The sequence below is a fragment of the Sphingomonas sp. GlSt437 genome, from assembly GCF_048015635.2.
In the GTDB taxonomy this organism is placed as follows: Bacteria; Pseudomonadota; Alphaproteobacteria; order Sphingomonadales; family Sphingomonadaceae; genus Sphingomonas.
Genome location: NZ_JBPGYA010000001.1, coordinates 1425193 through 1481101, shown reverse-complemented (window position 1 = coordinate 1481101; position 55909 = coordinate 1425193). Strand labels below are relative to the sequence as shown.

The 55909-nt window shown below is 65.0% G+C and carries 57 protein-coding genes and 1 pseudogene (2 of these 58 running past the window's edge); 29 read left to right on the top strand and 29 right to left on the bottom strand.

Going from position 1 to position 55909, the window contains the following annotated elements:
- From infB to ACLB0R_RS07220, 13 genes are all read left to right on the top strand, one after another.
- Nucleotides 1-703, top strand: partial view of a translation initiation factor IF-2 gene (gene infB / locus ACLB0R_RS07280; RefSeq protein WP_416642604.1) — the 3' portion only. It extends 1931 nt beyond the left edge of the window; 703 of the gene's 2634 nt are visible here — the last part of the coding sequence; its start codon lies beyond the left edge, outside the window; its stop codon occupies nt 701-703.
- A complete protein-coding gene (locus ACLB0R_RS07275) occupies nt 704-1084 on the top strand; it encodes a glyoxalase superfamily protein (RefSeq protein WP_416642603.1) in 381 nt (126 codons plus the stop codon).
- Nucleotides 1071-1487 (top strand): 30S ribosome-binding factor RbfA, encoded by a 417-nt coding sequence (gene rbfA / locus ACLB0R_RS07270; protein WP_416642602.1) that lies wholly within the window; start codon nt 1071-1073, stop codon nt 1485-1487. The genes ACLB0R_RS07275 and rbfA overlap by 14 nt, the downstream gene beginning before the upstream one ends.
- On the top strand, nt 1487-2062 hold the full coding sequence (locus tag ACLB0R_RS07265) for a thymidine kinase (protein WP_416642601.1): 576 nt from the start codon (nt 1487-1489) through the stop codon (nt 2060-2062). The genes rbfA and ACLB0R_RS07265 overlap by 1 nt, the downstream gene beginning before the upstream one ends.
- A gap of 44 nt (nt 2063-2106) precedes the next feature.
- Nucleotides 2107-2505: a DUF6491 family protein gene (locus tag ACLB0R_RS07260; RefSeq protein WP_416642600.1), complete on the top strand. Its 399-nt coding sequence runs from the start codon at nt 2107-2109 to the stop codon at nt 2503-2505.
- A gap of 32 nt (nt 2506-2537) precedes the next feature.
- Nucleotides 2538-3536 carry a tRNA pseudouridine(55) synthase TruB gene (gene truB / locus ACLB0R_RS07255; protein ID WP_416642599.1) on the top strand — a complete coding sequence of 333 codons (999 nt, stop codon included), beginning with the start codon at nt 2538-2540 and terminating at the stop codon, nt 3534-3536.
- A gap of 22 nt (nt 3537-3558) precedes the next feature.
- Complete coding sequence (gene rpsO, locus ACLB0R_RS07250) at nt 3559-3828, top strand: 30S ribosomal protein S15 (RefSeq protein ID WP_416642598.1); 270 nt, start codon at nt 3559-3561, stop codon at nt 3826-3828.
- A gap of 240 nt (nt 3829-4068) precedes the next feature.
- Nucleotides 4069-6393: a polyribonucleotide nucleotidyltransferase gene (gene pnp / locus ACLB0R_RS07245; RefSeq protein ID WP_416642597.1), complete on the top strand. Its 2325-nt coding sequence runs from the start codon at nt 4069-4071 to the stop codon at nt 6391-6393.
- 167 nt (nt 6394-6560) lie between these two features.
- A complete protein-coding gene (locus ACLB0R_RS07240; RefSeq protein ID WP_416642596.1) occupies nt 6561-7376 on the top strand; it encodes an EF-hand domain-containing protein in 816 nt (271 codons plus the stop codon).
- A gap of 96 nt (nt 7377-7472) precedes the next feature.
- The gene (locus ACLB0R_RS07235; protein WP_416642595.1) at nt 7473-8168 is read left to right on the top strand and encodes a response regulator transcription factor; all 696 of its coding nucleotides are present in this window, start codon (nt 7473-7475) and stop codon (nt 8166-8168) included.
- Nucleotides 8134-9477, top strand: a complete 1344-nt coding sequence (locus tag ACLB0R_RS07230) for a sensor histidine kinase (RefSeq protein ID WP_416642594.1) — start codon at nt 8134-8136, stop codon at nt 9475-9477. The genes ACLB0R_RS07235 and ACLB0R_RS07230 overlap by 35 nt, the downstream gene beginning before the upstream one ends.
- 212 nt (nt 9478-9689) lie before the next feature.
- Nucleotides 9690-12071, top strand: a complete 2382-nt coding sequence (locus ACLB0R_RS07225; protein ID WP_416642593.1) for a TonB-dependent receptor — start codon at nt 9690-9692, stop codon at nt 12069-12071.
- 25 nt (nt 12072-12096) lie between these two features.
- On the top strand, nt 12097-12807 hold the full coding sequence (locus ACLB0R_RS07220) for an acid phosphatase (RefSeq protein WP_416642592.1): 711 nt from the start codon (nt 12097-12099) through the stop codon (nt 12805-12807).
- A gap of 314 nt (nt 12808-13121) precedes the next feature.
- Here the strand turns inward: ACLB0R_RS07220 and ACLB0R_RS07215 are convergent, their stop codons facing one another.
- The 16 genes from ACLB0R_RS07215 to ACLB0R_RS07140 form a co-directional block, all read right to left on the bottom strand.
- Nucleotides 13122-13340: a helix-turn-helix transcriptional regulator gene (locus ACLB0R_RS07215; RefSeq protein ID WP_416642591.1), complete on the bottom strand. Its 219-nt coding sequence runs from the start codon at nt 13338-13340 to the stop codon at nt 13122-13124.
- A complete protein-coding gene (locus ACLB0R_RS07210; protein WP_416642590.1) occupies nt 13337-13552 on the bottom strand; it encodes a DUF2274 domain-containing protein in 216 nt (71 codons plus the stop codon). The genes ACLB0R_RS07215 and ACLB0R_RS07210 overlap by 4 nt, the downstream gene beginning before the upstream one ends.
- Before the next feature lies 1 nt (nt 13553).
- Nucleotides 13554-14750, bottom strand: a complete 1197-nt coding sequence (locus ACLB0R_RS07205; protein WP_416642589.1) for a TrbI/VirB10 family protein — start codon at nt 14748-14750, stop codon at nt 13554-13556.
- The gene (gene trbG / locus ACLB0R_RS07200) at nt 14747-15727 is read right to left on the bottom strand and encodes a P-type conjugative transfer protein TrbG (protein ID WP_416642046.1); all 981 of its coding nucleotides are present in this window, start codon (nt 15725-15727) and stop codon (nt 14747-14749) included. Before trbG ends, ACLB0R_RS07205 begins: the two co-directional genes overlap by 4 nt.
- Complete coding sequence (trbF, locus tag ACLB0R_RS07195) at nt 15724-16527, bottom strand: conjugal transfer protein TrbF (protein WP_416642047.1); 804 nt, start codon at nt 16525-16527, stop codon at nt 15724-15726. The genes trbG and trbF overlap by 4 nt, the downstream gene beginning before the upstream one ends.
- Complete coding sequence (trbL, locus tag ACLB0R_RS07190) at nt 16527-17828, bottom strand: P-type conjugative transfer protein TrbL (protein WP_416642048.1); 1302 nt, start codon at nt 17826-17828, stop codon at nt 16527-16529. Before trbL ends, trbF begins: the two co-directional genes overlap by 1 nt.
- A gap of 113 nt (nt 17829-17941) precedes the next feature.
- The gene (gene trbJ / locus ACLB0R_RS07185; protein WP_416642588.1) at nt 17942-18694 is read right to left on the bottom strand and encodes a P-type conjugative transfer protein TrbJ; all 753 of its coding nucleotides are present in this window, start codon (nt 18692-18694) and stop codon (nt 17942-17944) included.
- Between the two features lie 36 nt (nt 18695-18730).
- Complete coding sequence (gene trbE / locus ACLB0R_RS07180) at nt 18731-21157, bottom strand: conjugal transfer protein TrbE (RefSeq protein ID WP_416642587.1); 2427 nt, start codon at nt 21155-21157, stop codon at nt 18731-18733.
- A complete protein-coding gene (locus ACLB0R_RS07175; RefSeq protein WP_416642586.1) occupies nt 21151-21429 on the bottom strand; it encodes a conjugal transfer protein in 279 nt (92 codons plus the stop codon). The genes trbE and ACLB0R_RS07175 overlap by 7 nt, the downstream gene beginning before the upstream one ends.
- A complete protein-coding gene (locus ACLB0R_RS07170) occupies nt 21426-21761 on the bottom strand; it encodes a TrbC/VirB2 family protein (protein ID WP_416643035.1) in 336 nt (111 codons plus the stop codon). Before ACLB0R_RS07170 ends, ACLB0R_RS07175 begins: the two co-directional genes overlap by 4 nt.
- A gap of 17 nt (nt 21762-21778) precedes the next feature.
- On the bottom strand, nt 21779-22768 hold the full coding sequence (trbB, locus tag ACLB0R_RS07165) for a P-type conjugative transfer ATPase TrbB (RefSeq protein ID WP_416642585.1): 990 nt from the start codon (nt 22766-22768) through the stop codon (nt 21779-21781).
- Nucleotides 22765-23169: a CopG family transcriptional regulator gene (locus ACLB0R_RS07160; protein ID WP_416642584.1), complete on the bottom strand. Its 405-nt coding sequence runs from the start codon at nt 23167-23169 to the stop codon at nt 22765-22767. Before ACLB0R_RS07160 ends, trbB begins: the two co-directional genes overlap by 4 nt.
- A gap of 3 nt (nt 23170-23172) precedes the next feature.
- A complete protein-coding gene (locus ACLB0R_RS07155; RefSeq protein ID WP_416642583.1) occupies nt 23173-25203 on the bottom strand; it encodes a conjugal transfer protein TraG in 2031 nt (676 codons plus the stop codon).
- Nucleotides 25204-25319: 116 nt separating this feature from the next.
- Nucleotides 25320-25706, bottom strand: a complete 387-nt coding sequence (locus ACLB0R_RS07150) for a hypothetical protein (RefSeq protein ID WP_434953802.1) — start codon at nt 25704-25706, stop codon at nt 25320-25322.
- Between the two features lie 365 nt (nt 25707-26071).
- Nucleotides 26072-26752: a nucleotidyl transferase AbiEii/AbiGii toxin family protein gene (locus tag ACLB0R_RS07145; protein ID WP_416642581.1), complete on the bottom strand. Its 681-nt coding sequence runs from the start codon at nt 26750-26752 to the stop codon at nt 26072-26074.
- Nucleotides 26753-26756: 4 nt separating this feature from the next.
- Complete coding sequence (locus ACLB0R_RS07140) at nt 26757-27041, bottom strand: hypothetical protein (protein ID WP_416642580.1); 285 nt, start codon at nt 27039-27041, stop codon at nt 26757-26759.
- A gap of 143 nt (nt 27042-27184) precedes the next feature.
- On the opposite strand from ACLB0R_RS07140, the gene ACLB0R_RS07135 reads away from it, so the two are divergent.
- From ACLB0R_RS07135 to ACLB0R_RS07115, 5 genes are read left to right on the top strand one after another with little or no spacing between them, the layout of a single operon-like run.
- On the top strand, nt 27185-27523 hold the full coding sequence (locus ACLB0R_RS07135) for a hypothetical protein (RefSeq protein ID WP_416642579.1): 339 nt from the start codon (nt 27185-27187) through the stop codon (nt 27521-27523).
- Nucleotides 27520-27891, top strand: coding sequence for a helix-turn-helix domain-containing protein (locus ACLB0R_RS07130; RefSeq protein ID WP_416642578.1), 372 nt, complete (start codon nt 27520-27522; stop codon nt 27889-27891). Before ACLB0R_RS07135 ends, ACLB0R_RS07130 begins: the two co-directional genes overlap by 4 nt.
- A gap of 6 nt (nt 27892-27897) precedes the next feature.
- On the top strand, nt 27898-28917 hold the full coding sequence (locus tag ACLB0R_RS07125) for an ImmA/IrrE family metallo-endopeptidase (RefSeq protein ID WP_416642577.1): 1020 nt from the start codon (nt 27898-27900) through the stop codon (nt 28915-28917).
- 2 nt (nt 28918-28919) lie between these two features.
- Entirely contained in the window at nt 28920-29600 is a 681-nt protein-coding gene (locus ACLB0R_RS07120; RefSeq protein ID WP_416643034.1) for a C1 family peptidase, read from the top strand.
- Nucleotides 29572-30348: a hypothetical protein gene (locus ACLB0R_RS07115; protein ID WP_416642576.1), complete on the top strand. Its 777-nt coding sequence runs from the start codon at nt 29572-29574 to the stop codon at nt 30346-30348. Before ACLB0R_RS07120 ends, ACLB0R_RS07115 begins: the two co-directional genes overlap by 29 nt.
- Here ACLB0R_RS07115 and ACLB0R_RS07110 read toward each other — a convergent pair.
- The 4 genes from ACLB0R_RS07110 to ACLB0R_RS07095 form a co-directional block, all read right to left on the bottom strand.
- On the bottom strand, nt 30318-31019 hold the full coding sequence (locus tag ACLB0R_RS07110) for a uracil-DNA glycosylase (protein ID WP_416642575.1): 702 nt from the start codon (nt 31017-31019) through the stop codon (nt 30318-30320). The two genes, ACLB0R_RS07115 and ACLB0R_RS07110, sit on opposite strands and share 31 nt — an antisense overlap.
- Nucleotides 31016-32191, bottom strand: coding sequence for a nucleoside triphosphate pyrophosphohydrolase family protein (locus ACLB0R_RS07105; RefSeq protein WP_416642574.1), 1176 nt, complete (start codon nt 32189-32191; stop codon nt 31016-31018). Before ACLB0R_RS07105 ends, ACLB0R_RS07110 begins: the two co-directional genes overlap by 4 nt.
- Nucleotides 32192-32435: 244 nt before the next feature.
- Entirely contained in the window at nt 32436-34418 is a 1983-nt protein-coding gene (gene rlxS / locus ACLB0R_RS07100; protein ID WP_416642573.1) for a relaxase/mobilization nuclease RlxS, read from the bottom strand.
- Nucleotides 34419-34748: 330 nt separating this feature from the next.
- Entirely contained in the window at nt 34749-35129 is a 381-nt protein-coding gene (locus tag ACLB0R_RS07095) for a hypothetical protein (RefSeq protein ID WP_416642572.1), read from the bottom strand.
- Between the two features lie 299 nt (nt 35130-35428).
- Here ACLB0R_RS07095 and ACLB0R_RS07090 point away from each other — a divergent pair, with 299 nt between their 5' ends.
- Nucleotides 35429-36484, top strand: coding sequence for a hypothetical protein (locus ACLB0R_RS07090; protein WP_416642571.1), 1056 nt, complete (start codon nt 35429-35431; stop codon nt 36482-36484).
- Here ACLB0R_RS07090 and ACLB0R_RS07085 read toward each other — a convergent pair.
- The 4 genes from ACLB0R_RS07085 to ACLB0R_RS07070 all read right to left on the bottom strand — a co-directional run bounded on the left by ACLB0R_RS07085 (nt 36449) and on the right by ACLB0R_RS07070 (nt 38269).
- Entirely contained in the window at nt 36449-37024 is a 576-nt protein-coding gene (locus ACLB0R_RS07085) for a lytic transglycosylase domain-containing protein (protein ID WP_416642570.1), read from the bottom strand. The two genes, ACLB0R_RS07090 and ACLB0R_RS07085, sit on opposite strands and share 36 nt — an antisense overlap.
- Nucleotides 37012-37575 (bottom strand): S26 family signal peptidase, encoded by a 564-nt coding sequence (locus ACLB0R_RS07080; RefSeq protein WP_434953801.1) that lies wholly within the window; start codon nt 37573-37575, stop codon nt 37012-37014. The genes ACLB0R_RS07085 and ACLB0R_RS07080 overlap by 13 nt, the downstream gene beginning before the upstream one ends.
- A 13-nt stretch (nt 37576-37588) precedes the next feature.
- Entirely contained in the window at nt 37589-37819 is a 231-nt protein-coding gene (locus tag ACLB0R_RS07075; RefSeq protein ID WP_416642568.1) for a helix-turn-helix domain-containing protein, read from the bottom strand.
- Nucleotides 37820-37969: 150 nt separating this feature from the next.
- Complete coding sequence (locus tag ACLB0R_RS07070) at nt 37970-38269, bottom strand: DUF736 domain-containing protein (RefSeq protein WP_416642567.1); 300 nt, start codon at nt 38267-38269, stop codon at nt 37970-37972.
- Between the two features lie 402 nt (nt 38270-38671).
- On the opposite strand from ACLB0R_RS07070, the gene ACLB0R_RS07065 reads away from it, so the two are divergent.
- Entirely contained in the window at nt 38672-39430 is a 759-nt protein-coding gene (locus ACLB0R_RS07065; RefSeq protein ID WP_416642566.1) for a hypothetical protein, read from the top strand.
- A 39-nt stretch (nt 39431-39469) separates the two neighbouring features.
- Nucleotides 39470-39787, top strand: a complete 318-nt coding sequence (locus ACLB0R_RS07060; protein WP_416642565.1) for a hypothetical protein — start codon at nt 39470-39472, stop codon at nt 39785-39787.
- Here the strand turns inward: ACLB0R_RS07060 and ACLB0R_RS07055 are convergent, their stop codons facing one another.
- The 3 genes and pseudogenes from ACLB0R_RS07055 to ACLB0R_RS07045 all read right to left on the bottom strand — a co-directional run.
- A complete protein-coding gene (locus tag ACLB0R_RS07055; protein ID WP_416642564.1) occupies nt 39788-41566 on the bottom strand; it encodes a ParB/RepB/Spo0J family partition protein in 1779 nt (592 codons plus the stop codon).
- 98 nt (nt 41567-41664) lie between these two features.
- Nucleotides 41665-42075 (bottom strand): DUF2958 domain-containing protein, encoded by a 411-nt coding sequence (locus tag ACLB0R_RS07050; RefSeq protein ID WP_416642563.1) that lies wholly within the window; start codon nt 42073-42075, stop codon nt 41665-41667.
- A pseudogene (locus ACLB0R_RS07045) lies at nt 42072-42380 on the bottom strand (zincin-like metallopeptidase domain-containing protein); the annotation flags it as partial. The gene ACLB0R_RS07050 and the pseudogene ACLB0R_RS07045, both read right to left, overlap by 4 nt.
- 139 nt (nt 42381-42519) lie before the next feature.
- On the opposite strand from ACLB0R_RS07045, the gene ACLB0R_RS07040 reads away from it, so the two are divergent.
- From ACLB0R_RS07040 to ACLB0R_RS07025, 4 genes are read left to right on the top strand one after another with little or no spacing between them, the layout of a single operon-like run.
- Nucleotides 42520-43653, top strand: coding sequence for a tyrosine-type recombinase/integrase (locus tag ACLB0R_RS07040; protein ID WP_184107147.1), 1134 nt, complete (start codon nt 42520-42522; stop codon nt 43651-43653).
- Nucleotides 43653-45425, top strand: a complete 1773-nt coding sequence (locus ACLB0R_RS07035) for a site-specific integrase (protein ID WP_184107145.1) — start codon at nt 43653-43655, stop codon at nt 45423-45425. The genes ACLB0R_RS07040 and ACLB0R_RS07035 overlap by 1 nt, the downstream gene beginning before the upstream one ends.
- Before the next feature lie 44 nt (nt 45426-45469).
- Entirely contained in the window at nt 45470-47251 is a 1782-nt protein-coding gene (locus ACLB0R_RS07030; RefSeq protein ID WP_240456262.1) for a hypothetical protein, read from the top strand.
- 58 nt (nt 47252-47309) lie between these two features.
- Nucleotides 47310-47681 carry a hypothetical protein gene (locus ACLB0R_RS07025; RefSeq protein ID WP_298674892.1) on the top strand — a complete coding sequence of 124 codons (372 nt, stop codon included), beginning with the start codon at nt 47310-47312 and terminating at the stop codon, nt 47679-47681.
- Here the strand turns inward: ACLB0R_RS07025 and ACLB0R_RS07020 are convergent.
- Both ACLB0R_RS07020 and ACLB0R_RS07015 read right to left on the bottom strand, forming a co-directional pair.
- Complete coding sequence (locus ACLB0R_RS07020) at nt 47588-48490, bottom strand: ArdC family protein (RefSeq protein ID WP_416642562.1); 903 nt, start codon at nt 48488-48490, stop codon at nt 47588-47590. The genes ACLB0R_RS07025 and ACLB0R_RS07020 overlap by 94 nt on opposite strands.
- 383 nt (nt 48491-48873) lie before the next feature.
- Nucleotides 48874-49077, bottom strand: a complete 204-nt coding sequence (locus ACLB0R_RS07015; RefSeq protein WP_416642561.1) for a helix-turn-helix domain-containing protein — start codon at nt 49075-49077, stop codon at nt 48874-48876.
- 180 nt (nt 49078-49257) lie between these two features.
- On the opposite strand from ACLB0R_RS07015, the gene ACLB0R_RS07010 reads away from it, so the two are divergent.
- The 4 genes from ACLB0R_RS07010 to ACLB0R_RS06995 form a co-directional block, all read left to right on the top strand.
- Entirely contained in the window at nt 49258-49788 is a 531-nt protein-coding gene (locus ACLB0R_RS07010; protein ID WP_416642560.1) for an RNA polymerase sigma factor, read from the top strand.
- A gap of 12 nt (nt 49789-49800) precedes the next feature.
- Nucleotides 49801-50808 carry a FecR family protein gene (locus ACLB0R_RS07005; RefSeq protein WP_416642559.1) on the top strand — a complete coding sequence of 336 codons (1008 nt, stop codon included), beginning with the start codon at nt 49801-49803 and terminating at the stop codon, nt 50806-50808.
- A gap of 78 nt (nt 50809-50886) precedes the next feature.
- Nucleotides 50887-54018: a TonB-dependent receptor gene (locus ACLB0R_RS07000; RefSeq protein ID WP_416642558.1), complete on the top strand. Its 3132-nt coding sequence runs from the start codon at nt 50887-50889 to the stop codon at nt 54016-54018.
- Between the two features lie 5 nt (nt 54019-54023).
- A protein-coding gene (locus tag ACLB0R_RS06995) for an alpha/beta hydrolase family protein (RefSeq protein ID WP_416642557.1) crosses the window boundary here: on the top strand, nt 54024-55909 show its 5' portion. The gene runs 574 nt beyond the window's last position; only the first 1886 of its 2460 coding nucleotides appear in the window; the start codon lies at nt 54024-54026; its stop codon lies beyond the right edge, outside the window.

The window sequence follows — 55909 nt, the reverse complement described above, 5'->3', positions numbered from 1 at the left end:
TCGCCAGGGCGTGCTGCTCCAGAAGCGCACGACCGCGGCGCCGGCAAGCCTGGAGAGCATGTTCTCCGCGCTCAAGGAAAAGCAGGCAGTCGAATATCCGCTCGTCGTCAAGGCCGATACGCAAGGCTCGGTCGAGGCGATCGTCGCCAGCCTCAACAAGCTGTCGACCGACGAAATCCGCGTGCGCATCCTGCATTCGGGTGTTGGCGGCATTACCGAGAGCGACGTCACGCTGGCGGGAGCCTCGGGCGCGCCGATCATCGGTTTCAACGTCCGCGCCAATGCCAAGGCGCGCGAAATCGCCGAGCGGCAGAAGGTCGCGCTCAAATATTATGACGTGATCTATGACCTGATCGACGAAATCCGCGCCGGCATGGCGGGTGAGCTGGGACCGGAAGCGTTCGAGACGGTCGTCGGCCGCGCCGAAATCCGCGAGGTGTTCTCGGCCGGCAAGCATGGCAAGGCGGCGGGTCTGCTGGTTACCGAGGGCGTCATCAGGAAGGCGCTCAAGGCGCGCATCACCCGGGCGGATGTCATCATCTACACCGGCGAAATCGCCTCGCTGCGTCGCTTCAAGGATGACGTCGCGGAAGTGCGCGCGGGGCTGGAGTGCGGCGTGACGTTCACCCAGAACTTCACCGACATCAAACCCGGCGATTTCCTCGAAACGTTCGAGGTCGAGCTGCGCGAGCGGACGCTGTAATTGGCGACGCTCGGCCATCCCACCCCGATCCTGCGCAGCTTCGATGAGGCGCGGACGAAGGACTTTTACCTCAATTATCTCGGCTTCGAGCTGGTTTTCGAGCACCGGTTCGAAGACTGGGCGCCGCTCTATATGGCGGTGAAGCTCGGCGATTGCGTGCTCCACCTGTCGGAGCATTATGGCGATGCGACGCCCGGCGCTGCGCTGCGCATTCCGGTCGATGACGTGTCGGCCTATATGGCCGACCTCCGCGCCAAGAAGCATGGCAATTCGCGCCCCGGAGAGCCGCAGGAAACGCCCTGGGGCACGCGCGAGATCAGCATTGCCGACCCCTCGAGCAATCGCCTCACTTTCTTCACGCCGATCGATGGCGCGGCATAGCACCAACCCGGAGGAGCGCTCGGTCCGCACGCTGCGAGTCGGCGAGCAGGTGCGTCATGCCTTGTCCGACATCCTGATGCGCGGCGAGGTGCACGACCCGGTGCTCGGCGCGGCGCAAGTGACCGTGACCGAAGTGCGCATGTCGCCCGATCTGCGCAACGCGACCGCCTTTGTGAAGCCGCTGCTCGGGCGGGACGAGGAGGCGGTGCTGAAGGCGCTCCGCCAGAACACCGCTTATCTGCAGAGCGAAGTCGCGCGGAGGGTGAACACCAAATACGCCGCCAAGCTCAAATTCCTGGCGGACGAGAGCTTCGACGAAGGCAGCCATATCGACTCGCTGCTACGCGCACCGCACGTCGCGCGCGACCTCGCAGCGCGCGACGAGGATGACACGCCCGCCTGATGGCCAAGCTCTATTTCTACTACGCCAGCATGAATGCCGGCAAATCGACGACGCTGCTCCAGGCCGACTTCAATTATCGCGAGCGCGGCATGAAGACGGTGCTGTTCACCGCCGCGATCGATACGCGATCGGGCATGGGCGTGATCGGCTCGCGGATCGGGTTGGAGCGCGCCGCCATCGCGTTCGATGGCACGACCGATCTCCACGCCACGGTGCTTGCCCAGGAGGGCCCAATCGCGTGCGTGCTGGTCGATGAGGCGCAGTTCCTCACCCCCGATCAGGTCGATCAGCTCGCACGGCTCGCGGATGAGGCGGGTATTCCGGTGCTATGCTACGGCTTGCGTACCGATTTCCTCGGCGCGCTGTTCCCAGGCTCGGCACGGCTGCTCGCCATTGCCGACGCGCTGATCGAGCTCAAATCGGTGTGCGAATGCGGCCGCAAGGCGACAATGAATTTGCGTGTGGATGCGGCAGGGCGGGCGGTCAGCGCCGGCGCCCAGACCGAGATTGGCGGCAACGATCGCTATTTAGCGCTTTGCCGGCGGCATTTTATCGAGATGCTCGAGGAGCGCTGATATGGTATGCCTACCGCGATAAGAATGAGCTGAGGGGGTCTGTGATGCGCCGTGCTTGGTTGTTTGGCCTAATGGCATATTCGGCGGCCGCAGCCATCGCGGCCGACAAGCCAAAATCATCATTGCCGAGCCCGGCGGATGGCCGGCCCGACGCTGACATTCCCTTCATTTATACGACGAAGATCCGCGGCTGGGCTTATGACGCGGCGCACAAGGCAGTGTATTTCATCGATTCCCGAAGTCAGTCTTATTATGTCTCATTCATAGGTGGCTGCCCTGAATTGGCCAACGCCCGGGGTTTTCAGGTCGATACGCATGGTTCGACGCGGCTGGATCATTTCGGATCGTTCACCGTCGATGATGTCGATGATACCGTTTGCCAAATTGACCGTCTGGTAGAAGCCGATCTGCCCGTCGGTTTAAAGATCGTTGGACGACGCTAGGCGCGTTAATCGGCTGACGTTAAGGCGGCCGGATGCACGGCTGGATCATTCTCGACAAGCCCGTCGGCCTGGGTTCGACTCAAGCGGTGAGCGCGGTGAAGCGGGCGTTGCGGGCCGAAGAATACCCCAAGCTCAAGGTCGGGCATGGGGGCACGCTCGATCCGCTTGCCTCGGGCGTGCTGCCGATTGCGATCGGTGAGGCCACCAAGCTCGCCGGGCGGATGCTCGATGCGAGCAAGACCTATGATTTCACGATCGGCTTCGGCATCGAGACCGATACGCTGGATGCCGAGGGCAAAACAGTCGCGACCAGTGAGGTTCGGCCGACACTGGCTGACATTGAAGCCGTCCTGCCGCGCTTCACCGGCGCGATCGATCAGGTGCCGCCGGCGTTCAGCGCGCTGAAGGTGGATGGCGCGCGCGCCTATGATTTAGCGCGGGCCGGGAAAGAGGTTGTTCTCGCGACACGGGCAGTAACGATATTTTCGCTGACCTTATCCTCCCCCGTCAGGGGGAGGTGGCAGGCGCAGCCTGACGGAGGGGGAGGAAATGCTACGGCCAGCGATCAGTGTCCTCCCCCTCCACCAGCTGCGCTGGTCCCCCTCCCCCTGGCGGGGGAGGATCACGTCAACGCCATCACCCTAACCGCCCATGTTTCCAAGGGCACCTATATCCGCAGCATGGCGCGCGACATCGCTCGCGCGCTCGGCACGGTCGGCCATGTCACGATGCTCAGGCGGACCAAGGCGGGGCCGTTCGGGCTCGACGCCGCGATATCGCTGGACAAACTCGCCGAATTGGGCCAAGGGCGCCGCCTTACCGATATCCTCCTGCCGTTGGGCGCGGGGCTGGACGACATCCCGGCTCTATCGCTCACTCCCGATCAGGCAGGACTGCTCCGCCAGGGGCAGCGGTTGATCGGGATCGCCGCGAGCGATGGCCTCCATCTGGCGAGCCTGGATAAAATCCCGGTCGCGCTGGTCGAGGTTGAGGACCGGGAGGTCCGCGTCGTCCGCGGGTTCAATCTTTAGCTACGATGTCGAAGGAAAAGACATGTCGATCACGCAGGAGCGCAAGGACGCGCTCGTCAAGGAATTTGGCCGCGCCGCCGGCGACACCGGCTCGACCGAGGTTCAGGTCGCGATCCTCACCGAGCGCATCCGCAACCTGACCGAGCATTTCAAGGGCCACGCCAAGGACAATCACTCGCGCCGCGGCTTGCTGATGATGGTCAACAAGCGCCGCTCGCTGCTCGATTATCTGCGCAAGACCGACGGTGGTCGCTATACCGATCTGATCGCGAAGCTCGGGCTTCGTAAGTAATTCAAAGGGCGGCTCGTTCGGGTCGCCCTTTTTATATTACGTCATCCCAGCGAAAGCTGAGATCGCATGCGGCAGGCGAAACAGCTTGCCAACCAACGACCCCAGCTTTTGCTGGGGTGACGACGGGAGGAGGCAATCCGGCTCTCTTCCCACGAGCCAGAACCGGCTCTCCAACGGGTCCGATGGGCGGACCCATACGGGCCCCGGTCCGCATAGGGCGGCCGGTGTGAAGGAAATCAAATGTTCGACAAGAAGACCGTATCAATCCAGTGGGGCGGGCAGACCCTCACCCTGGAAACGGGCAAGGTTGCCCGTCAAGCCGATGGCGCCGTTATCGCGACGCTCGGCGAAACCGTGGTGCTGTGCGCCGTAACTGCCGCCAAGTCGGTGAAGGAGGGGCAGGATTTCTTCCCGCTCACCGTGCACTATCAGGAAAAATATTCGGCCGCCGGGCGCATTCCGGGCGGCTTTTTCAAGCGCGAGCGCGGCGCGACCGAGCGTGAGACGCTGATCTCGCGCCTGATCGACCGCCCCGTGCGGCCGCTGTTCCCCGAAGGCTTCTACAACGAAATCAACGTCATCGCCCAGGTGCTGAGCTATGACGGCGAGAACGAGCCCGATATCCTGGCGATGATCGCGGCGTCCGCTGCGCTCACGCTGTCGGGCGTGCCCTTCATGGGCCCGATCGGCGCGGCGCGCGTCGGCTATAAGGATGGCGACTATATCCTCAATCCGACCGACGCGCTCGTTGAGGACGGCAAGCTCGACCTGATCGTCGCCGCGACGCATGACGCGGTGATGATGGTCGAATCCGAAGCCAAGGAGCTGTCGGAAGAGGTCATGCTCGGCGCGGTGATGTTCGCGCACAAGGCCAGCCAGAGCGTGATCAACGCGATCATCGACCTCGCCGAACAAGCCGCCAAGGAGCCGTGGGAGCTCAAGGTCAGCGACGATGCCGGCGCGGTCAAGGCCGAGCTCAAGAAGCTGATCGGCAAGGATATCGAGGCGGCCTACAAGCTGGTCGACAAGTCGGCGCGCGCCAACGCGCTCAACGCCGCGCGCGACAAGGCGAAGGCGGCGATGGCGGACAGGACCCCGCAGGAGCAGATGGTCGCGATCAAGACCGTCAAGAAGCTCGAGGCGGAGATCGTCCGCGGCGCGATCCTGAAGTCGGGCCAGCGCATCGACGGGCGCACGACGACGCAAATCCGGCCGATCGAGGCGGAAGTCCACTTTCTGCCGCGCGCGCATGGCTCGGCCTTGTTCACGCGTGGTGAGACGCAGACCATCGCGACCACGACGCTGGGCACCAAGGATGCCGAGCAGATGATCGACGGCCTGAACGGCTTGTCCTACGAAAACTTCATGCTGCACTATAACTTTCCGCCCTATTCGGTCGGTGAAGTCGGTCGCTTCGGGGCCCCCAGCCGCCGCGACATCGGCCATGGCAAGCTCGCCTGGCGCGCGCTGCACGCGGTGCTGCCGAGCAAGGAAGAGTTTCCCTACACCATCCGCGTGACCAGCGACATCACCGAGTCGAACGGCTCGTCGTCAATGGCGACGGTGTGCGGCGGTAGCTTGAGCTTGATGGACGCCGGCGTGCCGATCAAGCGCCCGGTCAGCGGCATCGCGATGGGCCTGATCCTGGAAGGCAAGGACTTCGCGGTCCTCAGCGACATTCTGGGTGACGAGGACCATCTCGGCGACATGGACTTCAAGGTGGCGGGCACGTCCGAGGGCATCACGTCCTTGCAGATGGACATCAAGATCGCCGGCATCACCGAGGAGATCATGAAAGTCGCGCTGGCGCAGGCCAAGGAAGGCCGTGCGCACATCCTGGGCGAAATGGCCAAGGCGCTCGACCAGACTCGCTCGGAGCTGTCGGCACACGCGCCGCGCATCGAGACCTTCACGATCGACAAGTCGAAGATCCGTGACGTGATCGGCACCGGCGGCAAGGTGATCCGCGAGATCGTCGCGACCACCGGCGCCAAGGTCGACATCGATGACGACGGCGTCATCAAGGTCTCGTCGTCCGACCACAGCCAGATCGAAGCCGCGATTGCCTGGATCAAGGGCATTGTCGAGGAAGCCGAAGTGGGCAAGATCTACAACGGCAAGGTCGTCAACCTCGTCGATTTCGGCGCGTTCGTGAACTTCATGGGCGGCAAGGACGGCCTTGTCCACGTCTCGGAGATCAAGAACGAGCGCGTCGAGAAGGTGTCGGACGTCCTGAGCGAAGGCCAGGAAGTCAAGGTCAAGGTGCTCGAGATCGATCCGCGCGGCAAGGTGCGCTTGTCGATGCGCGTCGTCGACCAGGAAACCGGCGAAGAGCTCGAAGACACCCGCCCGGCCCGCGAACCGCGTGCTGATCGGGGGGATCGCGGCGATCGTGGTCCGCGTCGTGACGGCGATGGCGGCCGTGGTGGTCGCGATCGCGGTCCCCGTCGGGATCGGGGCGATCGGGGTGATCGCGGGCCGCGCCGCGAGCGGTCGGAAGGCGGCAACGATGATGGCCCCGCGCCCGAATTTGCCCCTGCCTTCCTGACCGGCGATCGCGACTGATCGCGGCCTCATCGACTGACGACGAAAGGGGCTCGGGCAACCGGGCCCCTTTTTCATGGCGCCGACCTGACACAGTTGTCGCGCATTTTTCGCTCGCCTTTGGCCGGCCGGGCGGGCAATCGTGGCGCCGATGCGGTGCGTTGCCAGCCGCTGATTGAGGGATTGAGATGCGTCGTTTGTCTGTTGCCTGTGCTTTCAGCGTTGCGCTCGCGACCGCCGCAAGCGCGCAAACCGCACCCGCTTCGCCTACCGCGCCGGCGCCGCCAACCGACGCGGCTGCACCCGACAAGAAGCTGCATTTCTTTCCGAGCCTGCCCGAAGCGCCGGTCGACCAGCATCGCCGGCAAGTGTCACGCGGGCAATTGTTCGTCGCGCCGTCGGGTGAGCCGTTCCGTGCCGACCGTGGCGCGCCTTACCCCAGCCGGACGTGGTTCGATCGCGCCGACACCAACCATGACGGCAAGATCGACCGCCATGAATTCGAGGCCGATTTCCGGCGCTTTTTCGACGTGCTCGATGTCGATCATGATCTGCGCATCGATGCGACCGAAATCACGCGCTACGAGCGCGATCTCGTCCCCGAAATCCTGACCGGCGAAGCACCGCCATTGGGAGGTGGCCGCGGCGATGGCGGTGGCCGTCGCGGCGGTGGTCATCGGGGTGGCGGCAGCCGGCAGAATTTTGCGGGCGGCGGCGGCCAGGACCTCTCGAATATCCCGGTATCGCAGGGGGATGATACGCCATCGACGCAGCGTGGGCCCGACCAGCCGATCAGCGGCGCGGGCGCGTATAGCCTGATCAACATCCCCGAGCCGGTCGCGGCGATGGATGCCAATCTGGATGGCACGGTGACGCTTGCCGAAAATCGCGCGGCGGCGGAGCGGCGCTTTGCGCTGCTCGATTATGATCAGCGCGGCTATCTGACTTTTGACGATCTGCCGCGCCCGCCGATCCAGCGCGGCCTGTTCGGTCGTCGCTTTTAGCCTCTGGGCAGGCGCGCCCGATGCCGGATAGCGTCATCAGAATTTAACACGCCGGTAACACAGGCAAGCGGTAACCCGCTCGGAACTGCCTGACCGATGACTCACATTCTTGTCGTGGAAGACGATCCCGGGTCGGCCGATGCCATCGCGGCGATCCTGCACGATGAGGGGATGGACGTCGCGCATGCCGATAACGCGGCGCAGGCGTTTCTGCTCGCGCGCGACACCGATTTCGACGGCATCGTGCTTGATCGCATGCTGCCCGGCGGCATCGATGGCATTGGCCTGCTCGACATGCTGCGCGCGCATGGTGCAACGACGCCGGTGCTCATCCTGAGCGCCTTGTCGGCGCTGGAGGATCGCGTGCGGGGCTTGCGCGCCGGCGGCGATGATTATCTCGCCAAGCCGTTCGAGCCGATCGAGCTTGCCGCCCGCGTCAATGCGCTGGTCCGGCGGGGGCGTGCGCAAGGCAATAGTGCGACGCTGGACGCCGGCCGCGTGCGGATCGATTCAGCGGCTCGCCGCGCCTGGGTGGATGGGGTCGAGATCGAGCTGCAGCCGCGCGAGCTGCAATTGCTCGATTACCTCGCGCGGCGGCCTGACCGCCCGGTCACGCGGGCAATGATTTTCGAGGAGGTGTGGGGCTATCGCTACGACGCGCGCACCAACGTCATCGACGTGCATATCACTCGGCTGCGGCGCAAGATCGAGCGCGCCGACACGCCGCCGCTGATCGAAACGCTGAGGGGAATTGGCTATGTCTACAGAGGCGCTCAGGCGCTGGAGTCGTAGTTCGAGCGCGCGCTTCGCGCTCTTGTTCCTGCTGCTGTTCGGCTCGGCATCGGCGACGTTGTTCGGGTTCGTCTATTATCGCTCGATCGCCTATTTCGATGCGCAGACCGACGAGTGGCTGGCGCGTGAGACTGGCCGCGCACTCGATCCCGCCATCGATCGCGCCTCGCTGCTCAAGCGCGTGTCGACGCACAATATCCATGATGTCAGCCATCAGCGCGCCTTCGCTCTGTTCGACGGGCGGGGGAAGCGGCTGGGCGGCGATGTGCTGGCCTTGCCCAACGGGCTTGCCTCGGGCGTGCCGATCGAGGTCAACGCCCCCACCAGCTGGGGCCAGGCGCCGCTGCGCCTGATGGTGCGGCGGCTCGATAATGGCGACCAGTTCGTCGCGACCCAGGATTTGCGCCAGACCCAGGCGTTCGCGGCCGAGTTGATGCACGCGATGTTCTGGACCGGGGCGATCGTGTTGCTGCTCGGCATCGCCGGCACGATCGGCCTCGCGGCGGCGCAGGACAGGCGGCTGCGACAGCTGACGCAGGGGTTGCAGCGCATCATGGCGGGCCAGCTCGACGCGCGGTTGCCGATGTCGCGCCGGCGCGACGAGATTGACGAGCTGACCAGCCAGGTCAATCGCACCCTTGATGAAATCCAGCGGTTGATGACCGCGGTTAAGTCCGCCGGCGACAATATCGCGCACGACATGCGCACGCCGCTCACTCGCCTGCTCGCCACGGTCCACCGCGCCAACACGGCTGAAGCCGACCCGGCACAGCAAGCTGCCGCCATTGCCAACGCTGTCGACGAAATCCAGGCGATGATCGCGATGTTCAATGCACTGCTGCGCATCTCGGAGATCGACGAAGGCGCACGGCGCACCGGCTTCCGCCAGATCGATTTCGTGCGCGTGGTGGAAGATGTTGCCGATCTGCACGAAGCGGCAGCGACCGAGCGTGGCATCACCATTGCGCGCACCATGCCCGCGCGGCTTGATTATGAAGGCGATGCGGATTTGCTGTTCGAAGCGGTCGGCAATCTGCTCGACAACGCCATCAAATACACGCCCGATGGCGGCCATATCGACATCAGGTTGGGCGAGGGGCCCGTGCTGAGCGTCGCGGACACCGGGCCGGGCATTCCGACTGCCGAGCGCGGTCACGTCACCCGGCGCTTCCACCGCGTCGAAGCGAGCCGGCATCTGCCGGGCAACGGCCTTGGCCTCGCGCTTGTCGCGGCGATCGCGCGGCTACATCGGCTCGATCTCAGCATTGGCGGCGCGCCGGGGTGCGTGGCGACCTTGGCGCCGGTGTGAGGTAGCAGCCGAACATTAACTGAAATTTAGACTCCCGTCGCAGGACCGCAACGCAACCGACACCAATGAGTCACGCCCCGTGCTTAGGAGGCTCGTCGCGTCGCGGGGATTCTTTGGGGGGATCACCAGGAGAGGCAATGACAAGGCCGTGGTAAAACGGCCCGGGCATTCCCGCGCATCGGTTAAACCTATCGCCTCGGGAGGCTCAATCAATGCGCTCGTCACTCCGCTATTCGCTGCTCGCCGGTATCGCCGCGTGCCTCTCCTCGCCGGCGCTTGCGGCTGATAACGCGGCCAAGCCCGCCCCCGCGCCCGCTCCCGCCGACCAGCAAAGCACCAGCGCGGACCAAGCCGGCCAGGCGAACGACAAGCAATCGCTGACCACGTCTGACATCATCGTCACCGGCTCGCGCGCGGCGCAGGTCGCGCCGGTCACCGTGTCGCTGACCACGACGCAGCCGCAGGCAGCGGTCAGCCAGGATTACATTCAGGCCGCCAATCCGGGCTCGGATTTCTTCCAGCTCGTTGGCCTTACGCCCGGCGTCGCGCTCACCGGCAATGCCAATGGCGCGGGCTTCGTTGAAACCAAGGCGACGATCCGCGGCTTTCAGGACGGCGAATATAACGTCACTTATGACTCGATCCCGTTCGCTGACACCAATAACCCGACGCACCACTCGACTGCCTTCTTCCCGTCCAACACGATCGAAACCGTGGTCGTCGATCGCGGCCCGGGCAACGCCAGCCAGCTCGGCCAGGCTACTTTCGGCGGCAACATCAACCTCTATTCGCGCGCGGTGCAGGATCATGCCGGCGTCTCGGTCGAGGGCATTGGCGGCAATTTCAACAGCTTCATCGGCCGGGCGACGATCAACACGGGCGCGATCGAGAAGCTGGGCGGCGCCAAGTTCCTGCTCACCGGCCAGTATTTGAGCTCGGACGGCGCGCTGACCTATTCGCCGGTGAGCGACAAGAATATTTTCTTCAAGGGCGTCATCCCGATCGGTACGCACAACACGCTGACGCTGCTGGGCACCTATAACCGCAATTATTATTACCAGTCAGACGTGACCAAGGGCGCAACCTGCGGCCAGTACACCGCTGCCTCACCCGCGCCGGCCGGGACGACGCTGAACGTCGACAACTGCTCGCCGACGTCGCTGATCGGCACCTATGGGTTCAATTATGGATTGACCAACAACCCCAACAGCACCGAATATTGGCTGTACAACCGGACCGATAAAAATACTGACTTTGAGATCATCCGACTGCAGACCGATCTCGGCAGTGGCTTCTCGTTGGATAACCGCCTCTATACCTATCAGTATGAAAATCAGACCTATTCGGGTAACCCTGGAACGGTCGTAACGGGCTTCTCCGGCGCTGGAACTGTAGCGTCGCCCTACAAGACCGTTACCGCGCCCAACGATGTGCTCGGCTATAACAAGCTCAACAGCTACCGTAATTTCGGCTATATCGGCCAGGTCGACTATAGCTTCCACTGGGGTAAGATTCGTGCGGGCGGCTGGTTCGAGCACAGCTACACCAACCGCCATCTGTACGATCTCGACCGCACGACGGGGCAACCCAGCTTCAACGAGAAGTTCAACAACGGCAACGGCACCGCGGCGCAAAGCGCGTTGCCCGGTATCAACTTCGCCAATATTCGATATGATCAGCAGTCGAGCTGGGACCAGTTCCAGCTGTTCGGTGAATTCGAATTCCGGCCCTTCGCCAACCTGTCGATCACGCCCGGCGTGAAGTATGTCAACTTTACGCGCGCGATCAGCGCGATCATCAACCAGACGTCGCGCACCCCGCTCGCCACCGAAGCGACGTGGAAGACGACGTTGCCGTTCGCGACGATCAACTGGCAGTTCAAGCCCAACTGGGCGTTTTACGGCCAATATGCCAAGGGCTTTTATGTGCCCGATCTGTCGAGCTTCTACTCGGCCTCGGCCTCGCTCGGTCAGGCTCTGGCCAGCCTGAAGCCGCAGACGACGACCAACTATCAGATCGGCACGGTCTGGCATGGCGACAAGATCTCGGTCGACGCCGATGGCTATATCATCAACGTCAACAACAAGATCGGCACCTGCACCACAGTAGGCTGTGACACGACGCTGCTGATCAACATCGGCCAGGTTCGCTACAAGGGCTTTGAAGGAAGCGTGTCGGTCGAGCCACTGCATGGCCTGACGCTGTTCGGCAACGGATCGTACAACGAAGCGCGCAGCGTGACGTCGGGTGCGCAAGTCGCCAAGGCGCCGTTCTCGACCGCTGCTGCCGGGTTTATCTATCGCTGGCAGGGCCTGCGCGTGTCTTATGCGCAGAAATTCACCGGGCCGGCTTACGCGACCGAATATTCGGGCGCCGGTCCGCGCAACTACCGCATCGCGCCGTACAGCCTTGGGGACTTCTCGCTGAACTACGCGTTCCTGAAGCATTACGAGATCGGCGTGAACGTCTCGAACGTCTTCGATGATCGGTCGATCTATGCAATCTCCTCGGGCAAGACGGGCTATGGCGTCGACGATCAGTTCAACCTCAATGCGCCGCGCCAGGTACTTGTCCATCTGCGCGCCAATTACTGAGGCATCTGGACGAAGGAGAAGCGCGATGGTCCGCCAATGGCACTTTGCCCTGGGGGCCCTCGCGCTTCTCGCTCCGGCCGCGCACGCCAAAACGCCGCATGAGCTGCATTATCTGACGGCTGACGACGTGGCGCCGTCGCGCGTGTTGCCTGCGCCGCCGGCGCCCGGCTCGGTTGACGAACAGGCCGAACTTGCCGAGGTGCGCGCGATTATCGCCGCATCGACTCCGGCACGGCATGAGCAAGCACTGTGGGACCAGGAGCATGAAGACCCTGGTCTGTTCGACAAGACGCTGGGGCTCGAGCTCGAAAAGCTGCCGGTCACCTGGGCGTTGCTCAAAGAGGTGCAGGCCGAAGCGACTGCCGCCGTTGACTTGAGCAAAGCCTATTATCACCGCACGCGGCCCTGGGGCGTCGATCCTTCGATCCCCAGCTGCGAGCACGCGCCCGAGCACAAGCCGACCAACAGCTATCCGAGTGGCCATGGCATTCTCGGGTATGCGACGGGGACCGTGCTGGCCGCGCTGCTCCCCAGCCGCGCCGCCGAGATCCTGGGGCGCGCTGCCGATTACGGATTAAGCCGCGAGGTTTGCGGCGTGCACTTCCCCTCGGATATCGAGGCAAGCCATGTTCTCGGCACGCTGGTCGCGGTGAAACTGCTCGCCAATCCAGCCTTCAAAGCGAAGGTGGCAGATGCGCGCCGCGAGATGGCCGCCGCCCATGTCGGTGGCATCTGATTGCGCAGGAGCGTGCGCGGCGCAAGGCGCACTTAACGAGAACTGCGCGAGGGTGCCTGCCCAAGATCGGGCGCTACCTGATTAGCTGCTGGCGGAGACGGAGGGATTCGAACTCAATCGGTAAGCCCTTGTTTGAGGCCTGTAATCGAGTTCGCAATTTTCCCTGGGTCCACGCCTAGGTCCACGCGGCGAAATCCCCATAAAATCAACGATTAGGAGCGGTCTCGTCGGCTCGGTATAGATAGCCCAAAATGCCGCGCGACACAATGTGGCGCGGCACGAAAAAGCCGTTCCGGTGCCAAGGGCTTCGGACCTCAGACTTTGCGCTTCTTGCCCTCGAACCCGTCTTTCACATCGTCGATCCACGCGGATAGTTCGAGTTCACTCCAACGCGCGGCATACGGCGAGATCTTATAGGGCGCGGGGAAGCGTCCCTGCTTGATCAACCCATAGATCATTGTCTTGCCGAGGCCTGCTCTCCGGCAGACCTCGTCGAGCTTTATCAGTCGGTCAGGACGCTCGGCCGGAGTCATTTCCCGCCCCTCGACCTCGCAAAGGCGCGGTCGCTCTCCAGAAAGGCCGCCAGCATCGCCGGAATAAGCTCGGTGATGGGCTCCTCGCGACCATAGGCCTGCGCGTAGGCGGCCGCATAGGCGATGAGCGCCTCGTGAAGATCGGGCATAACCGATATGGAGAGCTTGACCGGGTTGCGATCGGGCAGTTGGGGTAGCTTGAGATCGGGCATGTCACTGCTCCCTTGGCATCGGCGCGAACACCAGATCCTTGTGGACGACTAGCCTGACCGGTGCTCCGGGCCGGATGGTAATCGTCGGCTGGATGTCGAGACTGCGCTGGGTGATCTGGTCGCCCGCGCGCGCGACATTGTCCTGCGTCGACATGCGGATCGCCTGCACGAGGTCGCCCTGCCCGGACAGCGCCAGCTCCGAGCTGACGCCGAGCAGCGTGGACAGGACCACGCCCTTGAGCAGCTGCCAAGTGTGGAAGTCGACCTTGCCGGCAAGACCGCCATAGCCGGAAGGATCGGTTGCCGGCACGTTGTCGATGCGTAGCGAACTCCCATCCGGCATGACGATGCGCTGCCAGACGATGAGCGCGCGCTTCTGGCCGAAGGCCACGACGCTGTCATATGACCCGATGAGCCGAGCGCCCTGCGGCACCAGAAGCAAGCGGCCGGTGGCGCTGTCGTAGGTGTTTTCGGTCACTTGCGCCGTGACCAGGCCAGGCAGGTCGGAGCGGAGACCAGTGATCAGGCTGGCCGAGATCACGCTTCCCGCCGACAGCGTATAGGGGGACGGCAGCGGAGTCAGCGCGTGCGGATTAACGTCTCCCTTTGGGTCCAGCGCCGCCACGAAGGCGGCCTTGCGACCCTGGGCGTTGGGATCGCTTGTCGGATCGAGCGATGTCTTTCCCGGCTCGCTCGCCGGAGTTGCCACCGGCGGAGTGACTGCCGTCTCGCCAGTCGGCTGCGCTTGACGATTCTGCACGAGCACGCCGGACTCTCGCGCCGCCTTCAGCTCGGCGAGGCGCCGCTCACGCTCTGCCGCCTCGGTCTGCTGGAGCTGTTGGTCGCCCGGATTTGTGCCCGCTGCGAGTTGCTGCTGCCGCTCGAGGATCGGCTTGCCGAGGTCGCCGGGAAGCGGCGGACCGAGCCGCGGCACGTCACCATAGGTGGCAGGCGCGCCATTGAGGGCATCGCTGTTCGGCCGCGCGGCGGGTTGTGACAACTCCTCCTGCGGCGCCGCACCCTGGAACAAGCGCGGTTTGAGAGCCAACCATGTCACCGCGGTCAAACTGACCGCGCCGATTGCCGCTATCGCGATGATGAAACCGCGCTTGAACCGGATCGCACGTGGCGGCCGGCTGCGGATCGCGAGCGTCTCGGGGTCGAGCTTGGCGGGCCGGGCCGATGCAGCCTCGGTCATGACCCCCTCCGCCCGCTGGCCTGTTGGCCGGTCCGGCTGATCCGCACGACGTCCTGGCGCTTCAGCCCCAGCCGCAATTCGGCGGTGTCGAACAGGCGGTCGACGACATAATAGCGGCCCTGTAGCCGATAGTTGACGAGGGCTGTGGTACCCTTGCCATCGACGAGAAACAGCGGCGGTGCCTCGCCCACGCCGATCGACGCTGGAAACTCGATAAAGGTCTGCCGGCCATCATCGAAGGCGCGCAGCGGCCGCCACGGCGGCTGGTCGCCGGTGATGGCATAGTCGAAGTGGAGTTGATCGACCGACAGGCCCGATGCGACCGGCTGGGCCGCGCGTGCCTGATCGGCGGCGGCCTTGAGCGCAATTAGCTGGTCCGCCGAATAGGTCCAGGACAGCGCTGCCATGGCGGTGTGCTCGGTGCTGGTCAGGGACAAATGATAGGTCCGCCGGTCGGTGACCACAACGGCGTTAGTGGCAAGGCCGCTGGCAAAGGGTTTCACCAGAATATGGGTGCGCTTTGTATCGCCACTGCCGCTCGTGGTGTCGCCGATCACCCAGCGGACCGTGTCGCCGGCCGCGACCGCGCCCAAGTTCTCGCCCGGCTGCAGCGCGATGTCGGTGACCTGCCCAGGTGCGGTGAACACATGATAGATCGTGCCGTCGCCATAGGGATAAACCTGCACCGCGTTCACATACCCGCCGGTCGCCGGTTCGAGCGTTGCCGCGCGATTAGCGGCGCGCACGCGCAATTCGGCTGGTGACGGAGGCCGGTAGACATGGCGTAGCGGCGGCTGTGTGGTCTTCGGCGTGCTGGCGACAGGCTGTACGATGACCGGTGACGTTGCGGCCGTTTCCGGAGTGACCGACGCTGAAGCTGGCGCGGCCGATACCGGCACGGTCGTGGTTGGTGTCGTCTGGGCAAGCGCGGGCGCGGCCACGGCAAGTGCCGTCGCTACAAGACAAGCGAATTTCATGGCTGGACCTCTATATTGGTGTTCGGGGCAACGAGGTTCGGATCGACCGGCGATCCGGCGGGGATGCTTGCCAGCGGCGCCGATGGTGCCGGCGTCGCCACAGCCTTGGTCGCGGCTGGTTCCAGTTCGCGGCTCCAGTCGATCGCGTCGACATAGATGCCGAGCGGATTCTTGCGGAGCGTGTCGGCACTGGTCGGCGGCGCCATCGCCACGGTCAGGATCGCGGTCCAATGCGCGACCCCAGTCGCTGCGCCGCGCTCATAAGACGTCTCGAGCCATTTCACCTGAAACGACTTGTCGGACGCGCGGACGACGCTGGTGATCTGCACCGAGACTGTGCGCTCGCCGACATGTCCGAATGGATCGGCCGAACGGGCATAGTCGCCGAGAAAGACCGCGCCGCGCTTCGTCGTGAAATCATAGGCCGAGAGCCAGTCCTGCCGCATCAGCACCGGATCAAGCGAAACCGTGCGCACATCGGCGATGAAACGCGACAGGAACCACGCGACCTGCGGGTCGGTCGGTTGATAGGTCCTATCGGCGGGCTGGATTGCCCGTGCTTCGCCGAGCCGATCGACCTCGACCACATAGGGCACGACCCGGCTTTGCAGCGATTGCCAGAGCAGGCCGCCCGACAAGCCAGTCGCGAGACCCAGGCAGCCAAATGCCATTAGTCGCCAGTTGCGCGCCTGGACCCGGGCGGAGCCGATCCGCTCGTCCCAAAGCTGGCCGGCGCGTTGATAGGGTGTTTCCGGTGCCGGCGTGCGCCCATAGCGCTGCACCGCTCGTTTGAAGAGCATCAGTCGTCCCTTTCCTTGATATCGGGGGTGGCGCCGTGGCCGCCACGATCGCCCTGCTGGACGGCGTGAATGGCGGTCTGGCCGTAATGGCGGGTGGATTGCTGTGCCTTTATCGCACGCGCCCATCCGGGCATGGCATCGGCGCCGCCTTCGGAAGCCGTTGCCGCCGCCGTCCGGTTGCTGAGCGCATTGAAGGCGGCCTGGCGGCCGGCCTCGGCCGCTTCGCCGATCCCGAATGCGGCGGACATGCGTGACCGGGCAGCACCACCGGCAGCGCTCGCCATCCCGGAGAGTCCCGCGCCGACGCTCGACGATCCGGCGGCTTCCTGTCCGAGCGTATAGGCGGTCGATGCCGCCGATCCCATTGCCGTTCCGGCGCGCACGGCGCCAAGGCCGGAAGCGGCAAGTCCGCGCGCCGCGCCGACCGCGCCGGCGCCGCCGAGATACATTATTCCGCCGGCACCGAGCACCGAACCGAGGGCGGCACCGGCGCCAAGCTGTGGTCCGCCGGAGACAAGCCCGGAGGCGATCGAAGGTCCGAAGATGCCGAGCCCGAACAATGCGAGGCTCGCCAGCACGAGGCTCATCGCCTTGCCGATGTCGGGTTCGGTGCCCTGCAGCGAGGCGGTAAACGGCTGGAAATAGTTGGAGCCGATGCCGACGATGACGGCAAGCACCATCACCTTGATGCCCGAGCCGACCACATTGCCGAGCACGCGTTCAGCGAGAAAGCTGGTGCGGTTCCAGAGCGCAAACGGCACGAGGATGAAGCCGGCCAGCGTCGTCAGCTTGAACTCGAGGATCGTCACGAACATTTGCACCGAGAGGATGAAGAAGGCGAGGATCACGATCACCCACGCAACCAACAGCACGACGATGGTCAGGAAGTTGTCGAAGAAGGTAGTGAAGCCGAGATACTGATTGACCTGTTGGAGTAGCGGCCAGGCCGCCGAGAAGCCGGTGCCGGCGAGCCGACCGGGCTTCAAAAGATCGTCGGCCGACAGCGTTCCGCCGCCCGCCGTCAGGCCAGCCTTGGCGAAGGAATCGAAGATGATAGTCGACAGCGTCGAGAAGCTGTTCAGGATGAACGCGAACGCGCCGATATAGAGGATCTTGCGGATCAGCCGGCCGAGCACATTGTCCTCGCCGCCCAGCGCCCAGAACAGACCGGCGAGCGTGATGTCGAGCGCGATCAGGGTGCGGCTGAGGAAACCGACATCACCGCCCAACAGCCCGAACCCGCTGTCGATATAGCGGATGAAGGCCTGCATGAACTGATCGATGACGTTGAGGTCGTTCACAGCGTTTCTTCCTGTGGTGATGCGAGAGATGCCGCGGGGCTCGACCGGGGGAGCAAGGGGCGACCGAGCCCCGCGGCGGCACCGGCGGGAGCCGGCACCCATGCCGGCGACGCCTACCGGGGGGTGTAGGCGTTGCCGGAGCCGAGGAACTTGGTGGTCGCGCTCCGGGCGTCGGTTTGGCTCTGCGTCCGGTTAGCGCGCTCGATTGCGTCGGCGCGATATTGCGCCGCCATCAGCGTCTGGATCTGGAACTGCTGCTTGGCGACGAGCGCGAGAAGCTGGTTGGTCGCCTGGCTGGCCTGCAGGGCGCCTTGAGCTCCCTGGCTGCGCTGGACGATGCCGTTGAGCGTCGCCTGATCGGCCGCGATATTCTCGACCACTTGCGCCTGCACGGTCATGGTCTGCTTGTACGCCGCCATCGACGTGTCGAGCCGGCTTCGCGCGTCGATCACATGCTGGTTGTTGGTGAGCGCCTGGTTGAAGCTGGTCGGGAACATGCGTTGGAACTGCTGGTCGAGATTGGCGACGCGGAACTGGATGCCCCGTGCCTGCGCCATCAGCACATCGACCTGCCGGATCGTTTGCTGGAGCGCCTGCAATTCCGGGAAGCCGATCGTGGTCAGGTTACGGGCCTGGTTGACCAGGCTCTGCGCCTGATTCTGCAGCATATGGATCTGATTGTTGATCTGCTGCAGCGTCCGGGCTGCGGTCAGGATGTTCTGGCTGTAGTTGGACGGGTCGAACACGGTCCATTGCGCGCGCGCTGGCTGGCTCGGCACCACTAAGCTCATCATCAGCGCGCCGGTGGCGGACAAGCCGAGCGCGCCGGCAATGAGGTGTTTTCTGAAGGGGGATGTCTTGGTCATGATCTGTCTCCAAAGGGCTGTTGGTTGGGGAGCGGTTCAGGCCAGCGTGCCTGGAAAGTCGCCGAGCAGGTCGGTGGCCCAGGCAAGACCAGCGGACTCGAGGAAGCGGGCGGAGAATGCGACTCGGCCGTGCTCGGACAGAATCGCGTCGATCAGTTTCTGGCTGGCGGGATCGGACGCACCGCAGAGCGCAAGCGCGATCGGCCCCAGCCCGAGCTCGAACAGACGGTTTCCGCGAGCAGATTGGAGATAGTAGTGCCGCTTGGGCGTCGCCCGGCTGATCAGTTCGATCTGGCGGTCGTTGAGGCCGAACCTCGCATAGGCTTCCCGGCCCTGCGGCTCGAGCGCGCGATCATTAGGCAGGAGGATGCGCTGCGGGCAGCTCTCGATGATGGCCGGCGCGATGCTGCTGCCGGCGATATCGGCCAGGCTCTGCGTCGCGAAAAGGACCGCGACGTTCTTCTTGCGCAGGGTCTTCAGCCATTCGCGAATGCGCGCGGCGAAGAGCGGATGATCGAGGAAGATCCAGGCCTCGTCGAGGATCAGCAGCGTTGGTCGGCCGTCGAACCGTTCCTCCAGGCGGTGGAACAGATAGGTCAGGACCGGTGCCACGACGCTCGTGGCCCCAAGCAGCGCCTCGGTCTCGAAGCACTGGACGTCGGCGAACGCCAGACCGCTCTCGCTCGCATCGAGCAGCCGGCCATGCGGACCGTCAAGCGTGTAGGGCTGGATCGCGGTGCGCAGCGCATTCGACTGGAGCAGCAGCGCCAGCCCGGTCATCGTCCGCTCGGCCGGCGGTGCGGTTGCCAGGCTGCCGAGCGCGGACCATACCGCGTCCTTGACCTCCGGGGTGACGGCCACGCGCTCGGCATCGAGCAGTGCGGCGATCCATTCCGCCGCCCAGCTGCGCTCAGCGGGATCGTCGATCCGGAGCAGCGGCTGGAACGCCAGGGTGTCACCGTCCGAAGCGCCGAGTGCGTGGTGCGCGCCGCCCATCGCCAGCACGACCGCCCGCGCCGAGAAACCCTTGTCGAAAATGTAGACCTGCGATTGGCTATAGCGGCGGAATTGCAGCGCAATCAGCGCCAGCAGCACCGACTTGCCCGCACCGGTCGGGCCGACGACCATCATGTGGCCGACGTCGCCGACGTGCGTGGACAGCCGGAATGGCGTCGAGCCGCTGGTCTGGGCGACCAGCAACGGCGGTCCCTCGAGGTGATCGTTGGCCGCCGGCCCTGCCCAGACCGACGACAGCGGCATCAGATGGGCCAGGTTCAGCGTATGGACGATCGGCTGGCGGACATTGGCATAGACATGGCCGGGGATCGACGACAGCCACGCCTCGACGGCATTGACGCCTTCGCGGATGGTGTTGAAGCCGAGACCGCCGACGATCCGCTCGACCTGCCGCATCTTGGTTTCGACGGCCGCGCGGTCCTCGTCACTGACGGTGATGGCCGTGGTCAGATAGCCGAACGCGACATGATCGCCGCCAAGCGCCTGAAGCGCCAGGTCGGCATCCGCCACCTTGTTGTCGGCGTCGCTGTCGAGCAGTTGCGTCGGCTGGTTATACATGACCTCGCGCAGCAGCGCGGTGACCGACTTGCGCTTGTTGAACCACTGGCGGCGCAGCTTGGTAAGGAGCTTGGTCGCGTCGGTCTTGTCGAGCGCGATGAAGCGCGTCGCCCAGCGATAGGCGAAGTCAGCCTCGTTGAGGGCGTCGAGAATGCCGGGCCGACTGACATTCGGAAAGCCGATGACCGTCAGCGTGCGCAGGTGGCGATCGCCGAGCATCGGCTCGAGGCCGCCGACCAGCGGCGTATCCGCCAGCAGCGCGTCGAGATACATCGGTGTTTCGGGCACCGCGACCCAGTGGTGATATGTAGAGATCGTGCTGTGAAGATAGGTCAACGTCTCGTCGGATGAGAGGGCCCGCACCTCGGGCATGAACGCGGCGAACAGGTCGAGCGCGCGATCGGTCTCCGTTATGAAACTCGCCAGCGCAGCCCGCCAGTCGCGGCCGTCTGCTGCGTCGGGCCGGTCGACAAGAGATCGCCCGGCGGCATCCGCACCGTCGGCGGTGGGAAGCCAGACGAGGGTCAGATGGTAGCGACTCTCGAAATGCGCGCCTTCCGCCTCGAAGCGCCCACGCCGCTCCTCGTCGACGAGCCACGAAGCCGGGTCGGGAAAGTTGCTCGCCGGGTAGCCGAGCGCTTCGCGCCGCTCGGCATCGAAAATAAGTGCCCAGCCGGTGCCGAACCGCTTCAGCACGTTGTTTGCACGAGCACAGGCCGACACGAGTTCGGCTTCGGTCGCGCTCTCAAGGTCGGGCCCGCGGAACGCGAGCGTCCGCTGGAAGCTGCCGTCCTTGTTGAGGATGATACCTTCCGCGACCAGCGCCGCCCAGGGCAGATGGTCGGCGAGGCGATCGGCGCGATGGCGATATTCGGCCAGGCTCAGCATGCGAGATAGCCCTTCTGTCGCAGATGGCGGATCAGGACGGGCGCGAAAGAGGGGTCGCGACGGGTCGCGAAGACCGCGATGCTGTGCCCGACTGCCCAGATGACGATCCCCGCGATCCATTGCTGCAAGCCCAGGCCGATCGCGGCCGCCAGCGTTCCATTGACGATCGCAAGGCCACGCGGTGCGCCACCCAGCAGGATGGCACTGCCCAGGCTAGCGTGAATGGGCACCTCGAAGCCGGCAATATGCTCGTTGTCGAGAGGCGCGCTCACCCGATCAGCGCTCCGCCGCCAAAGCTAAAGAACGACAGGAAGAAGCTCGATGCCGCGAACGCGATCGACAGGCCGAAGATGATCTGGATGAGGCGACGAAAGCCGCCGGCGGTCTCGCCGAAGGCAAGCGTCAGGCCGGTCGTGATGATGATGATCACCGCGACAATCTTGGCGACCGGACCCTGCACCGAATCCAGCACCTGCTGGAGTGGCTGTTCCCAGGGCATGCCGGTGCCGGCGGCTTGGGCGTGGCTGGCGATGGTGACGCCGAGGCCGAGGACCGCACCGGCAAGGAAGGTCGAGCGGCGCCCCGGAATGGAAAGGGCGGGCATGTGAACAAGGCGCATGGTCATTCTCCTGGCTTGGGGATTGTGGGATCGGGGGTGAGGTCAACGACGGCGTAGCCGCCGTCCGGATCGACGCCGGCTACGCGTGCGATGGTCTCGACCCGTCGGACGAGGCCGCGACCGGCGATGAACACGATCATGTCGATGGCCTCGGCGATCAGCCGGCGCGGAACGGTGACGACCGTTTCCTGCACGAGCTGTTCGAGCCGGTAGAGTGCGGAGACCGCACCGTTTGCGTGTACGGTGGCGATGCCGCCGGGATGGCCGGTGTTCCACGCCTTGAGCATGTCGAGCGCTTCGGCCCCGCGGACTTCGCCGACGATGATGCGGTCGGGGCGCAGCCGCAGCGTCGAGCGGACCAAGTCGGCCATGCCGACGATGCCGGGCCGGGTGCGCAGCGCCACGACGTCAGATGCCGCGCATTGCAGCTCGCGCGTGTCCTCGATCAGGATGACGCGCTCATCGAGATGCGCCATCTCGGCGAGCAGCGCGTTGGCAAGCGTGGTCTTGCCCGACGACGTGCCGCCTGCAACCAGGATGTTCTTTCGATCGACAACGGCTCGCGACAGCAGCCGCGCGGAGTCGGCCGATATGATGCCGTCGGTCACATAATCGAGCAGCGTGTAGATCTTCGCGGCGGGTTTGCGGATCGAGAAGCAGGGTGCGAGGCAGACCGGCGGCAGGATACCCTCGAACCGCTCGCCTGCGCCCTCGCCGTGCGGCGGCAGCTCGGCCGACACGATCGGAGACGCGGCGTGGACTTCGGTACGGGCGTGGCTTGCGACCAGGCGGATGATCCGCTCGACCTGGGCCGGATCGTAGCGGGTGCCGGTATCGGTTCGCCCTTCGCCAAGCCGGTCGAGCCGGAGCGCGCCGTCAGGATTGACCATGATCTCGATGACCGCCGGATCGGCGAGTGCGGCAGCGATGGTCGGCCCCATTGCAGTACGCAGCATCGCGCGGCGACGATCAGCGGAAAGCGTCTCGCTCATCGCCCCGCCTCCGCGTCTTCGATAGCGCCGATCGAGCGCTTGCCCGACCCGATCTGCCGGCCGACCTGATTGACGAAGGCCTCGAACCGCTCGCGCCCGACCGCGCGTGCCGCGGTGTCTGCTTCCGGCAATGGCGCGGTTACGGTGAGCTGATAGCGGACGAACAGCGACAGGCTTTCGAGCAACACCTCGATGTCACGCCGGGCGTGGCCGATCTCACGGGAGATGCGATCGAGCCTGCCCTTCAACAGGTCGTCGATCTCCTTGGTGCCCTTGCGCGCGAGGTAGGCAGCGAGCGCATCGCTGACGATCTGCGACTTGTTCGTCCCCGGCTTGCGCGCAAGGTCGTCCAGCGCATCGCTGAGCGTCTGGTCGATATAGAGGTTCTGGCGGAACTTCATCGCTCAGAGCCCCGGCAGCAGGTCGCGCCCGCCGGCTTCGTCGATGCCATAGCCGCGCGCGACCGCGCTCAGGCCGCGGGCGCGGTCCATCGCCCGTTGGTCGGCGGCGAGATCGCCCTCGTCCTGGTCGGCGGCAAGCAGGTCGAGCTGCGTCGGCTGCTCGGGTTTCGTGGGCGCTTCCTCGGCAAGGCCCGGATGGCGCTGCTGCTCGAGCCCACCATCTTCGCCCTCGGTCTCGGCAGCATCCTCGGTTCGGGCGAGCCGGGCATCGGGCCGGCGGGCGAGACTGCCCCAATCGTTCGATCGAGCCTGCGGCCGATCAGCATAGCGGCCGTCGGTCAGTTCGGGAGGCGCGGCAACGCGCACTCGGAAATTGCGGTCCTCATAGTAGCGCAGCTTCTGGGCGCGGATCGGGGCGAGTCCGGACACGAGCACCAGCTCGTCGGAAGGCGGAAGTTGCATCACCTCACCGGGCGTCAGCAGCGGCCGCGCGGTCTCCTGCCGGCTGACCATGACGTGCGCGAGCCAGGGCGCGAGCCGGTGGCCGGCATAGTTGCGCATCGATCGCTGTTCGGTGGCGGTGCCGAGTGCGTCGGAGATGCGCCGCGCCGTTCGCTCGTCGTTGGTCGCGAACGCGACGCGCACATGGCAATTGTCGAGGATACTGTTGTGCTCGCCATAGGCCTTCTCGATCTGGTTGAGGCTCTGAGCGATAAGGAAGGCACGCACGCCGTAACCGGCCATGAAGGCAAGGCTGGTTTCGAAGAAATCGAGGCGGCCGAGCGCCGGGAACTCGTCCAGCATCATCAGCAGCTTGTGGTTACGTTTCGCTGCGCCGACGCCATCGAGGCGTTCGGTCAGCCGGCGGCCGATCTGATTGAGGATCAGGCGGACCAGCGGCTTGGTGCGGCTGATATCGGACGGCGGAATGACGAGGTAGAGCGAGACGGGCTGTGCCGCCTCGACAAGATCGGCGATCCGCCAGTCGCAGCGCGATGTCACCTCGGCGACGGTCGGATCGCGGTAGAGACCGAGAAACGACATCGCAGTTGAGAGCACACCGCTGCGTTCATTGTCGGATTTGTTCAGCACCTCGCGGGCCGCCGAAGCCACGACGGGATGGACCTGCGGATTCTCCGTCGTGCCGAGATGATTAGTGGTCATCATCCGCTTGAGCGTGGCCACGAACGGACGCTGCGGATCGGACAGGAAGGTCGCTACGCGTGCGAGAGTCTTTTCTTCCTCGGCATAGAGGATGTGGAGGATCGCGCCGACCAGCAGCGAATGGCTGGTTTTTTCCCAGTGATTGCGACGCTCTAGCGCCCCCTCGGGGTCGACCAGAATGTCAGCGATGTTCTGAACGTCGCGGACCTCGTTCTCGCCGCGGCGGACTTCGAGCAGCGGGTTGTAATGCGCCGATCGTGCATCGGTCGGATTGAAAAGAAGGGCGTGCGAAAAGCGCGAACGCCAGCCGGCGGTGAGCTGCCAATTCTCGCCCTTGATGTCATGGATGACCGCCGAGCCGGTCCAGCTCAGCAGGGTTGGTACGACCAGACCGACGCCCTTGCCCGAGCGGGTCGGCGCGAACGCCATCACATGCTCGGGGCCGTCATGGCGCAGGTAGCGGCCATGGTGGCGACCGAGAAAGGCGCCGGCATCGCCAAGCAGCCCGGCGCGTTCCATCTCGCTGACCTCGGCCCAGCGCGCCGAACCGTAGGTCGTGACGTGGCGCTGCTGGCGCGCGCGCCACAGTGAACCGAAGATTGCGGCAGCACAGCCGACGAAACCGCTGGCGCCGGCAATCATGCCCGCCTTGTCGAAAACCTGCGGCGCGTAGGCGTCGTAGTGATACCACCACGGGAAAATCGCCCAGGGCCGATAGATCGGCGTGTGGAACAGGGTGAACCAAGGGAGCCCGAGCTGCGGCTGATAGGCGAGCATCGCCGCCGCCCACTGCGTCGCCGTCCATAGGCCGGCGATCACGATCGCGAACACCACGATAATCTGGCCGATGAGCAGCTTGGTCGGGGTCATACGGGCGCTCCGCCCGAAGGCGGAGAGGCCATTCGGGTTCATGCCCGCAAAAATCGATCCAATCGGCTCGTTGGGAAATTACGGTCTCGAAGCACCGAGACGCAGCTCAGTGCGTGTCATTTCCCCGGTTTGTGAATCAGGCCGAAGCAAACCGCCGATGTTCGCCCATTTGCTGCGTGCGACACGGCCATTCCCGCGCGCTTGCGTTTTGAATCGAGGTTGACGAATCGTTCCATGTTTGTTCTCATTCTTTCATGGCACGACTCGGCGAAGATTCTCTCTCCCTCCATCTTGAGGTGGCCCTTTCCGGCGCAGCACCGGAACTGCTCAAAGGATTGGCGGATACGGACCGCCATCGGCGCAGTTCCGCCGTGGTCGACATTGCGCGGCATCTTGCGGAGCGCCTGCGGTGCTTCGATATTCGGTTCGATAAGCCTAGCCTGCGATTGTCTGCACAGCCGTCGCTTTTCCCGCAGGATCTCGGCCCGATCGGATGACGGCATATTTGTCCGAAATATGCGGTATATTTCGGACAGACCCAAAGGGGCAGCCATTGCCTGCAAGCCAGGCATAATTTTCGACCGTCAGGGGATACCCCCCGATTTCAGCGCGTCGTTGAAAGTGCCGAAACGGTGAAAACGCGCAATGCCGTAGTCCCAGGTCTCCGCCTTGTCCTGAGCCGGGCCTTGTCCCGGAGCCGCGGCGACACAAGCCTTCACTGTCCGAAAAACATATACAAGTTTCGGACACGACGTCCGTTCGCGACGCAATGCTGCCCACCGGCAAGCCAGCGTCCCCGGACGGTGATCGACGCTGTCGCCATGCGGGACCAGCTTCGAGCATCGCCGACGGCATGATCGCGTTGGGTTCAGATAGCGCGCTCTAGCGCCTGGCGGAGAAGACTGCGGCTGATATCTTGTGCGTGTCCGATCAGATGACGGGTTGTCTCGCGCACGAGCAGTTGCGCGTTGATCGATTGCACAAATGCCGGTGTTGCCTTGTCGACGACCGCGAGCGCTTTCTCGCATGCTGGGCGCCCCGCCTGGGCAAGTGCGTCCACTGCATAATCCGTGCCGCAGCGCTCGGCGACTGCAGCGAGATCGAACATGTCGCGCGGCTGGAAATTCCAGCCGCGGTAATAGACCTTCTTGGCGACGATCTCTGCAGGAGTCTCAAGTTGAACCGTCAGCCCGCGGACTTCGCTTGGCTGCGAGGAAGGATCGAGAATGTCAGCGCAGCAGATAAAGTCGATCTCGCCAATCTCCTGAAAGGCGAGCTTGAGAACGGAAGTGCCGTCGGTGCTGTAGCTGTCCGGCCGGCGTGCGACATCGATCCCCTGTGTTTCGGGATTCAGGAACGGCAGGAGCTGCGGGTCGTCGAGAAACAGATCGATGTCGTGGCTTTCACGGTGATCGATCTGCAGCATCAGGGCCGTACCGCCGCCGAAACTCCAGATTGGCGGATAGCCGATCGTGGCTTCGGCATGACCAAGAATCTGAGCGGCGACATCAAACAGGACCGGCCACTCGCTTGGCAGTCCTTCGGGCATTGGCTCAGGCCGCCAGCGGCAGCGCGTATCCCGACAGCTTGGAAAGCTCGTCCGCGACTTGGCTCGCCTTCACGGCATCCACGCCCATGCCCGTGATGAACTGCTTCTGCGTAGCGGGGGGAACTTCAGAAAAGAAAGCGAAAACGGGCGCGACGAACGCGCTCGCGCTCTTCGGATCGACGATCATCGCGGCGAGTTGATGCGCGTCGACACCCGCCCCATAAGGGGCGTTGACGGTCGACAGCACCTGGGTCGCGACGTTCATCATCATCCAACCAATAACGGACATAGGTCCGGATCGTTGCCCAATGTAACCTCTGGGCCTTGCTAAAACAAGAACGGCTCGAGCCGGATATGCCATCTGCAGCTCTTGCATGTCTGGATTTCGGACATTATATGGAGTCTATGTAGTCAAATCGTGCGAGGATGCACATGGCGACGATTGCCCCTCCCAAGCCGGCAGTTGAGGATTTTCCCAAAGACAAGGTCGCGGCGACGCTGCTCGCGGAGTTGCTTCACGTCGCCAAGGCGGAAGCGCAGGTGCGCGGGATCGCCCTACCGCCGGAAGCGCCGAAGATAATGAAGGCGGCAATCCCGATGGATTCGCTTTCGGTCGTCGATACGCTGTGTGCGTTGGAACCCGTTGTCGGCTTCGAGCTGCGCGACAGCATTGTGCGCACCGGTGGCTACAATTCGATCGTAGCGGCGATGGAGCACCTGATCCCGCGGATCGAGCGCGCCTGGGTGCGCAAGAAAGGTCCCAAGAAATGAGCTTTCCCCCGCGCCAGGATGATGACGAGACCGAACGGCGGCGGCTCGGCGAACGGTTGCGCGAGGCGCGCAAATATCTCGGGCTCAAGCAGGAAGAAGTCGCCGCCCATCTCAAGATTCCCCGTACTGGGCTGACCGACATCGAGAATGGTCAACGGCGGGTCGAGGCGATCGAGCTGACGCGGTTGGCGAGATTGTATCGGCAATCGGTCGGCTATTTCACGGGCGAGGACCAAGCCTCCGCCGATCTGCCCGCCGATGTCGCGCATCTCGCGCGGCGCGTCGCCGACCTTCCCGAAGACGACCGGGCGGAGCTGAGCCGCTTCGCCGAATATCTGCGCTCGCGCGCCAGCGGCGATCGGAGCTGATCCGCCATGGCGACCGACTATGCCAGCGCGGTTCGGGCAGGAACGATGGCAGCCGGTCGGCTACATCGCGAGCTCGGCATGCGCGAGCTGGTCGAGACTCACGGCGGCAATATCGACGTGTTCGGCGCGATCTCCGAGCTCGGGCTGCCGTTGATGCTCCGGCCACTCAAGGGTCTCCTCGGCGCTTATCTGCCGTCGCCAGTACCCGGCTTGCTGATTACGACCGAGCGGCGAATGAGCATCCAGCGGTTCACGGCTGCGCACGAACTCGGCCATTACACAATGCGCCACCTGCCGAGCCTCGACGACGAGAGCATCTTGCGGCGCATGCCGACCTCTCCCGAACCAACCGGGCTGTTCCAGGAAACGGAGGCCGATGCGTTCGCGGTGGCGTTCATGATGCCCAAATGGCTGATTCTCGCGCACGCCGCACGCCAAGGCTGGCAGGTCAACGACTTCCGCCGACAAAACGTGGTCTATCAACTCTCGCTGCGTCTCGGTGCCAGCTACGAAGCGACCTGCCGCACGCTGCAGCGCTACGCGCTGATCGACGATTCGACACCGATCGCGCTTCTCGACACCAAGCCGAAACCGCCGAAGCCGCTGAAGGTCGATCTTCTTCAAGACTATCAGCCCGAGAATTACCACGGCGACGTCTGGCTGCTGACGGCGAAGGATGCCGGCACACGGATCGACGGCAGTCGCGACGACACGTTCGTGCTTCGCCTCAACGAACACGCCGGTGGCGGCTATGTCTGGGACTTCGACCAGCTCGAAGCCAGCGGCTTTGCCATCCTCCGGGATCGCCGCGAAAATGCCGATCATGAAGCCATCGGCGGCCCGGTAGTTCGCCGTGTCACGGCTGCGGTCGGCGATGCGCGCTGGGGTCATGTGACGATCGCGGAGCGGCGTCCTTGGGCGCCCGAGCCCGCGCATGCCTCACTGGACATAGATTTCGATGTAACCGGCCCCGAGCAAAAGGGGCTGTCTCGCGCCGAGCGTCGCCTCCGATTCGAGGAGGCGTGACGATGATCGACGTTCACGTCGACCTGCGGCCCCATTTCGGCCCGGCGCGTGACCAGGGCGCACGACCGACCTGCCTCGCCTTTGCCGCTAGCGATACCCATGCCGGGCTTCGGGAAGGCTGGGCGCCGCTATCTTGCGAATATGCCTTCTATCGCGCGCAGCAACGCGCAGGTCGTTCTCCTCTCCAAGGTGCCGTTCTCCCCGCGATGCTGGATGCCTTGCGCTTCGACGGGCAGCCGGACGAGCAAGGCTGGCCCTATGCGCCGACCAACCCGGCCGATCCGCAATTGTGGAAGCCGCCGACGCCTCTAGGGACGCGTTACGGCCGGAACGGAGCCGCAGCCGGCATCGATCTTGGGGCGATCGTCGGTACCTTGGACCAGCAACGACCGATGATGCTGCTGACCATGCTTTCGCGATCCTTCTACCGCCCTGATGGCGAGGGGGTGGTCACGCCCGCGAACGACGAGCTTCCTGACCCTGATTTGCGCCACGCCGTCATCGCGGTCGGGCATGGCACGGTCAACGGCGCGACGGCGATCCTGATCCGCAACAGCTGGGGTTTGGCATGGGGTGTCGAAGGCCACGCCTGGCTCACCGCGCAATTCCTCGGCCGGCGCCTCTTCGCAGCCGCTAACCTCTTGGAGGAAGTCGATGTATCTAGCAGTCCCCTCGCAGCCTGACTGCGCTTCGGCTTGGCTGGCTGCGGTCCGCCTCGTCGACGCGCAGACCGGCCATCACGCGCACAATGTGATCATCGACGTGGCGGACCCGACAGCCCGCGCGAACCTGGCTGATCCGATGGTCGCACGGGTCGACGCGTTCCTGTCAGAACACGAGAAGAAGCCGGTCGAGACGGTCTCCAACACGATCTTCCCGGCGGGCCTCTACACGCGCTACGGTGCGCCGGCCTTTTTTGACCGTTTCCGCGACAATGTGCTGCCCAAGGTCCGGCGTTCGGAAGGCTGGTCGGGCTATTATTTCGAGCGGATGATGCAGCTGCCGCAGGTGGGCGGCGAACCGATCAATCAAATCTGGGACATGGTCGAGCGCCTTCGCAACCCGAATGTGCGCGCGCTCAACAAGTTCGAGCTAAGCGTGTTCGACCCCGCCCGCGACGTCAACGATTCGCCCTATGGCGGCCAGTGCCTGAGCTTCGCGAGCCTCAAGCTGGTCGGCAAGGGCGATGCCCGCCGCCTCGCGATGACGGCGATGTACCGCAACCATTTCTATATCGAGAAACTGCTTGGAAATATCATCGGCCTGGGCCGGCTGCTGGCCTTCATCGCCAAGGAAGGCGGTGTCGGCGTCGGACCCCTGACGATCGTTTCGACTCATGCCGAGATCGACATGAGCAAGTGGGATCGCGAAGAGCTCAAGACGCTGCTCGCCAAGTGCGATCAGGCTAGCGCACAGTCGCTCGCCGCATAGGGCATATCGAACGGCAGGCGCGGCGCCGCCGGTCGGTGTTCCTCGACTCCATAGAGCGCGTACATGCCTTCGGTGAATTCGCGCTGCCCGCCATAGCTCGGATGACGGACCGCGGTCGTCGGTACGCCGAGCTCGCCCAGAGCGAGTTGAGCATCGCGGCCGATCGCGACGATCTGACGCGGCTGGAGCATCTCGATGAGCGCCTGCAGGAGCGGCCAAGTCGCTTCGCGCTCGCTGCGCGTGTGGCACCGGTTCGACATCGGATCGTCCGCCTCGTGCGGATGGAAAGGGAAGACGTTCCAGAGCATCACCGGCTGGGCAATCTCGTCAAGCACACGCCAGACGATCGCCGCCGTCCTTTCGGCAACCGCGGGGCCTTGTGTTGCCCGTTCGAGCGCGATGCCACCCATCAACGCGGCGGCGCGATCCAGATGGATCTCGTCGGTCAGCGGCACACCCGTGCGGCGCCCGCCGCGGTAGCCGAGGTCGCGCGCGATCCAAATTGTTTCGACCCGCGCATCAAGCGCGGCCGACAAGAGGCGTTCGAGATTGTCGCGCCGCCGACCAGCGGCATCGCGCCGGTCATGCACCGAGCATCGGTCGCGCCACGGGTTGAAGACCGACGGAAGCTTGGTAGCCGCCAGGGCGCTGACAAAGTGCTTGGGAGTCACGACGGGATTTCCTTGATACGCAAACGACGATTGGCGAAGTCGATCTGCACTCGACCCCGCCGGTGATGCTGGAGAAAACGGAACGCCGCGTAGCCCTGGAGGATCGCGTCTTCCCACAACCATAGCGGGCAACGCTCGGATTCGTAGCCGGCGACCATCTGGCGAACCTGCTTGAGCATGTCGAGCGGAAGTCCGCCGCGCTTGACCTTCTCGAAGAATGCGAGCTGCTGCGCCTGACCGAAGATCCAGGTGGTGACGCCTTCCTCGGTCAGGACGGCGCGCGCACCGTCATCGACCTCGTCGATCTTCGGCACGCTTTTGCGCTTCAATCGCAGCAGCGAGCGGATGACCGGGGACCAGCCGAGAACCGCGATATAGGCATAGTGAAAGACGTCGTGGAAACGATAGTCGTCCGGCTCAGCGGCATTGTCGGTCAAACGGTCGCCGACGAAGACGCCACCCGAGCGCTGATACACGAAGACTTGGCCGCGGACCGTTCGTTCGTAAACGTCGATCGTCATCTTGCGCGGCAGTTGCTCCTCGAGGTCCATGGTGGAGTCGAAGGGCGCGGGATAAACGCGCTCGCGCGGCCAGCGGTCGAAGATCTTGTGGAGATTCTTCACCGCCGCCGCTTCGATCGTCACCCCTGACTCGTCGGCGGCGCGGACGAGCAACCGCATCACCGCCACGAGGCGATGGGACAAAGCGGAGCGATCCTTACCCAGCACGCCGGATTGGAAATCGTCGACCAGCGTGCCGACCGCGCCGGCCAGGGCGAGCAAGGTGTGCTCGAACTGCGGCATCGGCGCCTTGCCGATCGGGATGTGGACTGGCTGCAGTGCATGGAAGGTCAAGGCGCCGCCGCCAGTAACGGTCCGGCCATCTTCACTGGCCGCCGCGGCGGCAATGTCAGCCAGGGCGATCCCGCCGCGTCGCGCAACGGCCCCGAGGTACCAGAGGACGTCTCCCAGCTCCTCGGCGACCGCATCGGCGTAGCCAAGATAGGACGCGGCGTCGCGTTGTTTCTTCTTCGCTTCGCTGAGTAGGCTGCCGACTTCCCCGAAGAGCCCCAACATCGAAAAGCCAAGCGCGCTACGCCCGCTGCGCTGATCGGTTCGTGCCGCCTGCTTGGCGTAGTCCGCCACCGTTAGCGTCTCGAATTCCTCGGTCATCCGCGCCGCTTTCGGCGATCGGAAATCGCATCTTTCGGAACCGCCACACCATAAGCGTGGAGGGCGCGCAGCACGATCATACGGATTGGCTCGCGCGTATCGAGCGCACGCTGACCGAGATCGCGCTTCGTAATTGACGGTACCTGGATCTGGAGATGCTCGTCCGCATCGGCTTCGCCAGCCCCCTGTCTCATGAAAACAATAGATCATAATTTCATGAAACTTGAAAGAGGCAATCGCGGGCTCACGAAATGCTCGGCCCCGCGCGCCCACGCCCGAAGCTCCAGCTGATACCGTCGCTGCGCAGGATGCCCGACACGCTCTTGCCGACGTGGCGCTCGAGCACCGGTCGCCAGGGGACGAGCGTGAATTCCCGCGACTTCTCGACCAGTGCAAACCGCCCGCTCGTCGTATCGACCGGCCGCCGATAAACGCCGCTCACGCGTGAGCCGGATTCGCTCTCGACGAATGGCATGCCAAGCTCACGAGAGAGCTGCGCGCCGATACGGAGCAGATCGCGGCGCTGGAGGTCTGCGATCATGCCCGGCCGGTAGACCGTTCCGCCGCCTGCCTCCTCGGCAAACCCCTGCGCGATCAGCCACTGGCGGCGCCGCGCCTGCGCGTCGCGCGCGTCGTGCCCGAATCCGGCATCTCGCAACGGTGCCGGATCGGCGGCGACCAGTTCCCGGTCGAGCCAGGTCGCGGCTTCCGCGCCGACCAGCTTCTCCAGCGGCTGGACCGAAAGCGTCTCGACCGCCACCGGCCGGTCCTTGGCGCGGGCGACCTCATAGGCGGCGGCACGGTCGAGATGGTCAGGCGCGATGATCCATGTCCCGTCGGCCTCGCGCGTGACGCCGCCAGTCAGCCGCCGCATTGCCTCGAGCCGGCGCACATGGGTTTGGGCGAACGCCTCGGTCGCGGACGGGTCATGGCGAAGATGCGCGTCGACATCGTAACGCCCGTCGTTGGCGGCAGCGATAGCGGCGACGATGCGGTCAGCTTCGCGGATGCCGACCGACACCGGCTCGATCCGCACGATCGCCCCGGTCGAGTGGGGATCGACATGCTCGCCCTTGCCGATCTCGACATAATAGGTGCGACCATCGGTCGCCTCGACCAGCAGGTATTGGCGGTCGTTGAGCTCGTCTGACAGACCGCGTTCGATCACGCGACCGACCAGCGGCCGGGAATCGGCCGCGGCAGGGTCGTAGATAGCCTGATCGGCGAGCGCCGGCGCTGACCCTCGCGTGGCGAAGGCACGCTGCATCGTGCGGATGATGTCGCCGCGCTCGCCCATGCGCTTCAGCGTGTCGGCAAGATCAGGGGCGAGTTGCCAGGTCGACGCGCCCATCTGCGTAGCGAGCCCGAGCCGTTCGAGCTTGCGCAGCCGCCCCATCCGCACCGTCTGATCGAACGCATCAGCCGCGCCCGAGCTGACGAGCCGACCGGCGTCGGCGTCGCGCAGCAAAGTGCGGTCGATGGTGGTCAGGCGTTCATGATCGACCTCGCCGCGTAGCTTGTCCTGGATCGCGTCGATCGTGCGTGGCCCCAAATCGAGATCGACCAGTTCCGCCGCGCGCTCGCGCATGCCCTGCGTGATATATTCGCGGGCGATGATCAGGTCCTTGCCCCGGTCATCCTTACCGCGCAGGATGATGTGGGTGTGGGGATGCCCGGTGTTGAAGTGGTCGACCGCCACCCAATCGAGCTTCGTGCCGAGATCCTCTTCCATCCGCGCCATCAGCCGCCGGGTCAGATCCTTGAGATCGTCATACTCCGCGCCGTCCTCCGGCGAGACGATGAACCGGAACTGGTGGCGGTCGCCCTGGGCCTGGTCGAGCCACGCCTTGCCATCGACCTTGTCGGCGTCGGCGCCATAGAGCTGGCCGCGTCCGCCTTCGCGGGTCATGCCGTCGCGCTCGACATAGCGCATGTGGGCGCGCGCCGCGGCGAACGCCTTGCTGGCGAGCTTCACGATCCGCGATTTGATGATGACGCGGCGCGCCCGGAACGCGGCATAGCGATCGCGGCTACCGAGCACCCGGCCGACACCCGAGCCGCGCCCGATCCGGCTGCCGTCGAAGCGGGCGCGCCGGTTCGGCGATCCGGCGCCGCCGCGGGCGAGATTGGCGGCCGCGAGAACCTTGGACAAGAACTTGCGCCCCTGCTTGCTGCCCTTGGCGCGCATGCGTCCCAGGCGGGGTTCGAAATCGTCGTCGTTGAACATGCCGGGCCTAAAATTGAGGGGTTTGCCCGGCAGCATTACCCTGCCCGGCGCAGCTGAAAACCGGTGCTAAATTTTCCAAGGAATTCTGCGGCCCGGCGCGAACGTGGCACTACGACCCACCAGTTGGTGCCAACGCTTCTTGAAAAAACGACGTGCAGACAATGGCTTATGGTGTCCAGCCGCAGGCTGGCACCATTGCTTCATCTTGCCTTACGCCTTCTCACCCTGAAGACCGCCAATTCTAGCTCTCCTCCCCCCAGAGCCAGGCGAGCCGAGGCAAAAAGAAAGGAGCGACGCCAGCCAGGCGCCGCTCCTCGATGCCGCTGATATTCACGCGATCGCGAAGGCCTCCAGCGCCTCCCGCCTGCGCTGAAATGTGCGCTTTCCCATCATGCCGTGCGCGTTGCCGTCGCTATCGACGATCATCATCGCGACGTACCATATGCTGTCCAATCGCCCGACAATTGCGATCCGATCCAGCTCGATTTCGTCGTCATCGACGCTTTCGTATGTGCCGATCCAGCGCTCCTGAACACGCGCATCCCAGTGAAAATCGATCTCTTCGGCTTCCAGGAATCGGTGCGCCAGCGCCTCGCCGACACCGCGTCCAAACTCGATCTCCAGCCCCGAAACCAGCGCCGCCATCACGCGATCTGTTGCTCTGGCCGACCCTGCGCCAATGCTCTCCATCATGCTCATGACCTGCTCCATTCCTTCTCCTCGACCATCGAGGATGAAGCCTCGAAGACGGTCGGCGGAGCGCCTGTCAGGGCTGCCGGAGCGCAAGCGGAGGCACCGCGCAAGCGGCGGCGGAGGAACCGATTTTGTTGCGCAGGAACGAACAAAAGCGCGTGCGCAGCACGCTCCTTCTCGCGGCAAAATTGGAGGGGCTGCCGGCCTTGATAGGCGTTCTGGCGGCCGTCATGCTGGGCCTTGCCGAGACGAGCCCACCCCCTCCCGGCCAAACCAATTCAATCGTGTCGATGCAGGGGCTGGGCTAAGCTACTCGCATGACAGACAGTACCGACGATGTTCCGCCCGACCCCGATCCGACCGCGCTATTCGGGAAAGCGCATTTCGGGCGCTACATGCGGGCGCAATGGTCGAAGAAGGGCGAGACGCTCGCCGACGATGCGCGGCTCGGCATTAGTATTGACGAGCTTGTCCGGTCTTCTACCGACCGCAACAAGAAGGTCGAAGCACCATATATCGACCTGTGGATCGCGATCCTCGACGAGTTCGGCAGCTGGCTTGTGAGCCTATTTAGCACGGTGTATCGCCCTGCCAAAGAGCGCGATGTGCCGATGAACGACTTCGAAAAGTCGGTCGTCGTTTTGCTCGGCAAGCTCATCGCGGACACCAACGCGCTGCGTCATCTCGTGACGCTCGGCTTCGACGGATCGGCGCGGACACTGCTACGGTCGATTACCGAATATATCCATGTCCTCGTCGCGCTGATCGACGATTCTGCGCTTGCCAAGGATTTCGTTGGGGCTGACACCCCCGAGACAGCCAATGCGTTCTATTTCCGGCAACTCGCACGGGGCAAATTGTTCAAGCGCCTGGAGGCCGCGTGGGCGGGATTCTTTCAGTCAAGTGGCGACGCCGCGAGATGGTTCGCCGACCAGCAACGTCGACAGGGGAAGATGTTGTCGGGAACAGCGCATCCAAGTTTTGCCGGCGGCACACAGGCAGTGATCGGATTCATCGAAACGGCACCCGACGAGAACTGGCTCGGCCACTGGGGCGCGAAGTCCAATATGTCGGTGCTCACGATCTCGCTTTACGCTGACGCCTTCCTACCGCTGGTGCTGCTCACCGATTATCCGTTCACCGGGTTCGATGGCGCGTTCACAGCGCCGATTAACTTTGATCCCGAGGATGAAATGCACCGGCACGTGAAGCTCGGTCGGTCGGTGCTGGCGAGCCTGATCCTTTCGCTAAACACGGAGTCGAACATTGGCCACGTCTATCCCCCTGGATTTGAACCGATCGAATCCATCGAGGACACGGAGGCCGACCCAGCAGTTCTATCGCTGGTCGCCGGTGCGGCGAATGAAGAATAGCAGGTCGGGCGGAGGCACAGCGGGTGCTCGCCCGGCGACAATGGACGGAAGCCGATTTGCTGTAGCGGGCGCCCCAGTTCGCGAGGTTACGCTAGCAAGATAGCCAACGGTTTCCGTGGGCAGGCCAGCCCGGCCCGCGAGATAGGCCGCATAGCGCCCGGGGCCGGCATTATAGGCGGCGAACAGTCCTGGATAACCGAAGCGATCATACATCCAGCGAAGGTAGCAGCTCCCCGCCATAATGTTGTCGCGCGGATCATTCGGGTCAGTGCCTAATCCAAGGGCCGCGCGCATCTCGGCCCAGGTCGCCGGCATCAACTGCATTAGCCCCATAGCTCCTGCTTTGCTGGTGATCGGCCGACCGTTGAGGGTCGTCATCCCTGCGCTTTCAGCGTGCATGACGCGCTCGATCCATTCGGCGGGAATGCCGAACCGGACCGATGCCTCGGCGATATACGGCCGCCATTGCGCGACGGGATCGGCCCTTGCGGGCGAAGCCATCAGCGCGATTACGAGCGCCGCCGCCTTCAGTACGTCCATAGCGGCCACGCGCTGCCGATGATGTCCCCACGCGGGGTCGGCCCGAAATAGCGGCCATCGAACGACGCCGGGTTGTCGGCCATGAGCAGGAACAACGCGCCGTGCCGCAATGTCACGCACCCCGTCCACCACGGCATGGGCCGCCTGGCGCGATCGGCGGCCAGGCGGTCGGCGACCCGCGTTCCGTTGACGAAAACCGTAGGTCCGCGCGCACAAAGAGTATCGCCGGACCCGCCCGCTATTCGCTTCACCAGGGGCACGTTCTCGGGGAGATAGCGCCGCTCCGCAGCAAGCCGGCGATAGGCTCGGGGGACGCGCGCGATTACCATGTCGCCGGTTTGCAGCGCGCCGGCTGAACCCACCGCGTAGAGGCCGAGCGGCGCGCTGGCGGTGGTGTTCCAGACGAGAAGCGGGCGCGGGTGGAGCGCGATCGTCGTGCCAAGCCCGGCCATCAAGATCCCAAGCGCGACCGAGCGACGCCCGAGTTGGCTGCGCGTGCGCTTGGCGGCGCGCAGGGCATCGCCCCAGTGGTTCAGCGGCCGCAATGCCATGGATGGGCGATCGTCAGTCATGACCGCCGCTTTCCGCGACACCCTTCGACCAGCCGTCGAGATCGTCGATGTGATAGCGGACATGGCGCGAGTGGCGCCGGAAGCGGGGCCCGGTGCCAGCGCTGCGATATTCTTGAAGGGTGCGGGTGGACAGCCCTAGATAATGGGCAGCCTGCTCTGGGCTAAGGAAAGGGGAGCCGCGCTGTGCGAGGCGCGCGCGGGTAATTTCGTCTCCGTCGTTCATTGATCGGTCCTCACGCGGCGCGCCGCGTCGTGCGGCGGGCGGACCCGTGATGCGGTATTGGAAGAGCCGCAGGGAGTGTCGAAAACGGGCGGTGCCGAATTCGACACAGTGGCAACAAGGCCCCGCGCCAAAGCGCGAGGCCTGCCTTGATCAGCGCGACCAGATGAGCTTGTGCTCGCCGTCATCGCCCTGGGTCAGCGTCGCGTATATCGGCGCCGGGAACGAAGGATCGTCGAGCTTGAGGCTCAGATATTCCGCGCCCGTCTCGCGCGCCGCCTTGGTCCAGGCCGCGCCGAACTCGACGCCGCCTGCGCTCACGCGGTGGTCGGGGGACTTGTCGTTGTCACGCTCGACGGGGCGGATGGTCGCCTTGACGCGAAGCGTGAGGGTGCGGATTTCGCCGGTGTAGGTGCCGTTGTCGTCGCGCTTGAAGCTGCCGATCTGTGCCATGGTAACGTCTCCTGATGCATGTATCGAGCACCGCCCCATGCGGCCTCGATGGCGGTCGATCGGGCGCCGGACGGCCGACGCGCACCTTCGGTCGAAGCGTTAGCGGAGAACGGCAAAAGCCGATTTTCTTGGTTGCGCGAGGAGCGCGCCAGCGCGGGGAAGAAAATCGGACGACGCCGTTGCGCGGCCAAGGCCGGGAGGCGCCAGACCCGCCATCAAGAGAGGCCGCAAGGGCGGCGCTGGACGTGCAGCACTGAAGCGACGAACCTTGCAGATCGATGGTCTGGCGCGCATCGCTTCGGCGATCCCTGCTTGCGAAATCCAAGCGCTTTTGCGCTCTCGGTCGCCTCGGCCTCGTCATCGCGCGCTTGACAATGTTCCTGATCTGTTCGCGCATGCGGCATGCCCGCTCGAATCGACCTGGCGCAGCTCGCGCTGCGAACGCTGGAGGATGCGCTTGCCCAGCTCGACGCTGCCAATGGCCCGATCGTGCGGAACTGGGGCCAGCGTCTGGCGCTCGCCTGGCTTGCGCACGAGTGCATCGCCGAGCGCTGGCAATGCATCAAATTCTGGAAGGAACTTGCCGATCCCAAGGATTGGGCGCACACGCCCGATGTGGCGCAGTATATCCGCACCACGTCCTTGCACGGGCTGCTCGATTGCTGGCACCTGCGCGCCGGTTGGGCACCGCCCGGCCTGATGCAGCGCGCACGATGGGCGAGCGCCTATGCGCCCGAGCTTGACTCCGATGCCGTGGAAGCGATGCTCGACGCTATGTGCAACCTCTATCGCTTGAAAACGCCAACTGCGGCGATCGCCGACCTGTTCAGGGCGGTCGCCGATGACGGGCTGAACGCGGCGAGCGAGGTCTATCCGGGCTACAAGGGGCTTGTCATCGCCGGTGGTCGGGTGCGGGCGATGACCTGGGGATTTCCGGTCGTGTTGAAGGGCAAGAATGGCCAGCCCTTGAAGCCCAAGCCGGTCAACAATGCCCGGTTCGACAAGCTCGGCGGCTATTGGCGGCGCTGGGCGACCGATCCCGCCAATCGTTGCCTCATCCCGTTCAATGCCTATGCGGAGGCGGTCGGGCCGCGTGGCAGGATGACCCGGACATGGTTGTCGGTCGCCGATCGTCCGATTGCGGCCTGGGCAGGCTTGTGACGCGCGTCGGACGAATGGGGGGACTGCTATACCGGCGTAATGACCGACAATGCGCCCGAACTGGCGTATATCCACGATCGCTCGCCGGTCATCCTCGAGCCGCACGAATGGGACGCGTGGCTGGCGATCCGCTGCCTGCCTTGTCGCGCTTCGATCGGCCGTTTCCTGCCGATCGCATCGTCGTCGAGGCGACCGCCGACCCCTGGGCGGCGCGAAGCGCGACCACCTAACTCAAGGCACTGCGGCGCGAAGCGCGACCGCCTGACCATTGAGGCTTTCTGGGCCGCCGTACGGCCCGATAGTGTAAAAAAAGATGGCAAGGGGACGGGCGACGGCACAGCCGCCGCCCGCATTTAATCAAGCCGCTTCGGCAAAGGGCGAAGCCGGTTCGTCGGGGTCCGGCGCATCACGCAGATCGCGTGCCGCGACGACTTTAGCATGGGCCGCGACGGTGCCCACGCCGCCGCGCGCGGTATAGGCCATCGGCGGGAACTGCATCCAGCGCGGCACCCAGCGCTCCACCTTGGGGCGCCCGTCACGGCCTTCGAGATAGTCGCCGACGATGCGCTTCATCGTCTTGGACTTCTCGCCTGCATTGGCGTCGGCGACGGTCTCGCCGGCGACCTCGGCGACGATCCGGGACAGCACCTCGCGGTCACGGATCAGCGCGAACAAGGCATCATCCGCCTGCCACCACTCGGCCATGTCGATGCCGATCTCGCCGCCTGCCGCCTCGACCGCCGCGCTCCCTGCTGCCAGCGTCTCGCCGATCACCACCGCGATCACGTCCATGACGGTGGGGTCCGGTAGCTCGATCAGCCGCAGGAACACGCCGACGACGCCATAGTCGTCGCCATTGCCGCCGGTGACGGTCGGTTCCTCGGGCGCGAAGCCGAGCAGGTCGAGCACCGCGCGGCGGCGCTCGTCGAACACCGCCTCGCCGCGCGACGTTTCGAGGCTCTCTCGAACCTCGTCGTTACGCAAGAACTGCCGCTCGGGCCGCACGGCCCAGAGCGGCGAGCCGACGATGGCATGCGCGACCATCAGTCGCAGCGCGACCTCCGGACGCGCCAGCAAGGCGGCGCGGACGGCGGCATGGCGATGCAGATCGACATAGTTCTGGAGCGCCGAGGTCAATTCGGGACGCTGGGGTTTCGGCGTGCCGGGCGCGCCGCCGCTCGCAGCCTTGGCGATGCGACGCGCTTCCTTGCGCGACACATAGCCTTCATGAAAAATGACCTCACCCGAGGCGCGGATATCGATATAGACAAGTCCGCCCTTGCGCTTGGCCGTCTTCTCATAGTCCCAGGAATGGAATGGCTCGGACGCGGGCACGATGACGACATCGCACCAGCCCTGCTCCAGATAGTCGGCCTTGCGCGCCTCGATCGCGGCGCGTTGGGCGGTCCAGAACGCATCCGGATCGGCGAGATAACGGTCCTCGCCGAACAGGTCGGCGATGGTCGCGATGCCGCTTGCGTCCACATCGAACAGCGCGTGGCGCGCCGCAATCGTCTCGCCGCCCAACAGCCAGGATTTGAGTTCGCGGCCATAAGGAGGCCAGCCATTGGGGTCGTCATAGAGCGCGAGCCAGTCGCGTTGCTGGCTCTTGCTCGCCAGCGTTAATTGGCGAATGGTCGCAACGTCGAGCTTCTCCTGCGCGTAAAGCTGGCGCAGGCGCGGCAACAGATTGCCGAGCGCGAGGACCCGGCGGATCGCTAGTTCGGGCAGGCCGAACGTCGCGGCGATTTCATCGACGCTGCGGCCCTCCTTCACCAGCCGGGTGAAGGTTTCCCACTGGGTCACTTCGTCGGGGTCCAACCGTGCGAGGTTCTCGATCAGCGAGGCTTCTAGCGCGGCGGCATCGTCGCCTGCGCCAATGATCGCGGCAGGCACGCGGCCAAGCTCGGGGTCCGCCTGCGGCTCGGCAAGCGCAAGGCGCGCGGCATGAACCCGCCTGCGCCCGGCCACCAGTTCATAACGTCCCTCGCTGCTTGCGCGCAAAATCACCGGCACGAGGATGCCGCGTGCGCGCACGGTTGGCAGGATATCGGTCACGTCCGGGGCTTTCCTGCCCGCGCGCATGTTGACCGCGCTGTCGTCGATGTTGCCAAGGTCGATGAAGTCGAGTTTCATGGTCGTCACTCCTTGTGAGTGCCGGCCCGTCGTCTTTTCCGGGAGGGCGGACCGGCTTTCGAAAGCGGCGGGAACGCGCCGCGCGTCATCCGGCCCCGTCAGGATTTGGGGGGCCGAAGCTGGTGGGCGGCAGCGCGTCGCAAAAGCTGCTCGGCCCAGATGATCGAACCCGCGCGCCTTGCGGTCTCGGCCCAGCGCGACAGCGGGAACGGCGTCGCGAAATCGAGGTCGCGTTCGATCCGCAAGCCGAACGGCAGGCGCACGCTCGCAATCTCTGACAAGCTGAACGAGCCGAGTTCGGGACAGCCGAAGCCGAGATCGGCAAGGCCGAACAGGGTATCTTCATCGTCGTCGAGTTCGGTCGCCAACCATGTCGCCGCGCCCGCCGGGTTGAACAGCTTGACCACCGGGACGGGGTCGGGTTCGGGCTTGTCGTCGCGTAGCGCGGCGAGGCGATTGATCGCGTTGGCGCGCAGCGCATAGCGAAGGTCGGGGGTCAGCAGGATCATGCCGCGATCCTCTCGTCGATACGAGCGGCTTGCGCTTCGCGATGCCGCGCCAACAGCCAGTCGGCTGCCTTGGTCGCCGCGCTCGCCGCCCGAAAGATGGCGCGATTATCCTCGCGCAGCACGTCCAGCCACGCGCCGATATAATCGGCATGGCGGACGGTCGGCACGATGCCGAGCGCGGCGCAGAGGAACGCCGATCCCATCTCGGCGATTAGTTCCTCGCGGGCAAAATCCTTGCTGCCGAACCCGTTGGTCAGGGTCCGATTGAGCCGCTTGGGGTGGCCGGTCGCGTGGGTCAGTTCATGTTAGGTCCTGCCCACAGGATGTCCTTTCTGTCCTTTCAGGGCTATCCAGAAGGACACCCTGCACAGGCCCCACTCTCCTTCTTCGCCGAATGGGGTGGGCCCGAGGGCCCACCCCATTCGGCAGCGATCGAGGAGAGGTATGGCGGAGTTGTTGTTCTCGGCAGAAACGTTCAGGCCCGATGGCTCATCGGTTCTGGGCGTGCCGATGCTGCTCGACGCGAAAATGCGACTGATCGAGCCGGCCTGTGCCTGGCTGATGCATGTCGCGCTGGTGCGTGGGCGGACGCGCAGCCCCGAGACCTGGCGCACCTACGGCGAAGCGCTCTATGACTGGTGGCAGACGATTGAGGCGAATGACTGGCGCTGGGACAGTGTCGGCTCTGGTGAGATCGCAGCATACCGGGACAATATGTTGCATCCACCTGATGACGACGAAAAGCCGCTGGCGCGCAGTACGATCAATGGCCGGTTGCGCACCATCGCCCGGTTCTACCACTGGTGTGCCGGGACCGGCCTGATTGATCGAACGCCGTTTACGGCAAGCGACGTCGCACTGTCGCGAAGCCGCCCGCCAGGCTTCTTCGCTCATATCGATGCGAGTGGCGGCCGCGAGCGCGTCAACGAGCTGACCGTGCGCCATGTGACGATGCTGCCGCGTCCGCTGGCGCCGTCGGCGATCCGGCGGATCATAGCGGAAATGCCGGTCAGGGACCGGCTCGTTGTCGAATGGGCGGTCACGACCGGGATAAGGCGCATGGAGATCGCCGGGTTGAAACTCCGCCTTCTTCCGAAGGCCTGCGCCGAACCGATGATGCCGGTGCGAATCGACGCAACAAAGGGCGGAAAAGCCCGCGTCATCTATCCGCCGCCCACGCTTCTGGATCGGACGTGGGCTTATGTGCGGGAGGAGCGCGCCGTCACGGTTAGAAAAATGCAAGCTCGCGCTGGGCCCACTGACCCTGACGCGCTGTTCCTGACCGTAAGGGGGCAGCCGATGACGCCCCGGCGGGTTGGCGCGATGTTCAAAGCGGCGGCAGACGGCGCAGGCGTACCGGCGACGTTCCATGCGCTGCGCCACACGTTCGCGGTAGCGATGCTGAGGTTCCTGCAGCGCGAGGCACAAACCCATCCGGACCTCAATCCGCTGCTCGCGCTGCAGGTGTTGATGGGGCACGCCGATCTTGCGACCACAGCGATCTACCTCCGCGTCGTCGCAACCGACCTCTCGATCATCGAATCCTCAGTCGATGATCTCTATGCGGCACTGCTGTAGTGGCACGCCGCCGGAAGAATTATCGGGTCGCACCATCGCCGATCCCGCTGATCAGCGAGCCCGGTACGCTCGTCGTCAACTTCGTACAAGCAGACGGCACGCTCAAGCGTTCGTTCGATTTTACAATGTTCGGAAAAGTGCCGATGGCGGCCGAGCTGGCGCTGGCGTTCCGACATCATCTTGGCGACAAAGCAGCGTCAACTCGCATCAGCACCTATCGTCGGCTTCCCCTGTGGTTCTCGTTCATCAAGGAACATGATGATGCAATCACGTCGATGCGTGACGTCGATACAGCGGTGCTGCGCGCGTTCATCGCATCGCTCGATACCAAACCCTGGGTGAAGGCGACGAGACATGGGGCATGGTCGTGCATCAAGCAGTTGATCGCATGGTTGCAGCGAAACCGGCCCGAGCTGACCCACTCCGACCTTGATATCCCGTTCAACGCCTTCCCACGCAAGAATGCCGAGACACCGCCTCGAGCGGTGCTGAGCCGAAACGAGATGGAGCGCGTGCTAGCCGCAGCCCGCGCCGATATCACTGCCAGCTGGGCGGTGTTCCAGGCTGGGTGCGCGGCGCTTGCGCGCCTCGACCGTGCCGCGATCGCGGCTGAGGACGATCTGGCGCGGCTTGATCTGGACGATATCGGGGTTCTGCTTGCGATAATCTGCGATCGGTTCGGCGGGATCGTGCCACCGACGCGGGTGATGTCGAAGCCGGGAGCGAAACTGTGGCGCCTTCACTTCGCGATGCTGCGCCATGGCGCCAATCTGAAGGTGGCGGCTCATCTCTACATGATGCCGGAAACGATCGTGCCCTACATGATCGCGATCGGCGCGCAGACCTACGCCAATGCCGAAGCGCTGCGCTTGCTTCGTCGCGACTGCATGAGCGAGCACCTCCTGCTTGACGGCCGCGTGCTCGTCACCTGGAGCAAAGGGCGCTCGAGCCGCGAACAACGGCGCAGCTTCCTCAAGGATAAGAGCTTCTCGGTCCCGACGTTGATCGAGCAAGTGCTGGCAATGACGGCTGCGCTCATCCCGCATGCGCGGCCCGAGGACCGGGACCGCCTGTTCCTGATCGACAATATGAACAGCTCGCGGATCGTCGGCGTGATACCGAACTATCTGGTATCGGCGCATGTCCGGCGCTTCGTGAAGCGTCACGATCTGCGAGACGATCTGGGCAGGCCCTTGCAACTGAGCATCGCCGCGCTTCGGGCATCTGGGCTGACGCTGGCGCATGAGAGGCTGGGCCATGATATCCTGAAAACCCAGGCGCTGGCGAACCATGCGACGCCGGACACCACGCAGCGTTATGTGGATCGGCCGCTCGTCCGACAAGCCCAAGCCATCGCCGTTGGCGCCTTGCAGGCCCGGTTCGTCGAGATCGTGCGGGGGGAGCCGGATGCGGAAATACCCGAACAGCCTGACGTCGACGTTCGCCGTGCGTCGGCCTCGGGCTTCATCTGCGCCGATCCGATGGGTGGGGCGGCGGAAGGCCAGCGTGCGGGCCAACTCTGCACGGCCTGGCTGGGGTGCTTCACCTGCCAGAACGCGGTCATCCCGCTCGATGTGGAGATGCTGGTTCGGCTTAACGCGACGCGATCGGCGCTGATCGACGCGCGAAACGGGATGGTGCCGGGTCGTTGGCGGCTGCTCTATGCCCCCAAACTGGAGATCCTCGAACGCGATATTCTGCCGCGCTTCCCGGACACGCTGCATGATGCAGCGGTCGACCGTGCGCTGCCCGTGCTGCCGCCGATCGAATGAGCGTGCGGCCACAAACGAGGGCGGGGGCGCCGGCCTGGGAAGATATGGCCGTCTCGCCCTGGAGCCGATTCGGCGACGACGAATGGCGCCTCGACATCAGGACGTCGGGTCGCCGCGCCGATCAGAACCGGCTGCGCTGGGTCGTTGCGATGCCAAAGGATGCGAGGATCGGCATCGGGGAGCGCGCGGCCCTGATCCATGCCGCGAAGCACTTCCTCTGGTCGATGCGCGTCGATCCGCCAGCGGGACGAAAGCGATCATCGCTCGCGTCGCTTCATATGAAAGGCCTGATTCTGCGCACGCTGATCGGGTGGATGGCGATCGAGGGGCTGCGCCGCTTCTCCGACATCGACCCGAGCGCTGTCGATCGCCTGTGCGTTTGGTTGCGCGGTCGTCCCGCCCGCAATGGAAAGGCGCGGGTCAGCCCAAGCACGGTGAGCAACTACCTGCTCGCCATAAAGGATCTCTATCGGCAAAGAACCAAGCTGAGCGATGCTCCGCGCGTCGATCCGCTGCCGTTGGACACGACCTTCGAGGCGGCGGGCGTCACGCGCGCGACCAAAGGGACAATCCCGTTCATCCCGGATGAGGTCGCCGTCGCGATCCTTGGCGAAGCGTTGCGCTGGGTGGAGGAGCATGGCGAGACGATCATCGAGGCTGAAACGATCCGCTTACGAGCCAGGGCCATCGGCCTCGCTACCGGCATCTCCCGCCAAGCCTCCTACTATGTGCGCAGGGCGCTGCGGCAAGCGCATCTGACGGGACCGCTGGGGGACAAGTTGGATGGCGCTTACGCCGTCCGTCACGCCGCATGCCACCTCGTCGAAGCCTGCTACATCGTCATCGCGGGCTTCGTCGGGATGCGGGTGAGCGAGATCCTGTCGATGAAGGTCGGGGCGATCGAATACCGCCCGATCGGCGAGACCGGCGTGGATCAGGCCTATGTGGTGGCGCGGTTGTTCAAGACGGTAGACCATCCCGAGGGGCGGGAGGAACGCTGGGTTGCCCCCGCGCCGGTGGTGCGGGCCGTCGATCTGCTCGAACAGCTGAGCGCCCCGCTGCGTGCCGCGTCGGGACGCGATGAAATCTTCCTGGTCAAGAACACGCAATATGGCGAGATCGTGCCGGTGACCCACATGCACATCGGTTGGCGGATCAACGACTTCGCGCGGCACGTCGGCGTGCCCGAACATGAAGGAAAGCCTTGGTCGTTCAGCACGCACCAGTTCCGCAAGACCTTCGCTCGGTTCGTGGCACGGCGGGATCGATCACAGCTTCTCGGGCTGGCCGAGCACTTCAAGCATGCGTCGGTCGCGATGACGGCCCGAAGCTATGTGGGGAACGACTTCGATCTGCACGGCCTTATCGACCATGAGAGCCGCGCCGAAACCGCCGCAGCGCTCGATCAAATGCTGACCAGCAAGCGCCTTGGTGGCCGGATGGGGGAGCGTATCGTTGCCGGCAATGTCCGGTTCCGCGGCCGTGCCGGTGAGCAGGTCCGGCGCGACTATATCGCATTTATCCTCGCGGAGACCGATCTCCGGGTGCATGCCTGCGATTATGGCTGGTGCGTGTTCCAGCAGGAAACGGCGCGCTGCGGCGGTGAGGCCGGGCCGAGCGAAGCCGGGAGGGCGCCAGCGGTGTGCCTGTCGTGCGCGAATATGGTCGTTGAGGAGCAGCATGCCGGCTACTGGCGAGATCGGCGTGCGCGCAATGCTGCCCTGCTTCCCCGAGCCGGAGCGATGACAGCGGCGGTGCTGACCGAGGCGATCGAACAGTGCGACGGCGTGCTGGCAAAGATCGGAGGGCAATATGAGGGGAACTGATGCGTTGCGCCGATCTGACGCGGTCGCAAGGAGCTACCGGGCTGCACTCGCCAGACTTGTGCGCGGCGAAGGGCGGCATGCCGATCATGCTGGGCGCGTCGTGCGGATCAGCCCGGCTTCGGTCGCGCGCGAGGCTGGGCGTAGCCGCAATCCGCTCTACACGACCCATCGCGACATCCTCGACGAGATCGAGGCGGCGGCGGGTGGCCCAACACCGGCGACCGATCTGGCAGCGCGCATCGCCGAGCTTGAATCCGATCTGGCGGACCTGAGGGCAGCCGCGCGCCGTCATGCGGAAGAGAAGCGTCTTTTGGCGAGCGAGAACCTGACGCTGCTTCATCGCGCGAGGACGGCCGAGGACCGGCTCGCCGGCAGCCTACGGCGGATGCCGGACGCACCCGCCGCAATCCCAATTACGCCGCAGCGCTGAGTTGCAGCGCCGGCTGCTGTGCGTGCATCCAGTCGACCCCCGCCTGGGCTTTGCTCGCCGCAGTGAAGATGGCGGAGGTATCGTTCTACAGCACCCTCGCCCGCGCCGCCCGCGACAAGGACACTTGCGATGTTACCTACCTCGTGAAGGCAGGTGCGGTAATAGTTGATCTGGTCGAAGAAGGCGGGCTGCGGCGGGACCGACACAAAATCGAGCGACGGGACGTAGAAGGCCTCGCTTCCGCCGATCCGAAAGTCGACGCCCGATGCGGCGATGATTTCCTCGGCAACGGGCACGATCTCCCGCTCGGGCAGCGGTGCCGCACCGGACGCCAACCTCTCGCCCAACCCCTCGCATTGCGCGACATTGAAAACGGTAAAGCGCTTCAAGAACGGCACCGGCTTGGCGTCTTCTCCTGACGCCTCGGCCTTCGCCTTTTCGGCTTGGGGCACGAAGCGATCGGCATAGACCACGGTCTGCCCGCGCTCGCCCTTGCGGACGCAGCCGCCCGCCTCCTGGGCCTGCCGAAAGGTCAGCCATGATTGCGACGGAAAGCCCTGCTCGATGACGGCGCCCCACAGGATCAGGACATTGACGCCCGAATAGTTCCTGCCGGTCAGTGCATTGCGCGGCAGGCAAGGCCCCGCCCCCGGCACCGCACTCCAAGGCTGGACCCAAGGGAAACGCCCCGCTTCAAGTTCGGCGATAATCCGCGCGGTGACCTCGTCGTAGAGGTTCGCGCGGTTCTCGGTCTGGCGGTTATCGCCCGCACCCTTGCTGCGGGCACCACGGCTGGCTGGTCTTGGCACGGCTGCTCCCACGCCACCCCAAAAAGGCACAAAGCCTCCCCGCGAAGGCGGGGGTGGGCGGCGAGACGCGACCAAGAGGCCCGGTTCGAGCGGGCGACGACACCGAAGGGCGGAACGTGAGTGGAGCACCCCGGAAGCGAAAGCGTGAGGGGTTGGCGTCGCCCGCGACGGGCCTAGCCGGGAGCGCCGCCCGCACCCGCCGTAACGGGAGAGGCAACAAGCAGCGCCGTCGCGCAACGGCGCGGCGCCATTATTCTACGCCAGCGATCGTCACCGCATGGCCGAGACTTGGGCTACCAAGGCTCGGTGGCGAGGGTTCGCCCGAGCCATAGAGCGCGGTCGCGCATCAGCGCGAGGCGTCATCACCAAACTTCAAAAGGGCCCTAATGTTTGAAATTGGGATCGCGCAGTAACTTTTGCGCAAACGAGATTGGATCCGCCTTCAGCGCGACGAGCCATTCGATGACCTCGACAAAATCAAGGCGCCTTTCACCATTTTCACATTTTGAAATGAACGATTGAGGCCGATCAAGACGGGCGGCCAGTTCCGCCTGCGTCAGGCCGGTTTGCTTCCGCTGATCGATCATGTGAGCCAGAAACACACGATAGCGATGTGTGAAAACCGACCTCGACATGTGCTTTCTTTCGCCAAAGCACAGTTCGCTAAATCCTCTTTTGGAATATCCCAGAACGGGATATTGTTGGTTTGCTGCGGCTTAGCCTCCTTCACGTTGATGCCGCCGCTGAAGCATTAGCGGAGCTAGGTTGTGAGGCCCGTACGAGAATTTCCACACAAGATTTCCGAAGCTGGGGTAGCGGAGCCCTCTATCGACGACCTGTTCCGTCGCCATGTCGGCTGGCTGCGCGGTTTCCTCGCCCGCCGGCTGCGCGCGCAGCCGGCGGACATCGACGACATCGTTCAGGACACCTATCTGCGCGCCGCGCGCCAGCCCGCGACGGTGATCGTCCATCCCAGGGCGTTCCTCTCGCAGACCGCGACCAATGTCTTCCGCGACGGCAAGCGCCGCGAGGCGGTCCGGGCCCGGCACCGGGAAAGCGCGATCCAAGCCGCCGACAATGACGGCCCGGCACCCGGCCTTGCCGAGCAGGAAGCCCTGCTCGAACTCGAGCGGCTGATCCTCGCGATGCCGGAAATCTATCGAGATGTCTTCGCTTTGAGCCGGTTTCGGCATATGAGCAACGCGGAGATTGCAGCGCGGCTCGGCATCTCAGTAAAGACGGTCGAGTGGCGCATGGGCAAGGCTCTGGCATTTTGTACGAGCAGGCTGCGGAGCTAGATGGCGCCGGTCATGACTGGAACCCAACAGCACGGCGAGGACACAGCCGAGGCGGAAGCCGCCGAATGGTTCGCGCGCCTCAAATCGCTGCCGGTATCGCGCACCACGCTCCAGCAATTCTTCGACTGGCGGCGCGAGGATCGCCACGCCGAAGCCTTCGCCGCGGTCGAGCGCGTCTGGGAGCAAGCTGGCGATCTTGCCGACCGGCCGGCGATCCGGGCGGCGACCGAGGCCGCGGTCGATCGCGCGCCGCGCCAGCGCTGGTTCGCCTCGCCCTTCAAGCCGGCAGTCGCCGCGCTGGCGGCAGTGCTGCTAGTGCTGCTCGGCAGCGGCATCACCTATTGGCTGGTGCAGCCGGCCAGCAATGCCTATGCGACCCGCGTCGGCGAGCAGAGCATGATCGCGCTCGAGGACGGCTCGAAGATGACGCTCGATACCGATACGCGCGTCGTGGTCAGCTTCGACCGCGACCAGCGCCGCGTCGTTCTCACCAGGGGCCAGGCCTTTTTCACGGTCGCGCATGACAGCGTGCGGCCATTCCGCGTGACGGCGGGTGACGCGCAGGTACAGGCGACCGGCACGCAGTTCGGGGTGCGCCGCGACGGCGGCGCGGTCGATGTGACCCTGGTCGAGGGCAGTGTCCGCGTCGCGACGCCAACCGCCCAGCCGACGATACTCGCCGCCGGGCAGCAGCTGGCCCTCGGCGCCGACAAGACGCTGGTCGTGCACAAGATCGACACGGCCGCGGCGACCGCCTGGAAAAGCGGGCGGATCGTGCTCGACCGCTGGACGCTCGGCCGCGCGCTCGGCGAGGTCAATCGCTACACGACGCATCCGGTCGAGCTCGACGCGCCGCAATTCGCGGACGCGCGGTTGAGCGGGACGTTCGATGTCGGCGACATCGACAGTTTCGTCGCGGCGACAACGGCAGTGCTGCCGCTCGACGCAGTCCGCGATCCCGATGGCGCGGTTCGCCTGGTCGACCGGGCCGCTGCAAGAAAAGATTCCTCGACCAGTTAGGGTTGCGGCCATGCCGGCGCGTCCCCTGTTCCGCACCCCCGGCTTCGACCGGGGGGCAAGAGAACAAGGGGGATGAGGATGACCAGGATGACGTGGCGCAAGGTTCGGGGACGGATCGATCTGGCGAGCGGATGCGCGATCGCGCTCGCACTGGCGACGGCACCGGCCGCCACCAATGCCGAACCGGCACCGGCGGTCTATAGTTTCCGGATCGCGGCAGGGCCGCTCGACCACGCGCTTACCGCCTATGCGGCGATCACCGGCGAGCAATTGCTCTATGCGAGCGATCTCGTGGCGGGACTGCAAACGCCGGCCTTGGACGGTCGGCTTCGTGCCGACCGGGCGCTGGCGCGCCTGCTCGCTGGCACCGGCCTCGTCGCCGAGCGCGTCGGCCCTCGGACGATCGTGCTGCACGCGGGCAGCACGGGTCGTCGCGCGCCCGACAATGCATCCGGTGCTGCGAACCAGCCGGTGGCGACGCCGCGCACTGCCACCCCTTCGGATCAGTCGGTTGCTGGCAGCGGCAAGCCCGGCGTGGCGACTGAAACCGCGAGCCGGACTGCGCCCACCGACCCCGCGGGCGACCCGCCGCTCGACCAGGACATCGTCGTCACCGGCACGCATTTGCGCGGCGGCGCGGCGGGATCGCCGCCGGTCACACGGCTGACGCGCGACGAGCTCGACCGGCGCGGGTTCGCGACAGTGGCACAGGCGCTCCAGGCGCTGCCCGGCAATTTCGGGGGCACGGCAACCGAGCAGAGCACCCTTGCCTTTGCCGATACGACCGCGAGCAATGGCGGCTTTGCCACCGGCGTCAATCTGCGCGGCCTGGGGGCAGGCGCGACGCTGGTCCTTGTCAATGGCCAGCGGCTGGGCGGCTCGGGCACAAAGGGGGCGTTCGCTGATGTCACCAGCATTCCGACGGGCGCGCTCGACCGGGTCGAAGTGCTCCTCGACGGCGCCTCGGCGATCTATGGGTCGGATGCGGTCGGCGGCGTCGTCAACATCCTCTTGAGGCGCGACTTCAGCGGCGCGGAGACGCGGGCGCGGTTCGGCAGCGTGGCGCAAGGCGGCAAGCGCGACGTCCAGATCGACCAGACGCTCGGCAAGCAATGGGCAACGGGTGGCGTGATGCTGTCCTACGAGTTCGAGGACAGCGGCCGGCTGGCGAGCGCCGACCGGGATTATGCCCGGTCGGCGGATTCGCGCCCGTTCGGCGGCACCGACCACCGCAATATCTTCAGCCTGCCGGGCAATGTGCTCGGCATCAATCCTGTGACCGGCGCGTTCGGCGCGGCTTATGCCATTCCGCCCGGCCAGGATGGCCGTAACCTGCGGCCGGGCGACTTTATCGCCGGCCAGGCCAATCTCCAGAATTCACGGATCGATACCGATCTCATCCCGCGCCAGACGCGGCACAGCGTCTATGCGACCCTGACCCAGGTGATCGGCGCCAGCGTCAAATTGAGCGCGGACATTCGCTATTCGCATCGCGCCTTCGACGCGCGGCTGCCGGGCTCGCTCGCGATCGTGCAGATTTCGCGGACCAATCCCTATTTCGTGTCGCCGACCGGCGCGCCGTCGGACCTCATCGCCTATTCGCTGGCACCCGAACTCGGACCGACCGACACGCATGGGACAGCGCAAGCCTTCGCGACATCGCTCGGGCTCGACGCCGATCTCGGGCATAACTGGAAACTGAGGAGCTATGCGGCGTTCGCGCAGGAGCGCGAGTTCAACGAATCGCGCAACCTCGTCAACACGACCGCGCTCGCCGAAGCGACGGGCGTGATCCCCGACAATCCGGCAACGCCGTTCAGCACTGCGGTGCAGGGCTTCTTCAACCCCTATGGCACGGGACATTCCAATTCGCGCGCGATCCTCGATTTCGTCGGCGAGGGCTATTCGCGCTCGCGAACGTTGAGCGGTGTGCTTACCGGCCATGTCGATGCCGATGGCGCGGTGTTCACGCTGCCGGGCGGGCCGGTCCGGCTCGCGGTCGGCGGCGACGTTCGCCGCGAGACGTTCAGCCGCAGTGGCGAGAGCCTGTTGTCGACGGTCAAGCCGCTCGCCACCGCCAATGTCCGGGCCTCGCGGCTGATCGAGGCGGGGTTCGCCGAACTCCAGGTACCGCTGGTCGGACCCGGCAATGCGATGCCCTTCGTCCACCGGCTCGATGTGTCGTTGGCCGGCCGGATCGAGCATTATGACGATTTCGGCACCACCACCAATCCCAAGGTCGGAATCGGCTGGGTGCCGGTCGAGGGCGTGACGGTCAGGACCAGCTATGGCACGTCGTTCCGCGCGCCCAATTTGCGCGAGCTGCGCGATCCGCAGGCCTATTCGGTGACGACGCTGAGCCGCAATGGTGCGAGCGTGCCGGTCATTCAACTCTCGGGCGGCAATCCCGGGCTCAAGCCCGAAACCGCCGAAAGCTGGACGGCGGGGATCGACTTGGATCCCAAGGCCATCCCGCATTTGAAACTCACCGCCACCTGGTTCGAGACGGTGTTCAAGCAGCGCGTCGGGACGCCCGCCAGCGCCAATTTCGCCAATGCACTGGCCGACCCGACGCTGGCGCCGTTCGTCCAGCAGGTGTCGCCGCTGACCAGTGCCGCCGACCTGCAACGGGTCACCGCGCTCCTCAACGACCCCGCCTTTGTCGGCGGCAACAGCTTCCCGCCGACGAGCTTCGCGGCGATCGTCGACACGCGCTACGTCAATACCGGCAAGGTCGATGTGAGCGGCATCGATGTCGCGGCGAGCTATACCATCCCGGCGGGCGCCAGCGAGGTCGTCGTCGCGGCGAACGGTTCCTATCTGTTGCGCTACCGCGAGCAAGTGACCCCGACCTCGACATCGGTCGAGCGGCTCAACCATGTCGGCCAGCCGGTCGACCTGCGCGGACGGCTGAGCCTCGGCTGGCATCAGGGACCGGCCAATGCGCTGGTCGGCCTCAATTATGTCGCGCCCTATCGCGATCTGTCGGGAAAGCCGATCCGCGCCTGGAAGACAGTCGATCTCGAGATCGGCTATGCCGTGCCCCGAAAGGCGGGTGCGCTGAGCGGCGTGTCGATCGCGCTTGCGGTCCGCAACCTGTTCGATGCGGCGCCACCTTTCTACGACTCACCCGTCGGGGTCGGCTACGACGCCGCCAATGCCGACCCGCTCGGGCGCTATGTCTCGCTCCAGCTGACCAAGCGCTGGTAACGATCATGACGATTGGCTTGCGCAAGCTGCGGCAGGTTGCCGCGCTGGTTCTGGTTGTCGCGGCGACGCCGGTCGCCGCGCGGTCGTACGCGGTCGACGACATGCTCGCGGCTGAGGGGCTCGGCAAGGTCGAGGTCGCGCCAGGCGGGCGGTGGCTGGTGTTCGAGCGGCAAGTGGCGCTCGAAGCAATTGACCGGTTCGAGCTCGATGCAATGGATGTGCGGCGGGCGCGGCTCTACCTTGTCGATCTCGCCCGTCCCGGCCCGGCGACGCTGCTGCTGCCCGAGGCGGACGGTAGGGACGGCAAGGCGGGCACGATCATGCTCGGTTTCTCGCCCGAGGGCACGCGACTGGCGGTCGGGCGGCTCGACGGGGATCGCTGGACCCTGGGCGTCGTGACGCTGGCGACGGGCGCGGTCCGCTGGTTCGACCTTGCGCCCGATTATTCGGCGTTCCGGCCGACGCTCGCCTGGCTGTCGGAAGATGCGCTCATCGCCTTGGCCGCCGCCGGCACGACACCCCCCTGGGTCATCCGCCGCGACAGCGAGGACCAGGCAAGGCTCGCTCGTCTCTGGCAGGATCAACGGGCAGGCAAGGTCGCGACGGTCACGTCGATCGGCAGCGGGCGTTACGTGTCCGTCACGCCACCGGCGGCCCCGGTCACGCTGGTAAGGCTCGACGTGGCAACGGGCGCCGCCAAGGGGCTTGCCAAGGGCGATTTCGAGACGCTGACGCTGTCGCCCGACCGGCGTTTCGTATCGCTGACCGAGCAAGCCGACCCGATCCCGGTGACGGGCAACGCGCTGATCCGCCATTCGGACGATGTAAGGCGCCGCCGGCTGCGTCTCCTCGATCTCGCGCGTGGCGAGATGTGGACGCCGTGCCCTGCCTGCGACTTGCCCTTCGCACCACCGGTCTGGGCGCCCAAGGGCGAGAAGCTCCTGTTCTTCGCGCGTCCGTCGGCGGGGCCTTGGGCCAGCGGCGCGCCCTGGGTTGCCGACTTGGCGCGACGCACCGCAACGGCGGTACCGCTCCACGACGTCGTGCCCGATATCCTTACGCAGCGTGGTAGCTATGACAGCGTCGCCTTGGGTTGGCTCGGCGACCGGCCATTGCTGTTCGGCCGATCGGCAAAGGCGGCGCGCGCCGACTGGTATGCGTTGGGACGCGCAAGCGCCGCGAACCTGACCGCGAGGATCGATCGGCCGTCGGCGCGCCTGACAGCAAGCGGTACGCCGGTCATGCTGACGGCCAATGGTGCCTGGCCGCTTGGCTCGAGCGTGCCGCGCCCGGTCGTGACCGGCGTCGACGGGATCATTGATGCTGGATCGGGCTCAATCAAGGCGAGCGGCTCCGCCAATCTGGTCGCCTGGCGCAAAACTGCGACCGGGATCGCGGTGGCGTTCGCCGGGCAATCGACCCGACCGTTGATTGTCGATGCGATCGGTGCGGCGCGACCGGTCACCGCGAGCCGTGAGCAACAGGCAGTTGTGGTCGAGGACGTCGCCAACAATGGCGTCTCGCGGCTCCTGGTCGCATCGCCAGACGGACCAGCGCGCGAGGTTGCGACGCTCAACGCGCGGCTTGCCGATCTCGACATCAGCCCGCCGATCCCGGTGCGGCATCAGGTGCCGTCGGGCGCGACAGTGACCAGCTGGCTCTATCTGCCCAAGGCGGCAATGGGATCGGCCAAGCCGCCGCTCATTGTCATTCCCTATGCGGGCACGGTCTTCGGCGACACCGCGCCCGGCTTATGGAATCCGGGCGTCGGGCGGACCTATACCAATGTCGCCGCCCTTGTCGGGCACGGCTATGCCGTTCTGCTGCCGAGCATGCCCGATCTTCCCGCCAGCGACCAACAGCCGTTCGACTTTGCGAGCGAGGTGTTGGC

Coding starts and splice junctions, on each gene's coding strand:
- ACLB0R_RS07055 (WP_416642564.1), bottom strand. CDS start 41,566: ATGAAACTCGACTTCATCGACCTTGGCAACATCGACGACAGCGCGGTC.
- truB (WP_416642599.1), top strand. CDS start 2,538: ATGCACGGCTGGATCATTCTCGACAAGCCCGTCGGCCTGGGTTCGACT.
- ACLB0R_RS07205 (WP_416642589.1), bottom strand. CDS start 14,750: ATGACCGAGGCTGCATCGGCCCGGCCCGCCAAGCTCGACCCCGAGACG.
- ACLB0R_RS07125 (WP_416642577.1), top strand. CDS start 27,898: ATGGCGACCGACTATGCCAGCGCGGTTCGGGCAGGAACGATGGCAGCC.
- ACLB0R_RS07220 (WP_416642592.1), top strand. CDS start 12,097: ATGGTCCGCCAATGGCACTTTGCCCTGGGGGCCCTCGCGCTTCTCGCT.
- ACLB0R_RS07155 (WP_416642583.1), bottom strand. CDS start 25,203: ATGACCCCGACCAAGCTGCTCATCGGCCAGATTATCGTGGTGTTCGCG.
- ACLB0R_RS07040 (WP_184107147.1), top strand. CDS start 42,520: ATGGCGGAGTTGTTGTTCTCGGCAGAAACGTTCAGGCCCGATGGCTCA.
- ACLB0R_RS07065 (WP_416642566.1), top strand. CDS start 38,672: ATGCCCGCTCGAATCGACCTGGCGCAGCTCGCGCTGCGAACGCTGGAG.
- ACLB0R_RS07230 (WP_416642594.1), top strand. CDS start 8,134: ATGTCTACAGAGGCGCTCAGGCGCTGGAGTCGTAGTTCGAGCGCGCGC.
- ACLB0R_RS07225 (WP_416642593.1), top strand. CDS start 9,690: ATGCGCTCGTCACTCCGCTATTCGCTGCTCGCCGGTATCGCCGCGTGC.
- ACLB0R_RS07145 (WP_416642581.1), bottom strand. CDS start 26,752: ATGCCCGAAGGACTGCCAAGCGAGTGGCCGGTCCTGTTTGATGTCGCC.
- ACLB0R_RS07030 (WP_240456262.1), top strand. CDS start 45,470: ATGGCCGTCTCGCCCTGGAGCCGATTCGGCGACGACGAATGGCGCCTC.
- ACLB0R_RS07150 (WP_434953802.1), bottom strand. CDS start 25,706: ATGCCGTCATCCGATCGGGCCGAGATCCTGCGGGAAAAGCGACGGCTG.
- ACLB0R_RS07160 (WP_416642584.1), bottom strand. CDS start 23,169: ATGAAGTTCCGCCAGAACCTCTATATCGACCAGACGCTCAGCGATGCG.
- ACLB0R_RS07215 (WP_416642591.1), bottom strand. CDS start 13,340: ATGACTCCGGCCGAGCGTCCTGACCGACTGATAAAGCTCGACGAGGTC.
- ACLB0R_RS07105 (WP_416642574.1), bottom strand. CDS start 32,191: ATGACCGAGGAATTCGAGACGCTAACGGTGGCGGACTACGCCAAGCAG.
- trbF (WP_416642047.1), bottom strand. CDS start 16,527: ATGCTCTTCAAACGAGCGGTGCAGCGCTATGGGCGCACGCCGGCACCG.
- ACLB0R_RS07075 (WP_416642568.1), bottom strand. CDS start 37,819: ATGAACGACGGAGACGAAATTACCCGCGCGCGCCTCGCACAGCGCGGC.
- ACLB0R_RS07115 (WP_416642576.1), top strand. CDS start 29,572: ATGTATCTAGCAGTCCCCTCGCAGCCTGACTGCGCTTCGGCTTGGCTG.
- trbG (WP_416642046.1), bottom strand. CDS start 15,727: ATGAAATTCGCTTGTCTTGTAGCGACGGCACTTGCCGTGGCCGCGCCC.
- ACLB0R_RS07120 (WP_416643034.1), top strand. CDS start 28,920: ATGATCGACGTTCACGTCGACCTGCGGCCCCATTTCGGCCCGGCGCGT.
- ACLB0R_RS07135 (WP_416642579.1), top strand. CDS start 27,185: ATGGCGACGATTGCCCCTCCCAAGCCGGCAGTTGAGGATTTTCCCAAA.
- ACLB0R_RS07080 (WP_434953801.1), bottom strand. CDS start 37,575: ATGGCATTGCGGCCGCTGAACCACTGGGGCGATGCCCTGCGCGCCGCC.
- ACLB0R_RS07130 (WP_416642578.1), top strand. CDS start 27,520: ATGAGCTTTCCCCCGCGCCAGGATGATGACGAGACCGAACGGCGGCGG.
- rlxS (WP_416642573.1), bottom strand. CDS start 34,418: ATGTTCAACGACGACGATTTCGAACCCCGCCTGGGACGCATGCGCGCC.
- ACLB0R_RS07000 (WP_416642558.1), top strand. CDS start 50,887: ATGACCAGGATGACGTGGCGCAAGGTTCGGGGACGGATCGATCTGGCG.
- ACLB0R_RS07240 (WP_416642596.1), top strand. CDS start 6,561: ATGCGTCGTTTGTCTGTTGCCTGTGCTTTCAGCGTTGCGCTCGCGACC.
- ACLB0R_RS07210 (WP_416642590.1), bottom strand. CDS start 13,552: ATGCCCGATCTCAAGCTACCCCAACTGCCCGATCGCAACCCGGTCAAG.
- ACLB0R_RS07090 (WP_416642571.1), top strand. CDS start 35,429: ATGACAGACAGTACCGACGATGTTCCGCCCGACCCCGATCCGACCGCG.
- ACLB0R_RS07095 (WP_416642572.1), bottom strand. CDS start 35,129: ATGGAGCAGGTCATGAGCATGATGGAGAGCATTGGCGCAGGGTCGGCC.
- trbE (WP_416642587.1), bottom strand. CDS start 21,157: ATGCTGAGCCTGGCCGAATATCGCCATCGCGCCGATCGCCTCGCCGAC.
- ACLB0R_RS07015 (WP_416642561.1), bottom strand. CDS start 49,077: ATGATCGATCAGCGGAAGCAAACCGGCCTGACGCAGGCGGAACTGGCC.
- ACLB0R_RS07235 (WP_416642595.1), top strand. CDS start 7,473: ATGACTCACATTCTTGTCGTGGAAGACGATCCCGGGTCGGCCGATGCC.
- ACLB0R_RS07060 (WP_416642565.1), top strand. CDS start 39,470: ATGACCGACAATGCGCCCGAACTGGCGTATATCCACGATCGCTCGCCG.
- ACLB0R_RS07265 (WP_416642601.1), top strand. CDS start 1,487: ATGGCCAAGCTCTATTTCTACTACGCCAGCATGAATGCCGGCAAATCG.
- trbB (WP_416642585.1), bottom strand. CDS start 22,768: ATGAGCGAGACGCTTTCCGCTGATCGTCGCCGCGCGATGCTGCGTACT.
- ACLB0R_RS07070 (WP_416642567.1), bottom strand. CDS start 38,269: ATGGCACAGATCGGCAGCTTCAAGCGCGACGACAACGGCACCTACACC.
- ACLB0R_RS07140 (WP_416642580.1), bottom strand. CDS start 27,041: ATGTCCGTTATTGGTTGGATGATGATGAACGTCGCGACCCAGGTGCTG.
- ACLB0R_RS07005 (WP_416642559.1), top strand. CDS start 49,801: ATGACTGGAACCCAACAGCACGGCGAGGACACAGCCGAGGCGGAAGCC.
- ACLB0R_RS07050 (WP_416642563.1), bottom strand. CDS start 42,075: ATGATCCTGCTGACCCCCGACCTTCGCTATGCGCTGCGCGCCAACGCG.
- ACLB0R_RS07260 (WP_416642600.1), top strand. CDS start 2,107: ATGCGCCGTGCTTGGTTGTTTGGCCTAATGGCATATTCGGCGGCCGCA.
- rbfA (WP_416642602.1), top strand. CDS start 1,071: ATGGCGCGGCATAGCACCAACCCGGAGGAGCGCTCGGTCCGCACGCTG.
- trbJ (WP_416642588.1), bottom strand. CDS start 18,694: ATGACCAAGACATCCCCCTTCAGAAAACACCTCATTGCCGGCGCGCTC.
- rpsO (WP_416642598.1), top strand. CDS start 3,559: ATGTCGATCACGCAGGAGCGCAAGGACGCGCTCGTCAAGGAATTTGGC.
- ACLB0R_RS07085 (WP_416642570.1), bottom strand. CDS start 37,024: ATGGACGTACTGAAGGCGGCGGCGCTCGTAATCGCGCTGATGGCTTCG.
- pnp (WP_416642597.1), top strand. CDS start 4,069: ATGTTCGACAAGAAGACCGTATCAATCCAGTGGGGCGGGCAGACCCTC.
- ACLB0R_RS07170 (WP_416643035.1), bottom strand. CDS start 21,761: ATGCCCGCCCTTTCCATTCCGGGGCGCCGCTCGACCTTCCTTGCCGGT.